Origin of the sequence: Pseudomonas sp. 273 (genome assembly GCF_029201425.1) — a bacterium.
Taxonomy (GTDB): Bacteria; Pseudomonadota; Gammaproteobacteria; order Pseudomonadales; family Pseudomonadaceae; genus Pseudomonas; species Pseudomonas delhiensis.
Genome location: NZ_CP116775.1, coordinates 841135 through 897611 on the forward strand (window position 1 = coordinate 841135; position 56477 = coordinate 897611).

Annotated in this window: 49 protein-coding genes and 5 pseudogenes (2 of these 54 only partly in view); 31 read left to right on the forward strand and 23 right to left on the reverse strand. The window is 68.6% G+C overall.

All coding sequences use genetic code 11. The annotated features are described in order from the left end of the window. Nucleotides 1-462 carry the start of an L-aspartate oxidase gene (nadB, locus tag PKO50_RS03990; RefSeq protein ID WP_089391463.1) on the reverse strand. Its footprint begins 1143 nt before the window's first position, so only the first 462 of its 1605 coding nucleotides appear in the window; the start codon lies at nucleotides 460-462; the stop codon falls past the left edge of the window. Nucleotides 463-855: 393 nt separating this feature from the next. Between nadB and rpoE the strand changes: the two genes are divergently transcribed. From rpoE to PKO50_RS04015, 5 genes and pseudogenes are all read left to right on the forward strand, one after another. Then, nucleotides 856-1443: an RNA polymerase sigma factor RpoE gene (rpoE, locus tag PKO50_RS03995; RefSeq protein ID WP_009616435.1), complete on the forward strand. Its 588-nt coding sequence runs from the start codon at nucleotides 856-858 to the stop codon at nucleotides 1441-1443. Nucleotides 1444-1473: 30 nt separating this feature from the next. Then, nucleotides 1474-2061: an RseA family anti-sigma factor gene (locus tag PKO50_RS04000; protein WP_074978839.1), complete on the forward strand. Its 588-nt coding sequence runs from the start codon at nucleotides 1474-1476 to the stop codon at nucleotides 2059-2061. 18 nt (nucleotides 2062-2079) lie between these two features. Further along, nucleotides 2080-3036: a MucB/RseB C-terminal domain-containing protein gene (locus PKO50_RS04005; RefSeq protein ID WP_109935047.1), complete on the forward strand. Its 957-nt coding sequence runs from the start codon at nucleotides 2080-2082 to the stop codon at nucleotides 3034-3036. Then, a pseudogene (locus PKO50_RS04010) lies at nucleotides 3033-3487 on the forward strand (SoxR reducing system RseC family protein). The gene PKO50_RS04005 and the pseudogene PKO50_RS04010 overlap by 4 nt, the downstream one beginning before the upstream one ends. Before the next feature lie 34 nt (nucleotides 3488-3521). Further along, nucleotides 3522-4937: a DegQ family serine endoprotease gene (locus PKO50_RS04015; protein ID WP_089391467.1), complete on the forward strand. Its 1416-nt coding sequence runs from the start codon at nucleotides 3522-3524 to the stop codon at nucleotides 4935-4937. Nucleotides 4938-5619: 682 nt separating this feature from the next. Here the strand turns inward: PKO50_RS04015 and PKO50_RS04020 are convergent. Continuing rightward, entirely contained in the window at nucleotides 5620-8109 is a 2490-nt protein-coding gene (locus PKO50_RS04020) for a TonB-dependent receptor (RefSeq protein ID WP_275628878.1), read from the reverse strand. Between the two features lie 317 nt (nucleotides 8110-8426). Between PKO50_RS04020 and lepA the strand changes: the two genes are divergently transcribed. The 7 genes from lepA (at nucleotide 8427) to pdxJ (ending at nucleotide 14682) form a co-directional block, all read left to right on the forward strand. Then, nucleotides 8427-10226, forward strand: a complete 1800-nt coding sequence (lepA, locus tag PKO50_RS04025; RefSeq protein WP_109936864.1) for a translation elongation factor 4 — start codon at nucleotides 8427-8429, stop codon at nucleotides 10224-10226. A gap of 5 nt (nucleotides 10227-10231) precedes the next feature. Then, nucleotides 10232-11086: a signal peptidase I gene (lepB, locus tag PKO50_RS04030; protein WP_275628879.1), complete on the forward strand. Its 855-nt coding sequence runs from the start codon at nucleotides 10232-10234 to the stop codon at nucleotides 11084-11086. A gap of 138 nt (nucleotides 11087-11224) precedes the next feature. Further along, the gene (locus PKO50_RS04035; RefSeq protein ID WP_089391471.1) at nucleotides 11225-11602 is read left to right on the forward strand and encodes a DUF4845 domain-containing protein; all 378 of its coding nucleotides are present in this window, start codon (nucleotides 11225-11227) and stop codon (nucleotides 11600-11602) included. After that, nucleotides 11599-12288 carry a ribonuclease III gene (gene rnc / locus PKO50_RS04040; protein WP_009616452.1) on the forward strand — a complete coding sequence of 230 codons (690 nt, stop codon included), beginning with the start codon at nucleotides 11599-11601 and terminating at the stop codon, nucleotides 12286-12288. Before PKO50_RS04035 ends, rnc begins: the two co-directional genes overlap by 4 nt. Beyond that, nucleotides 12281-13189, forward strand: a complete 909-nt coding sequence (era, locus tag PKO50_RS04045) for a GTPase Era (protein WP_275628880.1) — start codon at nucleotides 12281-12283, stop codon at nucleotides 13187-13189. The genes rnc and era overlap by 8 nt, the downstream gene beginning before the upstream one ends. Before the next feature lie 52 nt (nucleotides 13190-13241). Further along, complete coding sequence (recO, locus tag PKO50_RS04050; protein WP_109936862.1) at nucleotides 13242-13946, forward strand: DNA repair protein RecO; 705 nt, start codon at nucleotides 13242-13244, stop codon at nucleotides 13944-13946. Further along, nucleotides 13939-14682, forward strand: coding sequence for a pyridoxine 5'-phosphate synthase (pdxJ, locus tag PKO50_RS04055; RefSeq protein WP_275628881.1), 744 nt, complete (start codon nucleotides 13939-13941; stop codon nucleotides 14680-14682). The genes recO and pdxJ overlap by 8 nt, the downstream gene beginning before the upstream one ends. 300 nt (nucleotides 14683-14982) lie before the next feature. Here the strand turns inward: pdxJ and cmoB are convergent, their stop codons facing one another. From cmoB to PKO50_RS04095, 8 genes are all read right to left on the reverse strand, one after another. Continuing rightward, nucleotides 14983-15951 (reverse strand): tRNA 5-methoxyuridine(34)/uridine 5-oxyacetic acid(34) synthase CmoB, encoded by a 969-nt coding sequence (gene cmoB, locus PKO50_RS04060; RefSeq protein ID WP_275628882.1) that lies wholly within the window; start codon nucleotides 15949-15951, stop codon nucleotides 14983-14985. Further along, nucleotides 15948-16688, reverse strand: coding sequence for a carboxy-S-adenosyl-L-methionine synthase CmoA (gene cmoA, locus PKO50_RS04065; RefSeq protein WP_275628883.1), 741 nt, complete (start codon nucleotides 16686-16688; stop codon nucleotides 15948-15950). Before cmoA ends, cmoB begins: the two co-directional genes overlap by 4 nt. A gap of 117 nt (nucleotides 16689-16805) precedes the next feature. Then, a complete protein-coding gene (locus tag PKO50_RS04070) occupies nucleotides 16806-17378 on the reverse strand; it encodes a hypothetical protein (RefSeq protein WP_089391478.1) in 573 nt (190 codons plus the stop codon). A gap of 86 nt (nucleotides 17379-17464) precedes the next feature. Next, entirely contained in the window at nucleotides 17465-18214 is a 750-nt protein-coding gene (locus PKO50_RS04075) for a transporter substrate-binding domain-containing protein (protein ID WP_109936858.1), read from the reverse strand. Nucleotides 18215-18221: 7 nt separating this feature from the next. Next, nucleotides 18222-18884 (reverse strand): lysoplasmalogenase, encoded by a 663-nt coding sequence (locus tag PKO50_RS04080; protein WP_275628884.1) that lies wholly within the window; start codon nucleotides 18882-18884, stop codon nucleotides 18222-18224. 97 nt (nucleotides 18885-18981) lie between these two features. After that, nucleotides 18982-19377, reverse strand: coding sequence for a protease inhibitor I42 family protein (locus PKO50_RS04085; RefSeq protein ID WP_275628885.1), 396 nt, complete (start codon nucleotides 19375-19377; stop codon nucleotides 18982-18984). A gap of 602 nt (nucleotides 19378-19979) precedes the next feature. Then, a complete protein-coding gene (gene lon, locus PKO50_RS04090) occupies nucleotides 19980-22379 on the reverse strand; it encodes an endopeptidase La (protein WP_275628886.1) in 2400 nt (799 codons plus the stop codon). A 55-nt stretch (nucleotides 22380-22434) separates the two neighbouring features. After that, nucleotides 22435-23241, reverse strand: a complete 807-nt coding sequence (locus PKO50_RS04095) for a helix-turn-helix transcriptional regulator (protein ID WP_275628887.1) — start codon at nucleotides 23239-23241, stop codon at nucleotides 22435-22437. A gap of 81 nt (nucleotides 23242-23322) precedes the next feature. Here PKO50_RS04095 and PKO50_RS04100 point away from each other — a divergent pair, with 81 nt between their 5' ends. Further along, a complete protein-coding gene (locus tag PKO50_RS04100) occupies nucleotides 23323-24213 on the forward strand; it encodes an ATP-binding protein (RefSeq protein WP_275628888.1) in 891 nt (296 codons plus the stop codon). Nucleotides 24214-24279: 66 nt separating this feature from the next. Continuing rightward, complete coding sequence (locus PKO50_RS04105) at nucleotides 24280-25029, forward strand: AraC family transcriptional regulator (protein ID WP_275628889.1); 750 nt, start codon at nucleotides 24280-24282, stop codon at nucleotides 25027-25029. A gap of 9 nt (nucleotides 25030-25038) precedes the next feature. Here the strand turns inward: PKO50_RS04105 and PKO50_RS04110 are convergent, their stop codons facing one another. Genes PKO50_RS04110 through PKO50_RS04120 form a run of 3 tightly spaced genes read right to left on the reverse strand, consistent with a single transcriptional unit; the run spans nucleotide 25039 to nucleotide 27049 of the window. Next, entirely contained in the window at nucleotides 25039-25347 is a 309-nt protein-coding gene (locus tag PKO50_RS04110; RefSeq protein ID WP_109932216.1) for a hypothetical protein, read from the reverse strand. Beyond that, entirely contained in the window at nucleotides 25344-25874 is a 531-nt protein-coding gene (locus PKO50_RS04115) for a thiamine pyrophosphate-binding protein (RefSeq protein WP_109932214.1), read from the reverse strand. The genes PKO50_RS04110 and PKO50_RS04115 overlap by 4 nt, the downstream gene beginning before the upstream one ends. Nucleotides 25875-25879: 5 nt before the next feature. Beyond that, nucleotides 25880-27049, reverse strand: a complete 1170-nt coding sequence (locus tag PKO50_RS04120) for a PepSY domain-containing protein (RefSeq protein WP_275628890.1) — start codon at nucleotides 27047-27049, stop codon at nucleotides 25880-25882. 197 nt (nucleotides 27050-27246) lie between these two features. Between PKO50_RS04120 and PKO50_RS04125 the strand changes: the two genes are divergently transcribed. From PKO50_RS04125 to PKO50_RS04140, 4 genes and pseudogenes are all read left to right on the forward strand, one after another. After that, the gene (locus PKO50_RS04125) at nucleotides 27247-27579 is read left to right on the forward strand and encodes a ferric uptake regulator family protein (protein ID WP_275628891.1); all 333 of its coding nucleotides are present in this window, start codon (nucleotides 27247-27249) and stop codon (nucleotides 27577-27579) included. A gap of 96 nt (nucleotides 27580-27675) precedes the next feature. Then, nucleotides 27676-28781, forward strand: a pseudogene (locus PKO50_RS04130) (NADH:flavin oxidoreductase/NADH oxidase). A gap of 135 nt (nucleotides 28782-28916) precedes the next feature. Then, nucleotides 28917-29246 carry a hypothetical protein gene (locus tag PKO50_RS04135; protein ID WP_109932211.1) on the forward strand — a complete coding sequence of 110 codons (330 nt, stop codon included), beginning with the start codon at nucleotides 28917-28919 and terminating at the stop codon, nucleotides 29244-29246. Nucleotides 29247-29323: 77 nt separating this feature from the next. Beyond that, nucleotides 29324-30361: a zinc-dependent alcohol dehydrogenase family protein gene (locus tag PKO50_RS04140; RefSeq protein ID WP_275628892.1), complete on the forward strand. Its 1038-nt coding sequence runs from the start codon at nucleotides 29324-29326 to the stop codon at nucleotides 30359-30361. Between the two features lie 269 nt (nucleotides 30362-30630). Here PKO50_RS04140 and PKO50_RS04145 read toward each other — a convergent pair whose 3' ends face one another. From PKO50_RS04145 to PKO50_RS04180, 8 genes and pseudogenes are all read right to left on the reverse strand, one after another. Then, complete coding sequence (locus PKO50_RS04145; protein ID WP_275628893.1) at nucleotides 30631-31107, reverse strand: ester cyclase; 477 nt, start codon at nucleotides 31105-31107, stop codon at nucleotides 30631-30633. A 92-nt stretch (nucleotides 31108-31199) separates the two neighbouring features. Then, a pseudogene (locus tag PKO50_RS04150) lies at nucleotides 31200-32623 on the reverse strand (gamma-aminobutyraldehyde dehydrogenase). Nucleotides 32624-32808: 185 nt separating this feature from the next. Further along, nucleotides 32809-33615: an ABC transporter permease gene (locus PKO50_RS04155; protein WP_089391494.1), complete on the reverse strand. Its 807-nt coding sequence runs from the start codon at nucleotides 33613-33615 to the stop codon at nucleotides 32809-32811. Further along, a pseudogene (locus PKO50_RS04160) lies at nucleotides 33605-34542 on the reverse strand (ABC transporter permease). Before PKO50_RS04160 ends, PKO50_RS04155 begins: the two are co-directional and overlap by 11 nt. A 13-nt stretch (nucleotides 34543-34555) precedes the next feature. Next, nucleotides 34556-35584 (reverse strand): ABC transporter ATP-binding protein, encoded by a 1029-nt coding sequence (locus PKO50_RS04165; protein ID WP_275628894.1) that lies wholly within the window; start codon nucleotides 35582-35584, stop codon nucleotides 34556-34558. 194 nt (nucleotides 35585-35778) lie between these two features. After that, nucleotides 35779-36924, reverse strand: coding sequence for a putative ABC transporter substrate-binding protein YdcS (gene ydcS, locus PKO50_RS04170; RefSeq protein WP_275628895.1), 1146 nt, complete (start codon nucleotides 36922-36924; stop codon nucleotides 35779-35781). Between the two features lie 119 nt (nucleotides 36925-37043). Continuing rightward, complete coding sequence (locus tag PKO50_RS04175; RefSeq protein WP_275628896.1) at nucleotides 37044-38510, reverse strand: gamma-aminobutyraldehyde dehydrogenase; 1467 nt, start codon at nucleotides 38508-38510, stop codon at nucleotides 37044-37046. A 164-nt stretch (nucleotides 38511-38674) separates the two neighbouring features. Beyond that, entirely contained in the window at nucleotides 38675-39586 is a 912-nt protein-coding gene (locus PKO50_RS04180; RefSeq protein ID WP_089391497.1) for a LysR family transcriptional regulator, read from the reverse strand. Between the two features lie 433 nt (nucleotides 39587-40019). On the opposite strand from PKO50_RS04180, the gene PKO50_RS04185 reads away from it, so the two are divergent. From PKO50_RS04185 to PKO50_RS04200, 4 genes are all read left to right on the forward strand, one after another. Continuing rightward, nucleotides 40020-40742, forward strand: a complete 723-nt coding sequence (locus PKO50_RS04185) for a tellurite resistance TerB family protein (RefSeq protein ID WP_275628897.1) — start codon at nucleotides 40020-40022, stop codon at nucleotides 40740-40742. Nucleotides 40743-40837: 95 nt separating this feature from the next. Next, nucleotides 40838-41563, forward strand: coding sequence for a DUF533 domain-containing protein (locus PKO50_RS04190; RefSeq protein WP_275628898.1), 726 nt, complete (start codon nucleotides 40838-40840; stop codon nucleotides 41561-41563). 129 nt (nucleotides 41564-41692) lie between these two features. Further along, nucleotides 41693-42175 (forward strand): serine protease inhibitor ecotin, encoded by a 483-nt coding sequence (gene eco, locus PKO50_RS04195; protein ID WP_275628899.1) that lies wholly within the window; start codon nucleotides 41693-41695, stop codon nucleotides 42173-42175. Between the two features lie 394 nt (nucleotides 42176-42569). Further along, on the forward strand, nucleotides 42570-43112 hold the full coding sequence (locus tag PKO50_RS04200) for a topology modulation protein (protein ID WP_275628900.1): 543 nt from the start codon (nucleotides 42570-42572) through the stop codon (nucleotides 43110-43112). 53 nt (nucleotides 43113-43165) lie between these two features. Here the strand turns inward: PKO50_RS04200 and PKO50_RS04205 are convergent. After that, nucleotides 43166-44032 (reverse strand): annotated as a pseudogene (locus PKO50_RS04205) (LysR family transcriptional regulator); the annotation flags it as partial. Between the two features lie 116 nt (nucleotides 44033-44148). On the opposite strand from PKO50_RS04205, the gene PKO50_RS04210 reads away from it, so the two are divergent. Next, nucleotides 44149-45807: a GMC family oxidoreductase gene (locus PKO50_RS04210; RefSeq protein WP_275628901.1), complete on the forward strand. Its 1659-nt coding sequence runs from the start codon at nucleotides 44149-44151 to the stop codon at nucleotides 45805-45807. A 117-nt stretch (nucleotides 45808-45924) separates the two neighbouring features. Then, nucleotides 45925-47547 carry an MFS transporter gene (locus PKO50_RS04215; RefSeq protein ID WP_109935238.1) on the forward strand — a complete coding sequence of 541 codons (1623 nt, stop codon included), beginning with the start codon at nucleotides 45925-45927 and terminating at the stop codon, nucleotides 47545-47547. A gap of 370 nt (nucleotides 47548-47917) precedes the next feature. Here PKO50_RS04215 and PKO50_RS04220 read toward each other — a convergent pair whose 3' ends face one another. Then, nucleotides 47918-50281 (reverse strand): DNA polymerase II, encoded by a 2364-nt coding sequence (locus PKO50_RS04220; protein WP_275628902.1) that lies wholly within the window; start codon nucleotides 50279-50281, stop codon nucleotides 47918-47920. A 213-nt stretch (nucleotides 50282-50494) separates the two neighbouring features. Here PKO50_RS04220 and PKO50_RS04225 point away from each other — a divergent pair, with 213 nt between their 5' ends. The 7 genes from PKO50_RS04225 to PKO50_RS04255 all read left to right on the forward strand — a co-directional run. After that, nucleotides 50495-51436 (forward strand): class I SAM-dependent methyltransferase, encoded by a 942-nt coding sequence (locus PKO50_RS04225; protein WP_275628903.1) that lies wholly within the window; start codon nucleotides 50495-50497, stop codon nucleotides 51434-51436. Between the two features lie 101 nt (nucleotides 51437-51537). Then, nucleotides 51538-52281, forward strand: coding sequence for a YkgJ family cysteine cluster protein (locus tag PKO50_RS04230; RefSeq protein ID WP_109935231.1), 744 nt, complete (start codon nucleotides 51538-51540; stop codon nucleotides 52279-52281). A gap of 173 nt (nucleotides 52282-52454) precedes the next feature. Then, on the forward strand, nucleotides 52455-54074 hold the full coding sequence (locus PKO50_RS04235) for a methyl-accepting chemotaxis protein (RefSeq protein ID WP_275628904.1): 1620 nt from the start codon (nucleotides 52455-52457) through the stop codon (nucleotides 54072-54074). Beyond that, nucleotides 54049-54549, forward strand: coding sequence for a chemotaxis protein CheW (locus PKO50_RS04240; protein ID WP_275628905.1), 501 nt, complete (start codon nucleotides 54049-54051; stop codon nucleotides 54547-54549). Before PKO50_RS04235 ends, PKO50_RS04240 begins: the two co-directional genes overlap by 26 nt. Then, a complete protein-coding gene (locus tag PKO50_RS04245; protein ID WP_275628906.1) occupies nucleotides 54546-55787 on the forward strand; it encodes a CheR family methyltransferase in 1242 nt (413 codons plus the stop codon). Before PKO50_RS04240 ends, PKO50_RS04245 begins: the two co-directional genes overlap by 4 nt. Beyond that, nucleotides 55780-56448 (forward strand): chemotaxis protein CheW, encoded by a 669-nt coding sequence (locus tag PKO50_RS04250; protein ID WP_275628907.1) that lies wholly within the window; start codon nucleotides 55780-55782, stop codon nucleotides 56446-56448. The genes PKO50_RS04245 and PKO50_RS04250 overlap by 8 nt, the downstream gene beginning before the upstream one ends. A 10-nt stretch (nucleotides 56449-56458) precedes the next feature. Beyond that, a protein-coding gene (locus PKO50_RS04255; RefSeq protein WP_275628908.1) for a hybrid sensor histidine kinase/response regulator crosses the window boundary here: on the forward strand, nucleotides 56459-56477 show its 5' portion. It continues 2252 nt past the right edge of the window; the window shows 19 of its 2271 coding nt (coding positions 1-19); its start codon is at nucleotides 56459-56461; its stop codon lies beyond the right edge, outside the window.

The window sequence follows — 56477 nt, forward strand, 5'->3', positions numbered from 1 at the left end:
GTTCGGGCGCTGCCGGGCCTGTTCCAGCAGGGTGTTGAAGATGGCGGCGCCGGTGGCGTCGGCGGCGTGGATGATGCGCCGGTGGCTGTGGCCGCCCTCGCGGGTGAGGTGGAATTCGAAGCCGCTGTCCTCGCGGCCGGCCTCGTTGTCGCGGGTGAAGGGCACGCCCTGGTCGATCAGCCACTGGATGGCCTCGCGGCTGTGCTCGACGGTGAAGCGCACGGCGTCTTCGCGGCACAGGCCGGCGCCGGCGTCCAGGGTGTCCTGCACGTGGGACTCGACGGTGTCGGTATCGTCGAGCACCGCGGCGACGCCGCCCTGGGCCCAGAAGGTCGAGCCCTGGGACAGCTCCCCCTTGCTCAGCACGGCGATGCGCAGGTGCTGCGGCAGCGTCAGGGCCAGGCTGAGGCCTGCGGCCCCGCTGCCGATCACTAGGACGTCGTGATGAAAGTGCTCGCTCATGCCCGGATTCCGATTGGTGGCGGCCTAGTATATAGAAGGGGGATCGGCACAATAGCGGCCCTGTGCCTGCCGCCGTATTTCTGGCGCAAGCCCCGGCGTTCATGCGCCAGGGGCGGCAGGCGGAACTATTTCAGTCTTTCCGGTTCTAACGGTGAATGTCCGAAGCCTTCTTCCAACGGAGTTCCCGAAGGGCGAGAAGGCAGTGGTTGTTCGCCGATTGCAGTGGATTTTCAAGGGCTTGGACAATGGGTCCGGCCGGGTCGCGGCAAAGCGACAAAAAAACTGTGCGGCGTACGCTTGGAGGGGAGAACTTTTGCAAGACATCCGAGTCTATCTTGGCAGAGCGATTCTGCAGGGTGCTCGCAGCTCCTCCGGGCTTGTTGAGGAGTATGCATGCTAACCCAGGAACAGGATCAGCAACTGGTTGAACGGGTACAGCGCGGAGACAAACGGGCTTTCGATCTGCTGGTGCTGAAGTACCAGCACAAGATCCTCGGGCTGATCGTGCGGTTCGTGCACGACGCCCAGGAAGCCCAGGACGTTGCGCAGGAAGCTTTCATCAAGGCCTATCGCGCCTTGGGCAACTTCCGCGGTGACAGTGCCTTCTATACCTGGCTGTACCGGATCGCCATCAATACCGCGAAGAACCACCTGGTGGCGCGCGGTCGGCGGCCTCCGGACAGCGATGTGACAGCCGAGGATGCGGAGTTCTTCGATGGCGACCACGCCCTGAAGGACATCGAATCGCCGGAACGGGCAATGTTGCGGGACGAGATCGAGGAAACGGTCCATCGCACCATCCAGCAACTGCCAGAGGACCTGCGCACGGCATTGACCCTGCGTGAATTCGAGGGATTGAGCTACGAGGATATCGCCACCGTGATGCAATGCCCGGTGGGTACGGTCCGCTCACGGATCTTCCGTGCGCGGGAAGCGATAGACAAAGCCTTGCAGCCGTTGCTGCATGATGAACAGCCCTGAATACGGCGGAACAGCCAAGAGAGGTACGCCATGAGTCGTGAAGCCCTGCAGGAGTCGCTGTCCGCACTGATGGATAACGAAGCGGACGAACTCGAACTGCGCCGGGTACTCGCAGCCTGCGGTGAAGATGCGGAAATGCGTGCCACCTGGTCGCGCTATCAACTGGCCCGGTCGGTGATGCACCGCGAGCCGGTACTGCCCAAGCTGGATATCGCCGCGGCGGTATCGGCGGCGCTGGCCGAAGAGGCCGCCCCGGCCCAGCCGCGGCGCAATCCGTGGCGCAACGTCGGGCGCGTGGCGGTCGCCGCTTCGGTGACACTGGCCGTCCTGGCGGGTGTTCGTCTATACCATCAAAATGATAGCGTTGCTCCGAGCCTGGCCCAGCAAGGCGCCACGCCGCAGATCACCCTGCCGCAGGTGCAGGGCCCGGCGGTACTGGCCGGCTACAACCAGGACGAGGATGCACCGCAGGTCATCACTGGTGGTTCGGGCAGCCCCACCACCTGGCATGAACAGCGTCTTCCGGGGTATCTCCGCCAGCATGCCCAGCAGTCGGCGGTGAACGGTGCCGACAGCGCCCTGCCTTACGCGCGAGCCGCCAGCCTGGAAAGTCGCTGAAACCCGTTAAGGAGCGTCATGCGCGCCACTTTCCTGTTGTTTTTCCTGGGCGGTCTGCTGGCAATGCCGGTACAGGCCGCCGACGTCCAGGCGTGGGTCAAGCGGCTGACCGAGGGCCAGCAGCGACAAAGCTTCCAGGGCACCTTCGTCTACGAGCGCAACGGCATCTTCTCCACCCATGAAGTCTGGCGTCTGGTCGAGCCCGACGGCTCGGTGCGCGAGCATTGGCTGCAACTGGATGGCCCGCGCCAGGAAGTGGTCAAGCTCGATGGCGTGACCCAGTGCATCGCCGGCGGCATGGCCGGGCAACTGGGCGCCGGGCAATTGTGGCCGGTGCGCAAGCTGGCCTCGGGCGACCTCGGTTCCTGGTACGACATCCGCGTGGTCGGCCAGTCCCGCATCGCCGGGCGCGAGGCCACGGTGATCGGGCTGATCCCCCGCGACCAGTACCGCTACGGCTTCGAGCTGCACCTGGACCAGGAAACCGGCTTGCCGCTGAAGTCGCTGCTGCTCAACGAGAAGGGCCAGGCGCTGGAGCGCCTGCAGTTCACCCAGTTCAGCACCGCGGCGCCGGACGACGGCGGCCTGCAGCCCTCCGACGCCTGCCAGGCGGTCCCCGCCGGCAAGCCGGACGCCCCGGTGGCCAGCAGCTGGCGCTCGGAATGGGTGCCGCCGGGCTTCACCCTCAACAACACCTACGAGCGCCGCAGCCCGGTATCGGACGATCGGGTCGTCAGCATGGACTACGGCGACGGCCTGGCGCGTTTCTCGATCTTCATCGAGCCGCTGCACGGCGCCAGGATCGACGACGCGCGCACCCAGCTGGGCCCGACCTCGGTGGTGTCCAAGCGCCTCAGTACCGAGGATGGCGGCATGATGGTCACCGTTGTCGGCGAGATCCCCACGGGGACCGCCGAACGCATCGCCATGTCGGTGCGGCCGCAGGCGCCCGCCCAGGGAGCCGCCGCGCAGTGATCGAAGAGCGGGGGCGGGTGATCGGCGTCGAAACCGCAGCGGTGCGGGTCCAGACGCTGCGCCAGAGCACCTGCTCGGCCTGTAGCGCCAAAGCCGGATGCGGCCAGGGGTTGCTGCAGCAATTGGGCTCCACCACGGGGCGCGGCGAAGTCCGCGCCCTTTCTGATTTCCCGCTCGGGGTAGGTGACGAGGTGGTGCTCGGCGTGCGCGAGGACCTCTTGTTGAAATGCGCCCTGATGTTCTATCTATTCCCCTGCTCGGCCTGTTCGCCGCTACGCTGCTGGCGTGGTGCGCCGGCCTCGCCGAGCCCTGGTTGATCCTGGCCGGCCTCGCGGGTTTCCTGGCGACCTGGCTGTGGGTACGGCGCCACGCCCGGCGCCGTTCGGATGACCCGGCGTTGCAGCCGGTTGTGTTGCGTACGCTGGTCACAGGGGCCGAAGGTCCCGCCTAAGTCCACTTCCCTTTGAATACGGGAGCAGTAGTCCATGCAAACCCTGAAACGCAGTATGGCCGCGATGGTCGCCCTGCTGGCCTTGAGCCTGTCGGTGGTCGCCCGCGCCGAATTGCCGGATTTCACCCCGCTGGTGGAGAAGGCTTCGCCGGCCGTAGTGAACATCAGTACCACCCAGAAAGTGCCGGACCAGGTCGCCAGCGGGCAGATGCCCGACCTGGAAGGCCTGCCGCCGATGTTCCGCGACTTCATCGAGCGCAGCATGCCGCGTGGCCAGCGCCCGCCGCGTGGGGCGCAGCGCGAGGCACAGTCCCTGGGTTCGGGGTTCATCATTTCCGATGATGGCTACGTGCTCACCAACAACCACGTGGTCGCCGACGCCGACGAGATCGTCGTGCGCCTGTCCGACCGCAGCGAGCACAAGGCCAAGCTGATCGGCGCCGACCCGCGCAGCGACGTGGCCCTGCTGAAGATCGACGCCAAGGGCCTGCCGACCCTCAAGCTGGGCGATTCGGACAAGCTGAAGGTGGGCGAGTGGGTGCTGGCCATCGGCTCGCCCTTCGGCTTCGACCATTCGGTGACCGCCGGTATCGTCAGCGCCAAGGGCCGCAGCCTGCCCAACGAGAACTACGTGCCCTTCATCCAGACCGACGTGGCCATCAACCCGGGCAACTCCGGCGGCCCGCTGCTGAACCTGCAGGGCGAGGTGGTCGGCATCAACTCGCAGATCTTCACCCGCTCCGGCGGCTTCATGGGCCTGTCCTTCGCCATCCCGATCGACGTCGCCATGAACGTGGCCGACCAACTGAAGAAAGGCGGCAAGGTCAGCCGCGGCTGGCTGGGCGTGGTGATCCAGGAAGTCAGCAAGGACCTCGCCGAATCCCTCGGCCTGGACAAGCCGGCCGGCGCCCTGGTGGCCCAGCTGGTACAGGACGGCCCGGCGGCCAAGGGCGGCCTGCAGGTCGGCGACGTGATCCTCAGCCTGAACGGCCAGACCATCAACGAGTCGGCCGACCTGCCGCACCTGGTCGGTGGCATGAAGCCGGGCGACAAGGCAGCCCTGGACGTGTTCCGCGATGGCTCGCGCAAGACCCTGAACATGACCATCGGCAACCTGCCGGACGAGGACGAGGAAGTCGCCGCCGTCGAAGGGCAGGGCGCCGAGCGCAGCAGCAACCGCATGGGCGTGACCGTCGCCGACCTCACTGCCGAGCAGCGCAAGTCGCTGGACATCAAGGGCGGCGTGGTGATCAAGGACGTCCAGGACGGCCCGGCGGCGATGATCGGCCTGCGTCCGGGCGACGTCATCACCCACTTGAACAACCGCACGGTGGAATCCGCCAAGGCCTTCTCCGAGATCGCCAAGGCGCTGCCCAAGGGCAAGTCGGTGTCGATGCGCGTTCTGCGCCAGGGCCGTGCCAGCTTCATCACCTTCAAGCTGGACGAATGACCGGCGGGTAGGGGTAGGCAGGGCGGATAACCGTTCGCGGTTATCCGCCGTCGGCAGTGCCGCGGGAGTGTCCGGCGTGGCCGGTGAATCCAATCGCGGACAAGGTCCTCCTACCCCAACCACCGCTGCCCACCTGTAGGAGCGCGCCCTGCGCGCGATTCGCGGGCAGGGCCCGCTCCTACACCCGTGCTTGCCTGGAACCGTATGTCATTCCCGCGTAGGGCGAATAACCGTTCGCGGTTATCCGCCGTCGGCCGTGCCGCGGGAGTGTCCGGCGTGGCCGGTGAATCCAATCGCGGACAAGGTCCTCCTACCCCAACCACCGCTGCCCCACCTGTAGGAGCGCGCCCTGCGCGCGATTCGCGGGCAGGGCCCGCTCCTACACCCGTGCTTGCCTGGAACCGTATGTCATTCCCGCGTAGGGCGAATAACCGTTCGCGGTTATCCGCCGTCGGCCGTGCCGCGGGAGTGTCCGGCGTGGTCGGTGAGTCCAATCGCGGACAAAGTCCGCTCCTACGCCCGTGCCTCCCTGTAAGCGTAGGAGCGGACTCTGTCCGCGATTCGGCGGATAGCGCCACAGAAACATCCGAGCACCCGGAGCGCTACGCCGAGCCAACCTCCCACGAAAACGCCGTTTCCCCATCAGGAAACGGCGTTTTTTCTTGGGTGCATTCAGCGCGGCTCAGAGGAACGCCCAGCGCACGCCCAGCCAGGCGGTGCGCGGCGCCCCCGGGGCGACGAAGGTTTCACCCACGGAGTTGCTGCGCCTGCCGTTGACCGTGCCGTTGCCGGCGGCGCCGTCAGTGCGCATCACGCCATTGGCGTCGAACGGGTTGGCGCCGAGCATGCCGGCGGTGGCGTACTCGCGGTCGAACAGGTTGTCGACCTGGGCGAAGATGCGCCAGGCCGGGGTGAGCTGGTAGGCGCCGTTGAGGTTGAACACGGTGTAGCCGCCGATCTCGCCACCGCCCTGGTACAGGCCGCCGCTCTGATGGTCGTTGTTCTCGTTGCCGCGCACGTAGGAGCCGGAGACGCTGATGGCGTCGGCGCCGATGCTCAGGCGCTCGGTCACCGCGTAGTCGGCCGACAGCTTGAGGATGTTGCGCGGCACCAGCGGAATGCGGTCGCCGGACTTCACGCTGATGTTGCCGTCGTCCGCGCTGCTGTTGGCCTCGCCCAGGAAGGTCTCGCCCGAGCGGTAGGTGGCGTCGACGAAGGTGTAGTTGGCGGCCAGCGCCCAGTCGCCCCAGCTCCCGGAGATGCCGGTTTCGATGCCGCGGCGGCGGGTTTCGCCGAAGTTCGCGAAGTAGCCGCTGCCGCTGGTGCTGGAGGACACGAACATGATGTCGTTGCTGTTGCGCGCGCTGAACAGCCCGGCGTTCCATTGCACGTTGTCGCCGATCAGGCCGCGCAGGCCGGCTTCCCAGGTCCGCGTCACCACCTGGTCGAGCGGGGGGTCGCCGGCCATGGAGTTGGGCAGGCGGCAGGGCGATTCCGGGTTGGCACAGCCCAGCTCGATGGTGGTCGGGGCCCGGCTGCCTTCGCTGTAGCCGGCATAGGCGGTCAGGCTGCGGGTCGGGTGGAAGGTCAGGCCGACGGCCGGGTTGAAGCGGTTGAAGCTGTGCTTGCCGCTGAGCGAGGCGTTCTCGTCGACGCTGTCGCCCAGGGCGTCGCCGTCGAGTTCGTAGTGGGAAAGCTGGTCGTGGTTGCGCACCGAGATGGCGTTGTAGCGCCCGGACAGCGTGAGGTCGAGCGTCGGGGCCAGGCTCAGGGTGTCGCTGCCGTAGAGGCTCCAGGTGCGGGTGTTGCCCTTCAGGCGCGCGGCCCGGTCGTCCAGCTCGCCGTCCAGGTTGAAGGCGTTGCCGGCCTCGGCGTACACGCCCGTGCCGACGATGCCGCGGTCGGCGGTGAGCGCGCCGTATTCGGCCGACTGCCGGAAGCGTACCTGGCTGTAGTCGAAGCCGCCGCCCAGGGACAGCAGGTTGTCCTTGCCGAACAGTCGGTTGCGCAGCGAGAACTGCTCGAACAGGCCGATGTTGCTCTGCGTGGTGCGGGTGCGGTTGATCATCCCGGTGCATTTCTCGCCGGGTTCGCCGCCCGGCTCGAACTGCGCGACGCAGGCCGCCAGGTTCGCCGCGGTGGTGTAGCCGCCGGCCGCCGGCAGGATGTTCTGGCCGGGCTCGCCGATGCCCTCGGGCAGGGACTCGTCGTTGATGTCGCCGTTGAAGGTGTCGGTATCGATATGGCGGTAGTAGAGGTTGCCGGAGGCGCTCAGGTCGTCGCTGTAGTCGTGGTTCCACTGCAGGTTGAGGAAGCTGGCGGTGTTCTGCGTGTTGTCCGGGTAGGTGTACACGCTGTCGCGGTCGCGGCGCAGGAAGCTCTCGGGCACCATGCCGTTACCGTTGAGGTCGGTGTCGGCGAAGCTGTAGGTCAGCTTCAGGTCGGTGGCCTCGCCCTGCCAGCCGAGCTTGCCGAAGAGGTTCTGCGCGTCGGAGTCGGAATGCTCGCGCCAGCCATCCTCCTCGAAGTGGGTGGCGGCGAAGAACCAGTCCCATTGCCCTTCGCTGCCGCCGTACTCGGCTTCGCCGATCTTGCGCCCGTAGGAACCCAGGGTGGCCTGGACGGCGCCGCCGGGGTTGTCGCGGCCGTTCTTGGTCTGCACCGCGAGCGCGCCGCCCAGGGTGTTCAGACCGAACAGCGGGTTGCTGCCGGGCATCAGCTGGGCGCTGGCGATGGCGTTGTCGGGGATCAGGTCCCAGCTGACGACGTCGCCGAAGGGCTGGTTCATGCGCACGCCATCGAGGTACAGCGACAGCCCCTGGGGCGTGCCGAGCAGCGGCGAGGCGGTGAAGCCGCGGTAGTTGATGTCCGGCTGCAGCGGGTTGTTCTGGATCTCGTTGACGTAGACCCCGGCGCTCCGCCGCTTGAGGTAGTCGGCCAGGTCCAGCGCCTGGCTCTTCTGCAGGTCCGCGCCGGTGAAGGTCTGTACCGGCGCGGCGATCTGGTCGCGGGAAACGCCCTGGGAGGGCAGCGGCAGGCTGCTGATCACCTCGGTCTGCCCCAGCGACAGGGGCTCGGTGCCGTCTGCGGCCCGGGCGGGCAGGGCGAGGCCGGCGGCATGGGCCACGAGCAGGGCGAGGGCGCTCGGGCCGAAGGGGTGGCGTCTGGGCATGGCGGTGCTTCCTGGTTCTTGTTGGCGTTGTGGGGCGGCGCGGCCGAATCGCTCCGCCGCGCCTGGGCCAGGTGCGGAATCGCTCGGTGGGGAGGGTGGCCTTGGTCGGCGTGCGGCTGCACGAAGGACACTAGGGCCGTGGGCGGGGTGGGAAAATCCTACGTTGGAGGCGGACGGCTCGTACCAACGTACTGGATGGCGGCCACTGGGCGTCGGCTGCGCTGCGTCGCAGGGTGACGCGTGGCGGCGGATTCAGGTAAACTCCCCGGCTATTTTTCGGCGGATCGCCGCCTTCAGCCTTCCGAGTGTGTCAAGCCGTGAGTGACCTGAGTCATATCCGCAATTTCTCCATCATCGCCCACATCGACCATGGCAAGTCGACCCTGGCCGACCGCTTCATCCAGATGTGCGGTGGTCTTTCCGACCGCGAGATGGAGGCTCAGGTCCTGGATTCCATGGACCTGGAGCGCGAGCGCGGCATCACCATCAAGGCCCACAGCGTCACCCTGCACTACAAGGCGCAGGACGGTAAGACCTACCAGCTGAACTTCATCGACACCCCCGGCCACGTCGACTTCACCTACGAGGTCAGCCGTTCCCTGGCCGCCTGCGAGGGCGCGCTGCTGGTGGTGGACGCCGGCCAGGGCGTCGAGGCGCAGTCGGTGGCCAACTGCTATACCGCCATCGAGCAGGGCCTGGAAGTCATGCCCGTGCTGAACAAGATGGACCTGCCGCAGGCCGACCCGGACCGCGTGAAGGACGAGATCGAGAGCATCATCGGCATCGATGCCACCGACGCCGTGGCCTGCTCGGCGAAGAGCGGCATGGGCGTGGACGAGGTGCTCGAGCGCCTGGTGACGACCATCCCGGCCCCCGAGGGCGAGATCGACGCGCCGCTGCAGGCGCTGATCATCGACTCCTGGTTCGACAACTACCTGGGCGTGGTCTCGCTGGTGCGGGTCAAGCACGGCCGGGTGAAGAAGGGCGACAAGATCCTGGTGAAGTCCACCGGCAAGCTGCACCAGGTGGACAGCGTCGGTGTATTCACCCCGAAACACACCGAGATGCCCGACCTCAAGGCCGGCGAGGTGGGCTTCATCATCGCCGGCATCAAGGACATCCACGGCGCCCCCGTGGGTGACACCCTGACCCTCAGCAACACCCCCGACGTGGACGTGCTGCCGGGCTTCAAGCGCATCAAGCCGCAGGTCTACGCCGGCCTGTTCCCGGTCAGTTCCGACGACTTCGAGGACTTCCGCGAAGCGCTGCAGAAGCTGACCCTGAACGACGCCGCCCTGCAGTACGAGCCGGAAAGCTCCGAGGCCCTGGGCTTCGGCTTCCGCATCGGCTTCCTCGGCATGCTGCACATGGAGATCATCCAGGAGCGCCTGGAGCGCGAATACGACCTGGACCTGATCACCACGGCGCCGACGGTGATCTTCGAGATCGTGCAGAAGAACGGCGAGATCCTCTACGTCGACAACCCGTCCAAGCTTCCCGACCTTTCGTCCATCGACGAGATGCGCGAGCCGATCTGCCGGGCGACCATCCTTGTGCCCCAGGAGCACCTGGGCAACGTCATCACCCTGTGCATCGAGAAACGCGGTGTGCAGCGTGACATGCACTTCCTCAGCGGCCAGGTCCAAGTGATCTACGACATGCCGATGAACGAAGTGGTGCTGGACTTCTTCGACCGTCTGAAGTCCACCAGCCGCGGCTACGCCTCGCTGGACTATAGCTTCGACCGCTTCGAGCCGGCCAACCTGGTCCGTCTCGACGTGCTGATCAACGGCGAGAAGGTAGACGCCCTCGCCCTGATCGTCCACCGCGACAACGCCCCCTACAAGGGGCGCCAGCTGGTGGAGAAGATGAAGGAACTGATCCCGCGTCAGATGTTCGACGTCGCGATTCAGGCGGCCATCGGCGGGCAGATCATCGCCCGCTCGACGGTCAAGGCGCTCAGGAAGAACGTGCTGGCCAAGTGCTACGGTGGTGACGTGAGCCGTAAGCGCAAGCTGCTGGAGAAGCAGAAGGCCGGTAAGAAAAGGATGAAGCAGGTCGGTAGCGTGGAGATTCCCCAGGAAGCCTTCCTCGCCGTGCTCAAAGTGGACAGTTAGATTCTATGACGCTGAATTTCCCGCTGTTGCTGGTGATAGCCGTCGCCCTGTGCGGCGCCCTGGCCCTGGTCGACCTGGTGCTCTTCGCGCCGCGCCGCCGGGCCGCCATCTCCGCCTACCAGGGCTCGGTCACCGAGCCCGATCCGGAGGTGCTGGACAAGCTGAACAAGGAACCCGTGCTGATCGAGTACGGCAAGTCCTTCTTCCCGGTACTGTTCATCGTGCTGGTGCTGCGTTCCTTCCTGGTCGAGCCGTTCCAGATCCCCTCCGGCTCGATGAAGCCCACCCTCGAGGTCGGCGACTTCATCCTGGTCAACAAGTTCGCCTACGGCATCCGCCTGCCGGTGCTGGACGCCAAGGTGATCCCGGTCGGCGACCCGCAGCGCGGCGACGTGATGGTGTTCCGCTACCCCAGCGACCCGAACATCAACTACATCAAGCGCGTGGTCGGCGTGCCGGGTGACCGCGTGCGCTACACCAGCGACAAGCGCCTGTACGTCAACGACCAGCTGGTGGCCGAGCAACTGGTCGGCGAGGAGCCGGGCAGCCTGGGCAGCGTGACCCTGTACAAGGAGAAGCTGGGCGAGGCCGAGCACCTGATCCGCAAGGAAATGACGCGCTACCGCGTCGAGCCCGGCAAGGAGTGGACGGTCCCGGCCGAGCACTACTTCATGATGGGCGACAACCGCGACAACTCCAACGACAGCCGCTACTGGAACGATCCGAAGATCCCGAAGGAGCTGCTGGGCATGGTTCCGGACCGCAACATCGTCGGCAAGGCCTTCGCCGTGTGGATGAGCTGGCCGGACCCGAAACTGCGCAACCTGCCGAACTTCTCGCGGGTCGGCGTGATTCACTGAATGTGAGCTGCGTCGAGCGCCGGCCGCCGGTCGGTGCTAGAACGAAGGGCGGGGCGGCGCGCGGGGAGCGGGTCCGCCCCGCTTGCACTTGGAACCGCCGGTGGCGGGGGATGAGAACCATACCGACATGAGGTCAGCATGAAGTACGCAGGTTCGCAGAAGGGGATGTCGTTGCTGGGTTGGCTGGTAGTGCTGGCCATTGTGGCCTTCCTGGCCAGTACCGCGTTCAAGATCATTCCGCACTACCTCGACTACTACGCCATCGAGAAGGCCATCAAGGCGGTGGAAACCGACAAGGCGGCGGATGTGCGCAGCGTCCCGGAGTTCTACTCTTACGTGGACAAGGCGCTGACCATCAACAACATCCGCGACCTGAAGCTGCAGGATGCGCTGACCGTGGAACAGGACAACAACGAGTTCCGCGCGCACCTGAAGTATGAAAAACGCGAGCCGCTGATCGAGAACCTCGACCTGGTGGTCCACTTCGACAAAGAATTCCGTGTAAGAACGCCGTGAGCAATACCCTGGATCGACTCGAGCGCAAGCTCGGCTACACCTTCAAGGACCAGGACCTGATGGTCCTGGCCCTGACCCATCGCAGCTTCGCCGGGCGCAACAACGAGCGCCTGGAGTTCCTCGGTGACGCCATCCTCAACTTCGTCATCGGCGAAGCCCTGTTCAGCCACTTCCCGCAGGCCCGCGAAGGCCAGCTGTCGCGCCTGCGCGCACGGCTGGTCAAGGGCGAGACCCTGGCCCTGCTGGCCCGTGGCTTCGAACTGGGCGACTACCTGCGCCTGGGCTCGGGTGAGCTCAAGAGCGGCGGTTTCCGCCGCGAGTCGATCCTCGCCGACGCCATGGAAGCGCTGATCGGCGCCATCTACCTGGACACCGGCATGGACTCGGCGCGCGAGCGCATCCTCGCCTGGCTCGGCCCGCAACTGCGCGAGCTGACCCCGGTGGACACCAACAAGGACCCCAAGACGCGCCTGCAGGAATTCCTGCAGTCGCGCGCCTGCGAGCTGCCGCGCTACGACGTGGTGGACATCCAGGGCGAACCGCATTGCCGGACCTTCTTCGTCGAGTGCGAAGTGGCCCTGCTGAACGACAAGACCCATGGGCACGGCGGCAGCCGCCGCATCGCCGAGCAGGTGGCCGCCGCCGCCGCGCTGGTGGCCCTGGGCGTGGAGAATGGCCATGACTGAACAACTCGACGACATCAGCCGCTGCGGCTACGTCGCCATCGTCGGCCGCCCCAACGTGGGCAAGTCGACGCTGCTCAACCACATCCTCGGGCAGAAGCTGGCCATCACCTCGCGCAAGCCGCAGACCACCCGCCACACCCTGCTCGGCATCAAGACCGAAGGCGCGGTGCAGGCGGTGTACGTCGACACCCCCGGCCTGCACAAGGACAACGACAAGGCGCTGAACCGCTACATGAACCGCTCCGCCAGCGCCGCGCTGAAGGACGTGGACGTGGTGATCTTCGTGGTCGACCGCCTGCGCTGGACCGACGAGGACCAGATGGTCCTGGACCGCGTGCAGCACGTCAGCTGCCCGGTGTTGATCGCGGTGAACAAGGTCGACCGCCTGGAAGACAAGGCCGAGCTGCTGCCGCACCTGCAATGGCTCACCGGATTGCTGCCCAAGGCCGAAGTGGTGCCGATCTCCGCCCAGCATGGGCAGAACCTCGACGTGCTGGAGCAACTGGTGGCCGAGCGCCTGCCGGAAAGCGAGCACTTCTTCCCGGAAGACCAGATCACCGACCGCAGCAGCCGCTTCCTCGCCGCCGAACTGGTGCGCGAGAAGATCATGCGCCAGCTCGGCGCCGAGCTGCCCTACCAGATCACCGTGGAGATCGAGGAGTTCAAGCAGGAAGGCCGCGTGCTGCACATCCACGCGCTGATCCTGGTGGAACGCGAAGGGCAGAAGAAGATCATCATCGGCGACAAGGGCGAGCGCATCAAAAGCATCGGCCAGAGCGCGCGCAAGGACATGGAGGTGCTGTTCGACTCCAAGGTCATGCTCAACCTCTGGGTCAAGGTGAAGGGCGGCTGGTCCGACGACGAACGCGCCCTGCGCTCGCTCGGCTACGGCGACCTCTGACACCCACCCACGCGGCCCGCTGAGGCGGGCCGCCTGAAGGCCGCACCCGCGCATGAGCCTCGTCAGCGTCCCCCTGCCGACCTTCATCCTGCACAGCCGCCCGTACAAGGAAACCAGCGCGCTGGTGGACTTCTTCACCCCCGAAGGCCGCCTGCGCGCCGTGCTGCGCGGCGCGCGCGGCAAGTCCGGGGCCCTGGCGCGGCCCTTCGTGCCGCTGGAGGCGGAGTTCCGCGGCCGCGGCGAGCTGAAGAACGTCAGCCGCCTGGAAGCCGCCGGCATCCCCAACCTGCTGGCCAGCGACGCGCTGTTCAGCGGCCTCTACCTCAACGAATTGCTGATCCGCCTGCTGCCAGCGGAGGTGCCGCATCCGCCGCTGTTCGAGCACTACCGCGCGACCCTGCCGCTGCTTGCCGCCGGGCGCCCGCTGGAGCCCTTGCTACGCGCCTTCGAATGGCGGCTGCTGGACGAGCTGGGCTATGGTTTCGCCCTCGATCGCGATATTGTCGGACAAGATATCGTCCCCGGCGGCCTGTACCGCCTGCTGCCCGATGCCGGCCTGGAACCGGTGGGCGGCTTCCAGCCGGGCCTGTTCCATGGCGCCGACCTGCTGGCCATGGCCGAGGCCGACTGGAGCGCCCCCGGCGCCCTGGCCGCGGCCAAGCGCCTGATGCGCCAGGCCCTGGCGCCGCATCTCGGCGGCCGACCGCTGGTCAGCCGCGAACTCTTCATGAATCGCAAGGAACCTCCCCGTGACTGAAGCCAACCGCATCCTCCTCGGCGTCAACATCGACCACGTCGCCACCCTGCGCCAGGCCCGCGGCACCCGCTACCCGGACCCGGTCAAGGCTGCGCTGGACGCCGAGGAAGCCGGCGCCGACGGCATCACCGTGCACCTGCGCGAGGACCGCCGGCACATCCAGGACCGCGACGTGCGCGTGCTCGCCGAGGTGCTGCAGACGCGCATGAACTTCGAGATGGGCGTGACCGAGGAAATGCTGGCCTTCGCCGAGGCGATCCGCCCGGCCCACGTCTGCCTGGTCCCGGAAACCCGCCAGGAACTGACCACCGAGGGCGGCCTGGACGTGGCCGGCCAGGAAGCGCGCATCCACGCCGCGGTGCAGCGCCTGGCCGCCGCCGGCTGCGAGGTGTCGCTGTTCATCGACGCCGACCCGCGGCAGATCGAGGCCTCCGCCCGCGTCGGCGCCCCGGCCATCGAACTGCACACCGGGCGCTACGCCGACGCCTACGGCGTGGCGGAAACCGCGCTGGAGCTGGCGCGCATCCGCGACGGCGTGGAGGCCGGCCTGTCCCACGGCCTGATCGTCAACGCCGGCCATGGCCTGCACTACCACAACGTCGAGCCCGTGGCGGCGATCCGCGGGATCAACGAACTGAACATCGGCCACGCCCTGGTGGCCCACGCGCTGTTCGTCGGCTTCAAGCAGGCGGTGGCGGAGATGAAGGCGCTGATCGTGGCGGCTGCCAAGCGCTGAGCATAAGGTGGTTCCGGGCGTGGCCTCGGCGTTGGTGGAGGCCGCGGTGTATCGGCGTATAACCGCGAACGGTTATACGCCCTACGTTTCCTGGGACGACCCCAGTCGTGGGAGCAATTGTCTTGCCGGCTGCGCCGGGGCGCTCCTACGAGAAGCCGTGCTTGCCTGTAACGTAGGAGCGGACCTTGTCCGCGATAGCCGGACGTCCCGGCGCGGTTCGCGGATGAGATCCGCTCCTACACAACCCCACCCACGGCATTCCCCCTGGCCGCGAATCGCGCGCAGGGCGCGTGCGCAGGTCTAGGGCTTGCGCGCCACCAGGGTGGCGCGCAGCGGCGCCGGCAGGCCTTCGATGGTGCGGGTGGGATCGTGCGGGTCGAGGAATTCCGGCAGCGACTGGTAGCGCATCCACTGGGTGGAGCGCTGCTCCTCCACCGTGGTGCGGCTCTGGTCGACGCAGCGCACGTCGGTGAAGCCGGCGCGGCGCAGCCACAGCTCCAGGGCCGCCACCGAGGGCAGGAACCAGACGTTGCGCATCTGCGCGTAGCGGTCCTCCGGCACCAGCACGGTGGTGACGTCGCCTTCCACCACCAGGGTTTCCAGCACCAGCTCGCCGCCGCGGCGCAGGCAGTCCTTGAGCGCGAAGAGGTGGTCGATGGGCGAGCGGCGGTGGTAGAGCACGCCCATGGAGAACACCGTGTCGAAGCCTTCCAGCTTCTCCGGCAGCTCCTCCAGGGTGAGCGGCAGGTGCCAGGCCGGCAGGTCCGGCAGGTAGCGCTTCATGGCCAGGAACTGGCAGAAGAACAGCCAGTTCGGGTCCACCCCCACCACGCTGCGGGCGCCGGCGCCGAGCATGCGCCACTGGTAGTAGCCGTTGCCGCAGCCAACGTCGAGGATGCGCTTGCCGGCCAGGTCCAGGTGCGGCGAGACGCGCTCCCATTTCCAGTCCGAACGCCACTCGGTATCGATGTGCACGCCGAACACGTCGAAGGGGCCCTTGCGCCAGGGGATCAGCCCTTGCAGGGCGGTCTTCAGCGCGGCGCGGGTGGCGTCGTCGCAGGGGCCTTCCAGGGCGAAGCGGCTGGCCAGCTCGACGCTTTCGGCGCGCACCCCGGGCAACTGGTCGACGGCGGCCAGCCAGCGCTCCAGGTCGCCGTGGCCATCCTCCACCTTGGCCGCGAGCTGCGCGGCGAGGGACTCGCTCCAGGCTTGCAGGGGCGTGCCGGCCAGTTCCCGGCGCAGGTCGTCGAGGGCGAAGCGTTCGATCATGGCAGGGCGACCAGCGAGGCGAAGTTCAGGCACTGGAACCACGGCACCACCCTGGAGAAGCCGGCCCGGGCCAGGCGCTCGCGGTGCTCGTCCAGGGTGTCCGGGCGCATCACGTTCTCGATGGCGGTGCGTTTCTGGGCGATTTCCAGTTCGCTGTAGCCATTGGCGCGCTTGAAGTCCAGGTGCAGTTCGTTCAGCAGTTCCTGCTCGGCGGCATCGCTGAAGCGCAGCTTCTCCGAGAGGATCAGCGCGCCGCCGGGCAGCAGGGCCTGGCGGATGCGCTGCAGCAGCTCCAGGCGCCTGCCGGGCTCGATGAACTGCAGGGTGAAGTTCATGGCCACCAGCGAGCAGGGCTGGAAGTCCAGGCGCAGGATGTCCGCTTCCAGCAGGTCCGCCGGTAGCAGTTCCTGGTACATGGCGTCCTGGGCGCTGAGGTATTCGCGGCAGCGCGCCAGCATGGCGGCGGAATTGTCCACCCCCAGCACCCGGCAGCCGTCGGCCCTGACGTGGCGGCGCAGCGCCTGGGTCGCCGCGCCCAGCGAGCAGCCCAGGTCGTAGATCAGGCTGTGCGGCAGGGCGAAGCGGGCGCCGAGCACGCCGATGTTCTCGACGATGGTCGGGTAGCCCGGCACCGAGCGCTTGATCATGTCCGGGAAGACGCGCGCCACGTCCTCGTTGAAGGTGAAGTCGGCGACGTGTTCCAGGGGTTGGGCGAAGATGCGGTCAGACTCGCTCACGCGGTGGGGCCTCGGTACGGGTGGTGCGGACGGCCGGCGCCTGCCTGAGGCGCCGGGGTGCGCATTGTAGCCGAGCGGGGCGCGGCGCCCCAACCTCCGGGCGACGAGCCCGGCGCCTCACTTGAGCTTGTCGGAGAAGTATTCGCCGGCGCCCTGCAGCGGGCCCAGGGGGTTCTTCTTGTCTTCCACGCGGCGGATGTTCGGTTCGCCGTTGCTGACCTTGTGCACCACCACGTCGTCGATCAGCACGAACACCGGGCGGAACGACCAGCCCTGGACCTGGCGGCGCTTGCGGAAGTTGAACATGTCGGCCCAGAAGCTGCCGATGCGCTGGCTGTCGGTCTTGTTGAAGTCGAAGGAGTAGCCGATGCAGCGGTCCTTGGCCTGCAGGCAGGTCACCAGGCCGTCGGGCAGGTAGTCGATGGGGATGTTCGGCTGCACGAAGAGCAGGCGCACGTCGATGAACGAGAGCATCTTGGCGTTGCCCTGGGTCAGCGGGTCGAAGCCCAGGCTGAGCAGTTGCGAGCGCGTGGTCCTGCCTGGCACCACCTGTTCGTAGCGGTGCTCGGCGTCCTGGTAGTCGATGAAGGGAGACTGCACCTCGGCGCGTTCGCTGGGCAGCAGGCTGCCGCAGGCGGAAAGCATCGCACAGGTTCCAAGCATCCCCAGCAAACGGACTTCAGCACGCATGAAACCTCTCCATTCGATACTCCCTGGTACTTGATCTATAGACGATGGCGGCTGTGCCTGCCGGACTTTTCTACAGGGCGAATATGTCAGTCGACAGTGACCAGGTATTCGCGCATCAGCGGTGCCCAGGCGTCGTCTTCGCGAAGCTGGCGCAGGCCCTCGTCGAGCTGCGCCAGGCGTGCGTCGGCGTCCTTCAGGTGCGGGCTCAGGGCGACGTACATCGGCCGCGGGCTGGGCAGTTCCCCTGCGCTGCGGACCTGCCCGTCGAGGCCCTGGCGCCTGAGGTAGCGGTCGACGATGCGGCGGTCCTCGACCACCACGTCGACGCGGCCCAGCAGCAGCTTCTGCAGGTTGCGTTCGAGCACGCGCTCGCCACTGAGGACCTGCACCCGCTCATGGTCGTGCAGGTTGCGGTCGCGCCAGGCGTCCAGTTGCTCGCCATAGGAATAGCCCTGCACCAGGCCGACGGCGAGCCCGTCCAGGGAGGCCGGGCCGCGGTAGCGCCAGTCGCTGTCGGCGCGGGTGTAGAGGTGCATGTCCGCCCAGGCGATGGGCTCGCGGCCGATCAGCAGGCCCTGGCTTTCCTCGGCGTAGGCGCCGATCACTCCGTCGATCAGGCCTTCGCGGGCCATCTGCAGGGCCCGCGACCAGGGCAGGTTCTCGAATTGCGGCGGCTCGGGCAGGGCCTGGCCCAGGCCTTCGAGCAGGTAGCCGGGTTGCTCCGGCGTCTGCGGGCACAGGTAGGGGCACCAGTCGTCGCCGCCCAGGCGCAGCGGCTCGGCGGTGGCGCCCAGGGCGGCCGCGCAGCACAGGGCGGTGAGGGTGGAGCGCAGCATGTCGTTCTCAGGCGGCGGGGTTCGCCTGGGAGTATGGCAGAGGCGTACGGCGCGCACTAACCGAGGCGGCGATGCCCCACTGGCCGAGCCAGTAGCAGAGCATGATGGCGTAGCCGGCGCCGGCGAAGGGCGAGACGAAGCGGTTGATGCCGATCATGCCGTCGGAGACCATGAACAGCAGGGCGCCGACGGCGGCCAGGCGTGCGCTGGGCGAGGCCTGCGGCAGGCGGGCCAGGGCACGCCAGAGCATGCTGGCGATCACCAGGCTGTACAGCGCGATGGGCAGGCGCAGCGGTCCCAGGCCCTGCCGGTCGAGCAGCAGGAACAGCCCGCCGCCGAGCACCGTGGCGCAGGCCAGGGCCAGCGGTGCCGGGCGCCGCGTCTCGCCCAGGTAGGCGGCGAGGTAGGCCAGGTGGCCGAGGAGGAAGGCGCACAGGCCGGGAAGGAAGGCATCGAGCGGCCATTCCAGCAGCACGTCGCCGAGCAGCGACAGCGCCAGGCCAAGGGCGATCCAGCGGCGGTAGGGCGTTGCCGGCGAGGCGCCGACCCAGCCCAGCAGGGCGATGATCGGCAGCGGCTTGCACAGCATGCGCAGCCAGGGCAGGTCGAGGGCAATGCCCAGCAGGCAGGCGAGGCCGCCGAGGACGGCCAGGGGCAAGAGCCAGCGCATCTGTCGATTCTCCGCGGGAAGATGCGCCGACTGTGCCGCAGCCGTCGCCGCGGCCCCAGGCCACGGACGTCAGTTCGGGTGGTATTTGGCGCCGCGCTCAGAGGACCTTGAGCGCGCAGTCGAAGGTGCGCTCGGGGGCGACGTCGGCCTCCCAGGGGCGGCGGTAGGCCAGTTGCAGGTGGTCCTCGCCGCTGGCGGTGACGCGGAAGCGCCAGGTGGACTCGCCGGCGCTGCCGACCAGGCCGCTGTCCTCGGGGTTGTTGTAGACCTCCGGGCCCAGGCTGGCCAGCACCCGGCCGGCGGGGTTGCGCACTTCCCAGCGGAAGCCGGTGGTGGGGTTGCTCGGCAGCATCAGCACCAGTTCCTGGCCCTGGTGCAGTTCCAGGGGCTTGCAGGCCTTGTCGTTTTCCAGGCTGACCACCGGGTTCGGTTGGCTGGCGCAGGCGGCGAGCAACAGCAGGGGCAGGGCGAGCAGGGGGCGGGGCGACGGCATGACGACTCCTCGGACGGTCCGGACAGCCGGGAGGATATCGCAAAGGTCCGCTGCGGTGGGGCCATGCATCCCCAAGGAACGGCCGCTCTTCGTAGGAGCGAGCCGTGCCGGCCTGCGGCGTAGGAGCGGATCTCATCCGCGAATCGCGCCGGGACGTCCGGCCATCGCGGACAAGGTCCTACGGGTAGGAATGCCATGTCTCCGGGCAACCTGTAGGAGCGGGCCCTGCCCGCGAAATCGCGCGCAGGGCGCGCTCCTACAGTGGGAATGGCGTGGGTGGTAGAGGGGAATCGCCGAGATGCTCTTTGTAGGAGCGAGCTTGCTCGCGAACCTGATGCCCCGCAGCGGAGTCTGTTCGCGAGCAAGCTCGCTCCTACGAGAAGCCGTGCCCGGCCTGCGGCGTAGGAGCGGATCTCATCCGCGAATCGCGCCGGATCGTCCAGCCATCGCGGACAAGGTCCGCTCCTACAGTTCCAGGGAAGCACGGTCGTAGGAGCGGACTCCGTCCGCGATTGGATTCACCGGCCACGCCGGACACCCCGGTGGCACGGCCAACGGCGGATAACGCCGTAGGCGTTATGCGCCCTACGGGGGCAGCGGCCTCAGGCCGGGAACAGCACCTTGGCCACGTCGCTGTAGCGCCTGGCGAAGTGCACCGTCAGGCCTTCCTTGAGGTAGTCCGGCAGTTCCTCGAAGTCGCCGCGGTTGGCTTCCGGCAGGATCAGCTCGTGGATCTTCTGCCGGCGCGCCGCGATCACCTTCTCGCGCACGCCGCCGATGGGCAGCACCTGGCCGGTGAGGGTCAGCTCGCCGGTCATGGCCACGCCCTTCTTCGGCGCCTGGTTGCGCGCCAGGGACAGCAGGGCGCTGGCCATGGTGACGCCGGCGCTGGGGCCGTCCTTGGGCGTGGCGCCCTCGGGCACGTGCAGGTGGACGAAGGCCTGGTCGAAGAAATTGGCGTCGCCGCCGTACTTCTTCAGGTTGGCGGTGATGTAGCTGTAGGCGATTTCCGCCGATTCCTTCATCACGTCACCCAGTTGCCCGGTGAGTTTGAAGCCGCGGTTCAGCGTGTGGATGCGCGTCGCCTCGATGGGCAGGGTGGCGCCGCCCATGCTGGTCCAGGCCAGGCCGGTGATGACGCCGACGCCGGAAAGCAGCAGTTCGGTGCGGAACACCGGCATGCCGAGGTATTCCTCCAGGTCCTTGGCGCCGATCCTCAGCCTGGCCTCGGGGTCTTCCAGCAGCTTGACCACGGCCTTGCGCACCAGCTTGCCGAGCTGTTTCTCCAGCTGCCGCACCCCGGCCTCGCGGGCGTAGCCCTCGATCACCGCGCGCAGGGCGGCGTCGTTGATCGACAGGCGTTCCTTCGGCACCCCGGCCTTCTCCAGCTGCTTGGGCCACAGGTGGCGCTTGGCGATGGCCAGCTTCTCCTCGGCGATGTAGCCGGACAGGCGGATGACCTCCATGCGGTCGAGCAGCGGCCCGGGGATGGAGTCCAGGGTGTTGGCCGTGCAGACGAACAGCACCTTGGACAGGTCCAGGCGCAGGTCCAGGTAGTGGTCGAGGAACTCGACGTTCTGCTCCGGATCGAGGGTTTCCAGCAGCGCCGAGGCCGGGTCGCCCTGGTAGCTGGCACCGAGCTTGTCGATCTCGTCGAGCATGATCACCGGGTTCATCACCTCGACGTCCTTCAGCGCCTGCACCAGCTTGCCCGGCAGGGCGCCGATGTAGGTGCGGCGGTGGCCCTTGATCTCCGCCTCGTCGCGCATGCCGCCGACGCTGAAGCGGTAGAAGGGCCGGCCGAGGCTTTCGGCGATGGACTTGCCGATGCTGGTCTTGCCCACCCCGGGCGGGCCCACCAGCAGCACGATGGAGCCGGCGATCTCGCCCTTGAAGGCGCCCACGGCGAGGAACTCGAGGATGCGGTCCTTGACGTCCTCCAGGCCCGCGTGGTGCTTGTCCAGCACCTTGCGCGCATGGGGCAGGCTGAGCTTGTCCTTGCCCAGCACGCCCCAGGGCACCGAGGTGGCCCAGTCCAGGTAGTTGCGGGTGACCGCGTATTCCGGCGAGCCGGTCTCCAGGATCGACAGCTTGTTCAGCTCCTCGTCGATGCGCTTGCGCGCCTGCTCGGGGAGTATCTTGCCTTCCAGGCGGGCGCGGAACTCGTCGGCGTCCGCGCTCTTGTCGTCCTTGGTGATGCCCAGCTCCTGCTGGATGGTCTTGAGCTGCTCCTTGAGGAAGAACTCGCGCTGGCGCTCGCCGATCTTGCGGTTGACCTCGGCCGACAGCTCCTTCTGCAGGCGCGCGACCTCGACCTCCTTGCGCAGCAGCGGCAGGACTTTCTCCATGCGCTTGAGCATCGGCACCGTGTCCAGCACCTCCTGCAGCTCGTTGCCGGGCGCGGTGGTCAGGGCCGCGGCGAAGTCGGTGAGCGGCGACGGATCGTTGGGGTTGAAGCGGTTCAGGTAGTTCTTCAGCTCCTCGCTGTACAGCGGGTTGAGCGGCAGCAGCTCCTTGATCGCGTTGATCAGCGCCATGCCGTAGGCCTTCACCTCGTCGCTGGCGTCGCTGGGCGTGTGCGGGTAGTCGACCTCGACCAGGAAGGGTGGGCGGTGGCGCTTGATCCAGCCGCGGATGCGCACCCGCGACAGGCCCTGGGCGACGAACTGCAGCTTGCCGCCCTCGCGGCTGGCGTGGTGCACGCGCACCAGGGTGCCGTGCTCGGGCAGGCTGTCCGGGTCGAAGTGGCGCGGGTCGTCCGGCGGGTTGTCCATGAAGAACAGCGCCAGGCAGTGGTGGTCGGTCTTGGCCACCAGCTCCAGGGTTTCCGCCCAGGGTTCCTCGTTGACGATCACCGGCAGCACCTGCGCGGGGAAGAACGGGCGGTTGTGGATCGGGATGACGTAGACGGTGGTCGGCAGCTTCTGGCCGGGCAGCACCAGGCCGGTCCCGGTGACCTCCTCGGCGCTGTGGATATCGTGAATCTCGTCTTGGTCGCTCATGAGGCACCTGACTGATTGAACATGACAGTCTAGATGGGGAATCGGCCGGCGACTTTCAATTCCCCGACGAGCGCGGCCTGTTGCCGGAGGTTTCCCGCGGCGGGCGCAGGAAGTCGATCGGCGGGCGGCCGAACTGGCGGCTGAACATGGCGCTGAAGGCGCTGGGCGTGGAATAGCCGACCTCCAGGGCCGCCTCCAGCACGCTGGCGCCGCTGCCCAGCAGCTCCAGGGCGCGCAGCAGGCGGGCCTGCTGGCGCCACTGGCCGAAGGTCAGCCCGGTGTCGCGCAGGAACCAGCGGCGCACCGTCTTGGTGTCGACCCCGGCCCGCGCGGCCCAGGCTTCCAGCCCGGCATCCAGGCCCATGTCCCGGCACAGCCGGCGCAGGCGCGGCTCGTTGGGCAGCGGCAGGTGCAGCGGCAGCGCCGGCTCGCTGGTCAGCTCGTCGAGCAGCAGGCGCAGCACGCGGCCATCGCGGCTGTCCGCCGGGGCCTCGCCGGCGATGCCCACGGCGGCCAGGATCAGTTCGCGCAGCAGCGGCGAGACGGCCAGCACCGTGCACTCGGCGGGCAGGTGCGGCGCGCTGCCCGGCTCGATGTAGAGGGTGCGCACGTGCACCTCGCCGACCATCCGCGTCCAGTGCTCGATGCCGGCGGGTATCCACAGGCCGCGGTTGTCCGGCACCACCCAGAGGCCGCTGGCGCTGCCCACCACCAGCACCCCGCGCACGGCGTAGAGCAACTGCGCGCGCTGGTGGCTGTGGCTGGCCACCTGGTGGCCGTCGGCGTAGTCCAGGGCGACGGCGGTCACCGGATTGGCGGCGTGCTCGTCGCCGTGGATGGAGGGAATGTCCGCTTCTCGCATGTCACCGCCCATTTTGCGTTAGACGGCCAGTCTCGCCGCTCACTAGCATCTTCGCCAATCCCCCTGCGTCCGGTTTTTCCCATGTCCGACTTCGCCAGTGCCCTGCAACCGCTCACCGAACAGCTCACCCGCATCGCCGACCTGCTGCAGCGCAGCCTGCCGCCGGAGCCGGCCCAGGCGCTGCGGCCGGAGGTGATCGCCTACCTCTGGGAATACCGCCCTCACGCCGGGGTGGCACAGGCGCAGCTGACCCCGGTACAGGAGCCGGCGCTGATCGCCTTCGACGACCTGCGCAACGTCGACCGGCAGAAGTCCCTGGTCGAGCGCAACACCCGCCAGTTCGTCCAGGGCCGCCCGGCCAACAACGTGCTGCTCACCGGCGCCCGCGGCACCGGCAAGAGTTCGCTGGTGAAGGCCTGCCTGCACGCCTTCCACGCCGAGGGCCTGCGCCTGATCGAGGTGGACAAGGAGCACCTGGGCGACCTGCCGCGGATCATCGAGCTGGTGCGCCTGCGCCCGGAGCGCTTCGTCCTGTTCTGCGACGACCTCTCCTTCGAGGACGGCGAGACCGGCTACAAGGGCCTGAAGACGGTGCTCGACGGCTCGGTGGCGGGGCAGGCCGGCAACGTGCTGATCTACGCCACCTCCAACCGCCGCCACCTGCTGGCTGAGCGCGCCGCGGACAACCTGGCCTTCTCCCGCGGCGACAACGGCGAACTGCACCCGGGCGAGGCGGTGGAGGAGAAAATCTCGCTGTCCGAGCGTTTCGGCCTGTGGATTTCCTTCTACGCCTTCAGCCAGGACGAGTACCTGGGGGCGGTGGCGCGCTGGCTGCAGTCCCACGGCCTGGGCCAGGAGGCCATCGAGGCCAGCCGCGCCGAGGCGATCCGCTGGGCCACCCACCGCGGCTCGCGCTCCGGGCGCATCGCCGCGCAGTTCGCCCGCGACTACGCCGGGCGCCAGGCGCCCTGACCGGCGCGGCTGGGCAGGGGCGCGCAACTTCGCTAGAGTGCGGGAAATCCTCGTACGCCCCTGCCGATGCTGCACGCCCGTCTCGCCCACCTGCCCGAGCAGTCCCACGCCCATGACCACGAGCATCACCAACTGGTGCTGGCCCTGGCCGGCCGCGCCGAGTTCGAGGTGGACGGGCGTGGCGGCGAGGTCTGCCGCATGCGCGCCTGCCTGGTGCCGGGCGACGCCCGGCATGCCTTCGCCGGCACCGGCGACAACCGCATGCTGATCCTCGACCTGCAGCCGCAGGGCGTGTCGGACGAGGACCGCGAGTTGCTGGCCCGGCTGTTCGAGGCGCCGCGCTACCCGACGCTGGATGCCGACTTCCAGAACCTGCTCGGCTACGCCGGCGCGGAACTGGCGCGCTACGGCAGCGACCCGCTGCTGGCCAGGGCGCTGGGCGGCGTGCTGCTGCGCGCCCTGCACCTGCGCCTGTTCGGCGAGACGCCGCGGCCTGCCACTGGCCCGCTGGACATGCAGCGCCTGGACGGGCACATCCGCAGCCACCTGGCGCGGCGCATCACGGTGGCCGAACTGGCCCAGGTGGCCTGCCTGAGCCCCAGCCATTTCCACGCCCAGTTCAAGGACAGCGTCGGCCTGACGCCGCACCAGTACCTGCTCAAGCAGCGCCTGGACGCCGCCGCGCGCCTGCTGCGCGAGACCGACCTGGCGCTGGTGCGGGTGGCGGAGGAGTGCGGCTTCTCCAGCCAGAGCGCCCTGACCACGGCGATGCGCCGCTACCTGGGGCTCACCCCCGGGGCGCTGCGCCGCGGCTGAATGCCCGCCTCAGGGGCCGGCGATGTCGCGGGAGTCGACCTCGGCGCGGTAGCCGGGGCCGACGTCGAAGAGCACGAAGTAGGGCACCGCCGGACGCTGGAAGGTCAGGCTGGAGTCGGCGCCCAGGCGTTCTTCCAGCAGCGTCTGGCCGTCGTGGCCGAGGACGCGCAGCTTCACCCCCGCCGCCTGGCTGCCGTCGCTGAAGCCGCCCAGGCAGCGGATGCGCTCGGCGTCCAGGGCCTTGCATTCGAGGAAGGGCGCGTGGGCCAGGGCCAGGGGACTCAGGCCCAGCAGCAGGAGGGGCAACAGGGCTTTCATCGGGACGCTCCTTGGCGGTCGAGCCAGGCCACCAGCGACGGGGAGGCCTCGGCGAGGGGCAGGCTGGCCTGGTGCACGCTGCCGTCCCAGGCTTCGACGGTCAGCCACAGCTGGTCGTCGGCGCGGGCGCGCGGCGGTACCGCCACTTCGGTGAACTGCTGGTACGGGCTGCCGCTGAGCAGCGCGCCTGGGGCGCTCAGGCTGTAGGGCCGGCCGATGCGCAGGTAGGCCGCGCGGATGCGCTGCTCGCAGCCCTGGCACCAGGCCAGGGTGAAGGCCTTGAGGTGGCCGGCGCGGCCTTCGTCCTCGGGGTCGCCGACTTCCCACTCGGCCAGGCGCGCACGCCAGGGGCCGACCTGCAGCTCGCCGACCTCGCGCTCGCCCAGGCCGGTGAGGCCGCGGTCGACGCGGGCCTCGTGGAGGAACGCCGGCAGGTAGCCGAGGGGGATCAGCACCAGCAGGGCGCTGAGGTGGAAGCGCCAGCGCAGCCAGTGGCGGCGCAGGCGCGAAGGTTTACGTCCGGGCATGGCGTTCACTCCGTGAGGGCCGCGGTGCGCTGCGGGGCGCGTTTCTTCTTCAGCTGCTTGGCGGTGGCCAGCAGGGTGCGCTTGCTCCAGATCTGCAGGCCGCTGAGCACCATCAGGCTGAGCAGCAGGCCGAAGGCGAACCAGATCAACTTCACCCACAGCCCGCCGAAGTCGCCCACGTGCAGCGGGCGCATGGATTCGCTGAAGAACTCCAGGCCGCTGCGGTCGCCCAGGCGCCGGACGGCGGCCAGGCTGCCGTCGTAGGGGTTGACCTTGGCGCGCTCGAACAGCAGCGGGAACCAGCCGTGGCCGAGCAGGCCGATGGGCGCGAAGGCGTCGCCCGGCAGCGCCAGGTAGCGCGGTTCGAAGCCGGGGATTTCGCCTTGCGCGGCGGCCACCGCCTGGTCCAGGCCGATGCGCGGCGGCGGCCCGCCGTCGACGCCGGGCGGCACCTGCTCGGGCTGGATGATGGCCGGCACGCCCTCGCTGGAGATGGAAATGGCGTTGTCGTAGAGCACCGCCTGGACCAGGAACCAGGTGCCGCTGACGGCGATCACCGCGATGAACCAGATCGACCAGATGCCGGCCAGGCGGTGGAAGTCGCCCCAGAAGATGCGCGCGCCCTGGTTCAGGCGCAGGCGCGGCTTGAGGAACCCGCGCCAGAAGCGCTTGTACACCACCAGCCCGGTGACCAGCGAGGCCAGCATCGGCAGGCCCAGCAGCGTCACCAGGTACCAGCCCCAGCTGTAGCCGTGGCTGAAGGGCACCAGCCACCAGCCGTGCAGGGCGCGGGTGAAGTTGCGGAAGTCGAACAGCGGCGCCTCGCCCTGGATGGCGCCGCTGTACGGGTTGACGTAGAGGGTGGCGTTGCGCGCGTCCGGGTAGCTGACCTGGGCTTCCACGGCGAAGTGCTGTTCGCCCGGCACCCGCAGGCCCTGCACGTGGGCCTGCGGCTGCTGGCGCTGGACGGCGGCCAGCAGGGCGTCGTAGCCCAGGCGCGGGGCGTCGCCCGGCGGCGCGTTGGCGCGGATGGCCGGGTTGGCCAGCCAGACGATCTCCTGGCTGACGGTGGCCAGGGTGCCGGTGATGCACACCAGGAAGACGAAGAACCAGATGGGCAAGGCCAGCCAGCTGTGGACCAGGAACCAGCTCCTGGCGCGGGATTTCTTGGACATGGGGGGCTTCAGGCTTTACACGCGGGGAAGGGCCTCGTGCTCGACGAGGGATTCTATGGAGTAGGACGGGCGAGAAGGAAAAACCGGCAATGGGGCTTTGCAAGAAATTGTTTCGTCGCCTCGGTTGCCGGTTTTGCCCCGCTCGTTCGTCTTCTATAGGAGAAAGCCGCAATGGCGGCCCGGAAAAGGACCCTTTCGTGACCCTCCATCATCGCTTCCCCGACGCGGCCGCCGGCGGCCGGCCCGAAGTCCCGCCGCTGGCGCTGCGCCGCGAGCTGCGCCCGGCGCGCAAGCTGCTCGAACTGGCCGGCCTGCGTTGCAGCCTGCCGCGCCTGAAGGTATTGGACGTGCTCTGCACCGGCGGTTTCTACAGCGTTTCGGCGCTGCACCAGCGCCTGCTGGACGAAGCCGCGCCCATCTCGCCCAACTGCGTGCGCCAGACCCTGCGGCGCCTGCATGCCAGCGGCGTGCTGCGCCGCGACGCGCAACGCCGCTACGGCCTGGAGCTAGAGCTGCCGGCGCCGGGCTGAAGGGTTCGCGGACGAACGATTGGCGTGTTGGCCGGCCAACCCGGTCTACAGTTGAAGTGTCGATCATTCGTTGAAAGAACCTGAGGGAGTGTAGCCATGAGCCAGCTGTTCGAGCCCCTGACCCTGCGCCAACTGACCTTGCCCAACCGCATCGGCGTTTCCCCCATGTGCCAGTACTCGGCCGAGGACGGCCTGGCCAACGACTGGCACCTGGTGCACCTGGGCAGCCGCGCCGTGGGCGGCGCCGGCCTGGTCATAGTGGAGGCCACCGCGGTGGTCCCGGAAGGGCGCATCACCGACCGCGACCTGGGCCTGTGGAAGGACGAGCAGGTCGAGCCCCTGCGGCGCATCACCCGCTTCATCGAGTCCCAGGGGCGGTGGCCGGCATCCAGCTGGCCCATGCCGGCCGCAAGGCCAGCACCTATGCGCCCTGGCTGGGCAAGCCGGGCAGCATGCCGGTGGCCGAGGGCGGCTGGGTGCCGGTGGCGCCGTCGGCCATCCCCTTCGATCCCAAGCACACCACCCCCGCGGCGCTGAGCGAAGAGCAGATGGCCGAAGTCACCCAGGCCTTCGTCCGCGCCGCCGAGCGCGCCCTGGTGGCCGGCTTCAAGGTGGTGGAGGTGCACGCGGCCCACGGCTACCTGCTGCACCAGTTCCTCTCGCCGCTGTCCAACCAGCGCCGCGACCAGTACGGCGGCTGCTTCGAGAACCGCATCCGCTACCTGCTGGAAGTGACCCAGGCGGTGCGCGAGGTATGGCCCGAGGAACTGCCGCTGCTGGTGCGCCTGTCGGCCACCGACTGGGTGGAGGACGGCTGGAACCCCGACGAGACGGTGGAACTGGCCCGGCGCCTGAAGGGCCTGGGCGTGGACCTGATCGACGTGTCCTCCGGCGGCACCGCGGTGAACGCCGAGATCCCGGTGGGGCCGGGCTACCAGACGCAGTTCGCCGAGCGCGTGCGCAAGGAGGCCGAGATCGCCAGCAGCACCGTGGGCATGATCACCGAGCCGGTGCAGGCCGAGCACATCCTGCGCACCGGCCAGGCCGACCTGATCCTGCTGGCCCGCGAGCTGTTGCGCGAGCCCTACTGGCCGCTCAACGCCGCCGACGAGCTGGGCGGCCAGCAGGTGCCCTGGCCGCCGCAGTACCTGCGCGCGGCGCAGCGCGGCACGCCGGCGCGCAAGCCCCTGGGCGAAGCCTGAGGCCGTGGCGCGCCGCCCGTCGGGCGGCGCGCCGGGGCTTGCCGCAACGAAATGTGAAATGGGTCGCATGCAGGCCTTTTGCTGCTATGCTCCGCTGCGACGCGTCAGGACGACGCATTCCCCACGGGTAGACGCATGGACGCACACACCTCACCCTCTGCCGTGCCAGAGTCGGAAATCGCCCTGCTGGCGAACATCCTGGCCCTGGCGACGCGCAACATGTCCGCCCTCAGCACCCTGATCGGCCAGCTGTCCCTGGAGCTGGGCCGCAGCACCGACCCGCACCTGCAGCAGGTCGGCCAGCGCGCGCTGAACGACATCACCCGGCTGGCCGGCGACCTGGAGACCCAGTGGGAGCTGATCGGCAGCCTGGCGCGCTTCTGCCCGCTGCTCAAGCGCAGCCAGCTCAAGCCCGAGCCGCTGCTGACGGAAATCCACATCACCGAGCTGCCCACCGCCGAATGAGCCTTTGATCGGGATCAGGCCCCGGCCGCCGGGGCGGGACTAGCCTGTCCGGACCATTCCCCGAAAGGAGCCCGGCCATGAAAGCCCTGGTCTACCGCGGTGTCGGCGACATCGCCCTGGAAGAGCGCCCCGACCCTACCCTGCAGGCCCCCGGCGATGCGGTGGTGCGCCTGGTCCGCACCACCCTGTGCGGCACCGACCTGCACATCATCAAGGGCGACGTGCCGGCCTGCAAACCCGGGCGCATCCTCGGCCACGAGGGCGTCGGGGTAGTCGAGCAGGTCGGCTCGGCGGTCAGCCAGTTCAAGCCCGGCGACCGCGTGCTCATCTCCTGCATCAGCGCCTGCGGCAAGTGCGACTTCTGCCGCAGGGGCATGACCTCGCACTGCCGCACCGGCGGCTGGATCCTCGGCCACCTGATCGACGGCACCCAGGCCGAGAAGGTGCGCATCCCCCACGCCGACACCAGCCTCTACCACCTGCCCGCCGGGGTGGACGAGGAGGCCATGGTGATGCTCAGCGACATCCTCCCCACCGGCTTCGAGTGCGGCGTGCTCAACGGCCGCGTACAGCCCGGCGGCAACGTCGCCATCGTCGGCGCCGGCCCGGTGGGCCTGGCCGCGCTGCTCACCGCGCAGTTCTACTCGCCGGCGCGGATCATCATGATCGACCTGGACGACAACCGCCTGGAAGTGGCCAGGGGCTTCGGCGCCACCGACTGCTTCAACGCCGGCGACCCGCAGTTGCTGGAGAAAGTCCGCGCGCTGACCGACGGCCTGGGCGTGGACAGCGCGGTGGAGGCGGTGGGCGTGCCCAGCACCTTCAGCCTGTGCGAGGAACTGATCGCCCCCGGCGGCGACATCGCCGTGCTCGGCGTGCACGGGGTGCCGGTGCAACTGCACCTGGAGCGCCTGTGGTCGCACAACATCACCCTGCGCACCCGCCTGGTGGACGCGGTGACCACGCCGATGCTGCTCAAGAGCGTGCAGGCCGGCAAGCTGCAGCCCGAGCAACTGATCACCCACCGCTTCGCCCTGGGCGACATCCTCCAGGCCTACGAGACCTTCGGCAAGGCGGCGCAGAACAAGGCGTTGAAGGTGATCATCGAGGTTTGATGGCGGGGGGCTTTTCGTATTTTCGTAGGAGCGAGCTTGCTCGCGAACCGTGTATTCCTGCGATGTTGGCGTGATGGTTTGACTCCGCTCCCTCTCCCCAACCCTCTCCCTGAAGGGAGAGGGGGCTGTCCGTGCCAGTGGGAATGGGCGGTGCTCGCCGGCGAGCATCGATGTTGCGCTTCAAACCGTAAGGCTCCCTCTCCCTTCAGGGAGAGGGCGGGGGAGAGGGTTGGTGGGGCCAGCGCAAACCTTCCAGCCCCAGGCCAACCTCACCACCCCAACTGCTTATGCAACCCCAGGGCGTCGTAGTAATCCCCCTGGTACACGATCTTGCCATCCTTGACCTTCACATAGCTCACGCCGTCGAACGACAGCGGCTTGTTGGTCGCCGGGGTCTGGGCGTCCCAGGCGCCGGTGTTGGTGCCGCTGAAGGTCCACTGGAAGGCGATGCCGTCCTTGCTGACGATGGGCGTGCCGTTCATCTTCCACTTCAGGTCCGGCACGGCGCCGACGAAGACCTTGATGACGTTGTCGCGCGCGGCCTCGCGGCCCTTCTGCGGGGTGCCGACGGTGACGTCGAAGTACTCCGCGTCCTTGGCCAGGTAGCCGGCGGCCTTCTCGGCGTCGTGGGCGTTCCACGCGGCCATGTAGGCGTCGACTATCTGTTTCGGCGTCTCGCCAGCCTGGGCCAGGCCGGCGAGGGTGAACAGCGACAGCAGGTAGAACGCTCTGACGAGGTGACGCATGCTTGCCTCCGTTGCGGGCGCGCCCGCGGGGTTGTGGGCCGGGTGGCCCGAGGCGCTGGGCCCCCGCGAACGCGAGGGCCCAGCGACTTGCCTCAGTGCTTGAACATCACATGGCGGACGGCGGTGTAGTCCTCCAGCCCGTACATGGACATGTCCTTGCCGTAGCCGGAATGCTTCACGCCGCCGTGGGGCATTTCGCTGACCAGCATGAAGTGAGTGTTGACCCAGGTGCAGCCGTACTGCAGGCGGGCCGCCAGGCGGTGGGCGCGGCCGACGTCGCGGGTCCACACCGAGGAGGCCAGGCCGTAGTCGGAATCGTTGGCCCAGGCCAGGGCCTGCGCCTCGTCGTCGAACTCGGTGACCGAGACCACCGGGCCGAAGATCTCGCGGCGCACCACTTCGTCGTCCTGGCGGGCGCCGGCCAGCACGGTCGGCTCGAAGAAGAAGCCGGGGCGGTCGGCGCGCTTGCCGCCGGTGACCACCTGGATGTGCGGCACCTGGCGGGCGCGCTCGACGAAGCCTTCGACGCGCTGCAGGTGTTGCTCGGTGATCAGCGGGCCGAGCTCGGTGTCCGGGTCGTCCTGCTCGCCGTAGCGGATGCTGCCGACGGCTTCGCCCAGCTTCTGCACGAACCTGGCGTACACGCCCTTCTGCGCGTAGATGCGGCAGGCGGCGGTGCAGTCCTGCCCGGCGTTGTAGAAGCCGAAGGTGCGGATGCCTTCCACGGCGGCGTCGATGTCGGCGTCGTCGAAGATGATCACCGGGGCCTTTCCGCCCAGTTCCATGTGCATGCGCTTAACGGTATCGGCGGTGCCGGCGATGATGCGGCTGCCGGTGGCCACCGAGCCGGTCAGCGAGACCATGCGCACCTTCGGGTGGGTGGTCAGCGGCTCGCCGACGCTCGGGCCGCGGCCGAAGACCATGTTGACCACGCCAGCGGGGAAGATTTCGGCGATCAGCTCGGCCAGGCGCAGGGCGGTCAGCGGCGTCTGCTCGGAGGGCTTGAGCACCACGGTGTTGCCGGCGGCCAGGGCCGGGCCCAGCTTCCAGGCGGCCATCATCAGCGGGTAGTTCCAGGGCGCGATGGAGGCCACCACGCCCACCGGGTCGCGGCGGATCATCGAGGTGTGGCCGGGCAGGTACTCGCCCGCAGCGGAGCCTTGCAGCACGCGGCTGGCGCCGGCGAAGAAGCGGAACACGTCGGCGATGGCCGGCAGTTCGTCGTTCAGCGCCGCGCTGTAGGGCTTGCCGCAGTTGCTGGATTCCAGGCGGGCCAGCTCCTCGGCGTTGGCGTCGATGGCGTCGGCCAGTTTCAGCAGCAGCAGCGAGCGGTCCTTCGGTGCGGTCTGCGACCAGCTGTCGAAGGCGGCGTCGGCGGCTTCCACCGCGGCGTTGACCTGGGCCGGCGAGGCCTCGGCGATCTCCACCAGGGGGTGCCCAGGGACGGGTTGAGTACGGCGAGCTTCTCGCCTTCGCCAGCGACCAGTTGGCCGTTGATCAGCAGTTTGGTTTGCATTCTTTAAGTCCTCTTGGTCAGGAGCTTGCAGGTATTCGTTGGGGTTTCTTTTATGGGGCCGCCGTTTACGGCAGTCCTGAGGGGGTCTGTTGTTTCGGAGCGGGGGCTTTTCCCTCTCCCCCCGCCCTGGCTACGCGCCCCGCTCCGAAGGGAGAGGGTTAGGGAGAGGGCCGCACGGCACGGTGTCACTTGCCACTCCCCGCCACACCCTCGCCACCCTTGGTCAGGTAGTAGGCGCCAAGGATCGGCAGCATGGTCACCAGCATCACCAGCATGGCCACCACGTTGGTCACCGGGACGTCGCGCGGGCGCGTCAGCTGGTTGAGCAGCCAGATCGGCAGGGTGCGCTCGTGGCCGGCGGTGAAGGTGGTGACGATGATCTCGTCGAAGGACAGCGCGAAGGCCAGCATGCCGCCGGCCAGCAGGGCCGAGCCGAGGTTCGGCAGGATCACGTGGCGGAAGGTCTGCCAGCCGTCGGCGCCCAGGTCCATCGAGGCTTCGATGAGGCTGTGGGAGGTGCGGCGGAAGCGCGCGATCACGTTGTTGTAGACGATCACCACGCAGAAGGTCGCGTGGCCGATGACGATGGTCAGGAAGCCCGGCTCGATGCCGAGGGTCTTGAACGCCGACAGCAGCGCGATGCCGGTGATGATGCCGGGCAGGGCGATGGGCAGGATCAGCATCAGCGAGATGCCTTCCTTGCCGAAGAAGTCGCGGCGGTACAGCGCGGCCGCGGCCAGGGTGCCCAGGAGCATGGCGATCAGGGTGGCGACGCAGGCGATCTTCAGCGACAGGGTGATCGACTCCAGCACGTCCTGGCGGGCGAAGGCGACGCTGAACCAGTGCAGGGTGAAGCCCTGCGGCGGGAAGCTGAACGCGGCGTCCTCGGTGTTGAAGGCGTACAGGAAGATGATCAGGATCGGGAAGTGCAGGAACACCAGCCCGCCCCAGGCGGCCGCTTTCAGGCCCCAGGAAGCTTTGTCAGAGTGCATCGAAGGCCCCCAGGCGTTTGACGATGGACAGGTACAGGGCGATCAGCACGATGGGCACCAGGGTGAAGGCGGCGGCCATCGGCATGTTGCCGATCGCGCCCTGCTGGGCGTAGACCATGCTGCCGATGAAGTAGCCCGGCGGACCCACCAGCTGCGGCACGATGAAGTCGCCGAGGGTCAGGCTGAAGGTGAAGATCGAGCCGGCGGCAATGCCCGGGATCGACAGCGGCAGGATCACCTGGAAGAAGGTCTGCCGCGGGTGCGCGCCGAGGTCCGCCGAGGCCTGCAGCAGCGACGGCGGCAGGCGCTCCAGGGAGGCCTGGATCGGCAGGATCATGAACGGCAGCCAGATGTACACGAACACCAGGAAGCGCCCCAGGTGCGAGGTGGACAGGGTGTTGCCGCCCACGCCGGGAACGTCCATCAGCAGGTCCAGCAGCCATTGCAGGCCGAGGTGGTGCACGAACCACATCGCCACCCGCCCTTGGCCAGCAGCAGGGTCCAGGCGTAGGCCTTGACGATGTAGCTGGCCCACATCGGCATCATCACCGCGATGTAGAAGAAGGCCTTGGTCTTGCCGCTGGTATAGCGCGCCATGTAGTAGGCGATGGGGAAGGCCACCACGCCGCTGGCGATGGACACGGCCACCGCCATCAGCACCGTGCGCTGGATGATGTCGAAGTTGGCCGGGGTGAACAGGGCGGCGAAGTTGGCCCAGGTCAGGTCCGGCGTCACCGTCATGGTGAAGTCGTCGAAGGTGTAGAAGCCCTGCCACATCAGGGTCAGCAGCGAACCCAGGTAGATCGCGCCGAACCACAGCAGCGGCGGCACCAGCAGCAGCGAGAGGTACAGCGTCGGCTTGCGGTACAGCAGGTTGGACAGGCGCCGCAGTGGGCCGTTGCCGGCCGTAGGCGCCGGCGCGTTCATCGTCAGTTCCATCTCAGGCGCCCTCGTTCAGCGCCACCATGGCCTCGCGCGCCCAGCGCGCGGTCACGCGCTGCCCCGGCTGGTGGGCGACGGCGGCGGCGTCCCACTGGCTGTTGGCCTGGCTCAGGCAGAGGTTCTGGCCGTTGTCCAGGCGGATCTCGTAGCGGGTGGCGGCGCCCTGGTACTGGATGTCGTGCAGCAGGCCGCTGATCTCCAGGTCGCAGGCCGCGCGCTCGCCGCTGGCGAAGCGGATGTGCTCGGGGCGGATGGAGAACGGCTGGGCGTTGCCGGTGAGCTGCCGGGCGAGGTCGCCGCGCAGCACGTTGGAGGTGCCGACGAACTCGGCGACGAAGGGCGTGGCCGGCTTCATGTAGAGGTTGCGCGGGGTGTCCACCTGCTCGATGCGGCCCTTGTTGAACACCGCCACGCGGTCGGACATGGACAGCGCTTCGCCCTGGTCGTGGGTGACGAAGATGAAGGTGATGCCCAGCTGGCGCTGCAGCTTCTTCAGCTCGCTCTGCATCTGCTCGCGCAGCTTCAGGTCCAGCGCGCCCAGGGGCTCGTCCAGCAGCAGCACGCGCGGGCGGTTGACCAGGGCCCGGGCCAGGGCCACGCGCTGGCGCTGGCCGCCGGACAGCTGCACCGGCTTGCGGCCGCCGTAGCCGCCCAGGGCGACCATGCCCAGGGCCTCTTCGGCGCGCTTGAGGCGCTCGGCCTTGGCCACGCCCTTCACCTTCAGGCCGTAGGCGACGTTCTCCAGCACGTTCATGTGCGGGAACAGCGCGTAGTCCTGGAACACCGTGTTCACGTCGCGCTGGTAGGGCGGCAGCCCGGCGGCCTCCTCGCCGTGGATGCGGATGGAGCCTGCGCTGGGCTGCTCGAAGCCGGCGATCAGGCGCAGGCAGGTGGTCTTGCCCGAACCCGAGGGGCCGAGCATGGAGAAGAACTCGCCGTCCTTGATGTCGATGGACACCCGGTCGACGGCTTTCACCTCGCCGAACTGGCGGGAGACCTGGGTGAATTGAACAGCGGGGGTGGTCATGGGGCACGCTCCAGGGGCAGGAAATCGGCGTACGAAGGCCCTGCCCGGAAAAATCGGGTGGATCAGAAACGGATGTCGGGAAAGCGGGACGTAGGATGGGTTGAGCGAAGCGATACCCATCGATCGGGCATCGCTCCGCGGTGATGGGTTTCGCGGAGCTCAACCCATCCTACGGATGTCCCTACGGCGCTGGCTTAGCGGCCGCCCATGATCGCGATGTAGTCCTGGGTCCAGCGGCTGTACGGCACGAACTTGCCGCCCTCGGCCTGCGGGGTCTTCCAGAAGGCGATCTTCTCGAACTGGTCGAAGCCATTGGTGGCGCAGCCTTCGCCGCCGAGCAGCTCGCTGGCCTTGCAGCCTTCCGGCGCGGCTGGCACCGAGCCGAACCAGGCGGCCACGTCGCCCTGCACCTTGGGCTCCAGCGACCAGTTCATCCACTTGTAGGCGCAGTTCGGGTGCGCGGCCTCGGCGTGCAGCATGGTGGTGTCGGCCCAGCCGGTGACGCCCTCTTTCGGGAACACGGTGGCGATCGGCTGCTTCTCGCCCTTCAGCGCGTTGGCCTGGTACGGCCAGGAGCTGGAGGCGGCGACGCCCTCGTTCTTGAAGTCGCTCATCTGCACGGTCGCGTCGTGCCAGTAGCGGTGGATCAGCGAATGCTGCTTGCGCAGCAGGTCGAGCACGGCGGCGTACTGCGCCTCGGTCAGCTGGTACGGGTCCTGGATGCCCAGTTCCGGCTTGGTGCTCTTCAGGTACAGCGCGGCGTCGGCGATGTAGATGGGGCCGTCGTAGGCCTGCACGCGGCCCTTGTTCGGCTTGCCGTCGGGCAGGTTCTGCGCCTCGAACACCACGCTCCAGCTGTCCGGCGCCTTGGGGAAGACCTTGGTGTTGTACATCAGCAGGTTCGGGCCCCACTGGTAGGGGGTGCCGTAGGTCTTGCCGGCGACGGTGTACCAGGGCGCATCCTTCAGGCGCGCGTCGATGTTCTTCCAGTTGGGGATCAGCTCGGGGTTGATCGGTTGCACGCGCTTGCCGTAGATCAGGCGCAGCGAGGCGTCGCCGGAGGCGGTGACCAGGTCGTAGCCGCCCTTGGCCATCAGGCTGACCATCTCGTCGGAGGTGGCAGCGGTCTTCACGTTGACCTGGCAGCCGGTGTCCTTCTCGAACTGGGTGACCCAGTCGTAGGCCTTGTCGGACTGGCCGCGTTCGATGTAGCCGGGCCAGGCGATGATGTCCAGGCGGCCCTCACCGGCGCCGACCGCCTTGATGGCATCGGCGGCCTGTACGCCGGCGCTGGCCAGCAGGGCGGTGGTGATGGCGCTGAGCAGTGCGGTCTTGCGCATGCGATGTCTCCCTCGTTTGTTGTCTCTATTGGTGGGGCAGTGTCAATCGAGCAACGGCCCTCGCGCGGCGTACCGCCGGGGCGCTTCTTATGTACCGGCGGGCGGGCCCGCCGGGTGGTTCAGTCCAGCCGGTCGCCGTGGCGGGCCATGATGTGGCGCACCACGCTGTAGTCCTGCAGCGAGTCGCTGGACAGGTCCTTGCCGTAGCCCGAGCGCTTGAGGCCGCCGTGGGGCATCTCGCTGGCGAGCATGAAATGGGTGTTGATCCAGGTGCAGCCGTACTGCAGGCGGTTGGCGATCTGGAAGGCCTTGTCCAGGTTCTGCGTCCACACCGAGGAGGCCAGGCCGTACTCGGAGTCGTTGGCCCAGTCCACCGCCTGCTCCAGTTGCTCGAAGCGGGTCACGGTGACCACCGGGCCGAACACCTCGCGCTGGACGATCTCGTCCTGCTGCCGGCAGCCGGCCAGCAGCGTGGGCTGGTAGTAGAAACCGGGGCCGGAATGCACGGCGGCGCCGGTCACCCGCTCGATGTGCGGCTGGCCCAGGGCACGTTCGACGAAGCTGGCCACGCGGTCGCGCTGGCGGGCGCTGATCAGCGGGCCGATCTCGTTGTCCGCATCGCGCTTGCGGGCGAAACGGATGCTGGCCACGGCCTCGCCCAGCTCGGCCACCAGGCGGTCGTGGATGCCGGCCTGGGCGTAGATGCGGCAGGCGGCGGTGCAGTCCTGCCCGGCGTTGTAGTAGCCGTGGGTGCGCACGCCCTGGACGACCGCCTCGATGTCGGCGTCGTTGCAGACTATGACCGGCGCCTTGCCGCCCAGCTCCAGGTGGGTGCGCTTCAAGGTGCGCGCGGCGGCCTGGAGGATCTTCTGCCCGGTGACGATGTCGCCGGTCAGCGACACCATGCGCACCCGCGGGTGGCCGACCAGGTGGCTGCCGACGTTCTCGCCGCCGCCGCAGACTATGTTGAGAACGCCCGGCGGGAGGATGTCGGCCAATGCCGGGGCCAGCGCCAGGATCGACAGCGGGGTGTGCTCGGAAGGCTTGAACACCAGGGTGTTGCCGGCGGCCAGGGCCGGGGCGATCTTCCACGCCGCCATCATCAGCGGGTAGTTCCAGGGCGCGATGGAGGCCACCACGCCCACCGGGTCGCGGCGCACCATGCTGGTGTGCCCGGGCACGTACTCGCCGGCCAGCTGGCCCTGCTGGCAGCGCACGGCGCCAGCGAAGAAGCGGAACACGTCGGCGGTGGCCGGGATGTCGTCCTGCCGCGCCAGGTGCAGCGGCTTGCCGCAGTTCAGGGCCTCCAGGCGGGCGAGGGCGTCGGCGCGCTTGTCGATGGCGTCGGCGATCGCCAGCAGGGCGGCGGAGCGTTGCGCGGGGGTGGTCCGCGACCAGGCCGGGAAGGCGCGCTGGGCGGCGTCGATGGCCCGCTCGATCTGCTCGGGGGAGGCATCGGCGACGCTGACCAGGGTTTCGCCGCTGGCGGGGTTGAGGATGGCCTCGGCGAGGCCCTGGCCGGCTGCCAGCTGACCGTCGATCAGCAGCTCGGTGTACAGGGGCGGGGTGCTCGCAAGGGCGTTCATCTTCGCGGCTCTTTTCTTCTCGGTCTTGTTTTCGGGGGCCATTGGCGTGCTCCGGAGGGGCTGCCCGGAACCGGCCCTTTTGTATGAAGCGAGAGACTAGATTCCGGGCTTGAGGTCGACAAATTCTAAATACTGAAAGCGGCATTCGATTAAATCGAAAGCTGCTAGATCGATGGCCGCTTGGCGTTGGGTTGTTCGCGGGCCACGGTGAGGAACGGGTCCACCAGCGCCGGCCGCGCCGTGCCGCGGCGCCAGGCCAGGCCGACGTCCAGCGGCTCGCCCAGGTCCACCAGCGGGCGCGCCTCGATGATGTCGCCCTCCAGGGACCAGGGGCGGTAGGTCATGTCCGGCTGGATCGACAGGCCCAGGCCCGCCGCCACCAGGCTACGCACGGCTTCCACCGAGGCGGTGCGCAGTGTCACCTGCGGCGCCAGCCCGGCGCGCGACCAGATGCGCTGGGTGTGCAGGCCCATCTCGTCGGCGTTGAGCTGGATCAGCGGCTCGCCGGCGACGTCCGCCAGGCCGATGCTGTCGCGCTCCAGCAGCGGGTGCTGGGCCGGCAGCCAGAGGCGGTGCGGCGAGTGGGTGAGCACCTCGGTCTGCAGGGCGTGGCGGTCCTCCAGGTTGGAGAGGATGAGCACGCCCACGTCGATCTCGCCGCTCACCAGCAGGTGCTCTATATAAGGCCGCTCGTCCTCCACTACGCGGGTCTGCACGTTGGGGTAGGCGCGCTGGAAGCGGGTGATCAGGTCGGCCAGGTAGTAGCCGGCCACCAGGCTGGTCACGCCTATGGTCAGGCTGCCGGCCACCTTGTCGGTGCTCTGCTGCAGGCTGCGCTTGGCGTTCTCCACCGTGGCCAGGATCAGGTGCGCCTGGCGCAGGAACTGGTGGCCCTGGTGGGTGAGCGTCATGCCCTTGGCGTGGCGCTCGAACAGGCGCACGCCGATCTCCTCCTCCAGTTGCTGGATGGCCAGCGTCAGGGTGGACTGGGAAATGAACACCGCCTGGGCGGCGGCGGAGATCGAGCCGGTCTCGGCGACGGCGATGAAATGGCGGATCTGGCGCAGGGTCATCATGGTGGTGGGCCATGGCTTTGTGCTTTATCGAAAATCCATGGGAACATTCTTTTAAATCGAATGGAAGGCGCAAGCACAGGGTGCTCTTCGTAGGATGGGGTGAGCCTCGGCGAAACCCATGCGGCCATGGCGATGGGGTTCTCCTGCACTTGTAGGAGCAACTGTCTCGCGGCCTGCGCCTAGTTGCTCTTCGTAGGAGCGAGCTTGCTCGCGAACCGCATGGCACCGCGTTTGTTCGCGAGCAAGCTCGCTCCTACGAGAAGCCACGCTCGCCTGGAACGTAGGAGCGGGCCCTGCCCGCGAATCGCGCGCAGGGCGCGCTCCTATAGATGGGGCGCCGATTCAGCAATATCCCGAAGCACTCTGCGCCTGCGCGCCCCCGTGGGCGGGCGCTAGAGTCGAAGTTTCCCCCCAACCGACCCAGGAGACCGCCATGAACACCCGTGGCCTGCTCGACCAACTGCTCAAATCCGGCCAGGAACTCCTGCAGAACAAGGGGCTCGCCCAGGCCGGCGGCCAGCCACAGGCCGGGCAGGGCGCCGGCAAGGTCGGCCTGGACATCGGCAGCCTGCTCTCCGGCGCCGGTGGCGGCGCCCTGGCCGCCGGCGCGCTGGGCCTGCTGCTGGGCAGCAAGAAGGCGCGCAAGATGGGCGGCAAGGTAGTCGCCTACGGCGGCCTGGCCGCCCTCGGGGTGATCGCCTACAAGGCCTACGGCAACTGGCAGCGCCAGCAGGCCAGCGCGCCGCGCGGCGAACCGCAGACCGTCGACCGCCTGCCGCCGGTGGAAGCCGAAGCCCACAGCCACGCGATCCTCCGCGCCCTGGTGGCGGCGGCCAAGGCCGACGGCCACATCGACGCCCGCGAACGCCAGTTGATCGACGGCGAGATCGCCAAGCTCACCGGCGACCTGGAGCTGCAGGGCTGGCTCGACCGCGAACTGGCCAAGCCGCTGGACCCGCGGGAAGTGGCGGGGGCCGCGCAGAGCGAGGAAATGGCCGCCGAGATGTACCTGGCCAGCCTGCTGATGGTGGACGAGGAAAACTACATGGAGCGCGCCTACCTCGACGAACTGGCCCGCCAGCTGAGCCTCGACCCCGGCCTCAAGGCTGAACTGGAAGCCCAGGCGCAGAAGGCCCTGCAGGCACTGCCGGCCTGATTCTCAGCGCGCCCCTGAATAGTCCCGGACGGCATTGGCGGAATTCGCCACCGGGACTATCGTTGCCTGACCGCAACCACGCCGAGGGCGCTGCCATGAACACCACGGATCTGCTGGAACAACTGCTGCGGGCCGGCCAGGGCGCGCAGGCGCAACAAGGCGGCGCAGGCGGCCTGGGTGGCCTCGGAGGGCTGCTCGGCGGCCTGCTCGGCGGCGCCACCGGCGGGGGTGCATCGGCCGGTGGCCTGGGCGGCCTGGGCGGTGTGCTGGGCAGCATGCTCGGCGGCGGCGCCCCGGTCAGCCAGGGGCGCTCCAGCGGCGGCGGGGTCAACTACGCCATGCTCGCCTCCCTTGGCATGATGGCCTTCCAGGCCTACCAGAACTGGCAGCAGCAACAGGCGGCCGCCGCGCCGCAACAGGCGCCGACCACCGTCGACCAGCTCTCCGGCGACGAAGCCGAAGCCCACAGCCACGCCATCCTCATCGCCCTGATCGCCGCGGCCAAGGCCGACGGCCGCATCGACGACAAGGAAAAGCAGGCGATCTACGCGGAAATCTCCCTCCACGCCGGCGAGCCGGAACTGCAGGCCTGGCTCGACAACGAGGTGCGCAAACCCCTCGAAGCCGCCGACGTGGCCCAGGCCGCCCAGGGCGACCCCGGCAAGGCCGCGGAAATGTACCTGGCCAGCGTGATGCTGGTGGACGACCAGCAGGAAAGCGAACGCAACTACCTGGACGAACTGGCCTACCAGCTCCAGCTCGACCCGCAACTGCAGGCCCACCTGGAGCAGCAGGCCAAGAGCGGCGGTGAAGTAGCCTGAAACAACTTGGCAAGGCTTGAGGGCGCGCATGTAGGAGCATTCGCACATTCAGGCTGTCGAAGGGACGCAAGCAATCCGGACGAACGCATCCGCGCGTTGCGTTCGTCCTTCAACCGGCAAGGAGGCGTCATGCCCTGCACCCGTTTCACCCTCTCCACCGCGCTGCTGCTCAGCGCCACCGCTACCCTGGCCAACGCCGCCAAGCTCGAAGACGTGGCGCCTTATCCCAAGGCCGAGGACGGTTTCGTGCGGCAGGTCATCCACCTGCCCAAGCAGGCGCAGGAAGAGAACTTCAAGGTCGAGGTCCTGGCCGGCAAGACCCTGGCCGTCGACTGCAACCGCCAGCGCCTGGGCGGCAGCCTGGAGGAAAAGACCCTGGAAGGCTGGGGCTACCCCTACTACCGCCTGGACAAGGTCAGCGGCCCGGCCAGCACCCTGATGGCCTGCCCGCAAGGCAAGAGCAGGAAGGACTTCGTACCTGTGGTCGGCGACGGCTTCCTGCTGCGCTACAACAGCAAGCTGCCGATCGTGATCTACGCGCCCAAGGACGTCGAAGTCCGTTACCGCATCTGGTCCGCCTCGGACAAGGTCGAACACGCCCGCGCGGAATAACCCCCTCGACCAAGCCCATGCATCCTGTAGGAGCGGGCCCTGCCCGCGATTCGCGCGCAGGGCGCGCTCCTACATGGGAATGGCGTGGGTGAGGCAGCGGAGCGGATCTTATCCACGATCCGCGCCGAAACCTCCGGCGATCGCGGACAAGGTCCGCTCCTACGGGGAGGGAATAGCGTGTTTCCCGGCGACCTGTAGGAGCGGACTCCGTCCGCGATCCCGCCGGCAAGGCCGATGCTTGGCCGAGCACGGCGATGGGTATCGCTTCGCTCCACCCATCCTACGAAGAGCGCCGCGGTTCGGCCTGCAAGATAGTTCGCCTGGACTCACTTAACGCCAACAGCAGGGTTGCCGCACAATACGCGGCCCACAGCAGGCCAACAGGGAGCGTTCTGTGCAAAAAATCCTGATCATCGGCTCCGGTGGCAGCGGCAAGAGCACCTTGTCCGCAGCTCTCGGCCAACGCCTGGCGCTACCGGTCATCCACATGGACGCGCTGTACTGGCAGCCCGGCTGGCAAGAGCCGGAAAAACCGGACTGGCAGGCCCGCGTACAGGCGCTCTGCCTGGGCGAGCGCTGGGTGATGGACGGCAACTACTCCGGCACCCTGGCGCAGCGCCTGGCCGCCTGCGACACCGTGATCTTCCTCGACCTGCCACCGCTGCTCTGCCTGTGGCGCGCCCTGCGTCGCGGCTTCCGCTATCGCGGCCAGGTCCGCCCCGACATGGCCGAAGGCTGCCCCGAGCAACTGCCCGACCCGGCGTTCCTGAGCTGGATATGGAACTACCCGAAGCGCAGCCGCCCCAAGGTGATGGCGTTGCTGGACGCGCACCGGCAGGAGCGGCGGATCGTCCATCTGCGCTCGCGGCGCGAGGTAGGCGAGTTTCTCCAGACGCTGGACCAGGTTTCCGGCCTGGCCGCGGAACGCGCGTGTTGATAGCGGGCGTCGCGTCTACAGAGGCGCAGTGGCCTTGCCCTCCACCAGAACCCCTGCTCCCTCTCGCACAGCCCCAGCAGAAAATCCCAAACCAACCTCAGTCGTACCGACCGGTGCAGTTCCCGCCGCGTACACATCCAGTACTCCCGCTCGATGAACTCCCCCGGCAGCACCGGCACCAGCAGCGGGTCGTGCAGGCCCATGAACTGGGGCAGGATGGCCAGGCCGACGCCGGCCTGGGCGGCCTGTTGCTGGGCCACCACGCTGGTGCTGCGGAACACCACCTGGGGGTGGCGGCAGAAGCTGTGGTGGAACATCAGTTCCTGGCTGAACAGCAGGTCGTCCACGTAGCCGATCCACTGGTGCTTGCACAGGTCGTCGCGGTCGCGCAGCGGTGGGGCCTTTTCCAGGTAGGCGGGGCTGGCGAACAGGCTCAGGCGGTAGCGCGTCAGGCGGCGGCTGATCACCAGGTCGGCGTTGGGCCTTTCCAGGGTGATGGCGATGTCGGCCTCGCGGTTGGTGATGCTGACGAAGCGCGGCACCGACACCAGTTCCAGCTCAAGGCCCGGGTACTGGCGCATCAGCTCGCCCAGGCGCGGGGCGAGGAACATGGTGCCCAGGCCCTCGGTCACGCCCAGGCGCACCTGGCCCAGGGGGCTGATGCTCTGGCTCATTTCCTCCTGGGCGAGGAGGGCGGTGTTCTCCATGGCCTCGGCGTGCCTGAGCAGCGCCAGGCCGGCCGGCGTCAGCTGGTAGCCGCCGGTGTGCTGGGCGAACAGCTGGGTGCCCAGGTCGCGCTCGATGTTCTCGATGTGCCGCGCCACGGTGGCATGGGTAGTGTTCAGCTTGCGCGCCGTGGCCAGCAGGCGGCCGCTGCGGTGCAGTTCGAGGAAGTAGCGCAGGTCGTTCCAGTCGAACATGGCGGGCTCCGTTGTTAGAAAACGATCAGCAGCTGACTCGAAATGTTCGTTTTTTTATCGCGAATGAGCGGCTAGCCTCAAGCGACGCATCGATAAGAACAACAAGAGGTCAGCCCATGCCCCAGGCACTGGACTCGTTCGACTACCTGATCGTCGGTGCCGGCCCCGCCGGCTGCCTGCTGGCCAACCGGCTGTCCGCCGACCCGGCCAACCGCGTGCTGCTGATCGAGGCCGGCGGCCCGGACAACTACCCCTGGATCCACATCCCCGTCGGCTACCTCTACTGCATCGGCAACCCGCGCACCGACTGGTGCTTCGACACCGAAGCGGTCCCCGGCCTCAACGGCCGCGCCATCAAGTACCCCCGTGGCCGCGTGCTCGGCGGCTGCTCCTCGATCAACGGCATGATCTACATGCGCGGCCAGGCCCGCGACTACGACGGCTGGGCCGCCGAGGGCAACCCCGGCTGGGGCTGGGACGACCTGCTGCCGCTGTTCCTCGGCATGGAGGACCACTTCGCCGGCGACAGCGCCATCCACCATGGCGGCGGCGAATGGCGGGTGGAGCAGCAGCGGCTGTCCTGGGAAATCCTCGATGCCTTCCGCGAGGCCGCCGCGCAGACCGGCATCGCTTCGGTGGACGACTTCAACGGCGGCGACAACGAAGGCTGCGGCTACTTCCAGGTGAACCAGCGTGGCGGCGTGCGCTGGAATGCCTCCAAGGCCTTCCTGCGCCCGGTCGAACAGCGCCCGAACCTGATGGTGCTGACCCACGTCGAGGCGCAGCAGCTGATCCTCGAAGACGGCCGCGCCCGCGGCCTGGTGGTGGACTGGCAGGGCGCCCGCCGCGAACTGCGGGCGCGCCGCGAGGTGATCCTGTGCGCCGGCGCCATCGGCTCGCCGGCCCTGCTGCAGCGCTCGGGCATCGGCCCGCGGCCCCTGTTGGAGCAACTGGGCATCGGCGTGCGCCACGAGCTGCCCGCCGTCGGCGAGAACCTCCAGGACCACCTGCAGCTGCGGCTGATCTACCGCATCCAGGGCACCCGCACGCTGAACCGCATCGCCGCCACGCCCTGGGGCAAGGTCGGCATGGGCCTGGAATACCTGTTCAAGCGCAGCGGCCCGCTGTCCATGGCGCCGAGCCAGCTGGGCGCCTTCGCCAAATCCGATCCCGGCCAGGCCTCGGCCAACCTCGAATACCATGTGCAGCCGCTGTCCCTGGAGCGTTTCGGCGAGCCGTTGCACGCCTTCCCGGCCTTCACCGCCTCGGTGTGCGACCTGCGCCCGCAGAGCCGCGGCAGCGTGCGCATCCGCAGCAGCGATGCGCGCGCCAAGCCGCTGATCCAGCCCAACTACCTGAGCCACCCGGAAGACCTGCGGGTGGCCGCCGACGCCATCCGCCTGACCCGCCGCATCGCCGCCGCGCCGGCCCTGGCGCGCTTCCGCCCGGAGGAATACAAGCCCGGCCCGGACTTCCAGACCGAGGAAGACCTGCAGCGCGCCGCGGCGGACATCGGCACCACCATCTTCCACCCGGCCGGCACCTGCCGCATGGGCTCGGGGCCGAACGCGGTGGTCGACAGCCAGCTGCGCGTGCACGGCATCCCCGGCCTGCGCATCGCCGACGCCTCGATCATGCCTGCGCTCACCTCCGGCAACAGCTGCTCGCCGGTGCTGGTGATCGCCGAGAAGGCGGCGCGGATGATTCTTGCCGAACCCTCGCGCAGCGCCGAGGTCATCCCTATCAGCGGGCGCGAGGAGAAGGCCCTGTCCTGACGGCCACCCCGGCGGGACGAACAGGTTCGACAGAAGACAGCGTCGCGCGGCCCCCGGGCCGTGGCGGTCGAGGCTGAAACAACAATAAGAGCCCCCACGAGGGGCAGGAGAGCCGTAATGACCGATCTAGCACAGCCCCAGTCGTTCGAGCGGGGGCGCTCCAGCGGCCGCGAAGAGCGCAAGGTGATCTTCGCCTCCTCGCTCGGTACCGTGTTCGAGTGGTACGACTTCTTCCTCTACGGATCGCTGGCGGCGGTCATCAGCAAGCAGTTCTTCGCCGGCGTCAACGACACCACCGCCTTCATCTTCGCCCTGCTGGCCTTCGCCGCCGGCTTCCTGGTGCGGCCCTTCGGCGCCCTGGTGTTCGGCCGCCTGGGCGACATGATCGGGCGCAAGTACACCTTCCTCGTCACCATCCTGCTGATGGGCCTGTCGACCTTCTGCGTCGGCCTGCTGCCGTCCTACGCCAGCATCGGCGTGGCCGCGCCCATCATCCTCATCGCCCTGCGCCTGCTGCAGGGCCTGGCCCTGGGCGGCGAGTACGGCGGCGCGGCCATCTACGTCGCCGAGCACGCCCCGGCCAACAAGCGCGGCGCCTACACCAGCTGGATCCAGTGCACCGCCACCGCCGGCCTGCTGCTGTCGCTGCTGGTGATCTGGGGCTGCCGCCAGTTCACCGGCGAGGCTTTCGAAAGCTGGGGCTGGCGCCTGCCGTTCCTGCTGTCCATCGTGCTGCTGGGCATCTCCACCTGGATCCGCCTGTCGATGCAGGAGTCGCCGGCGTTCCTGAAGATGAAGGCCGAAGGCAAGGTCAGCAAGGCGCCGCTGAAGGAGTCCTTCACCAACTGGAGCAACCTGAAGATCGTGCTGATCGCCCTGTTCAGCATCAACGCCGGCCAGGCGGTGACCTTCTATGCCGCGCAGTTCTACGTGATGTTCTTCCTCACCCAGGTGCTCAAGGTCGACCCGGCCCTGTCCAACGTGCTGCTGATCATCTCCCTGGTGATAGGCGCGCCGCTGTTCGTGCTGGCCGGCTGGGTGTCCGACAAGGTCGGGCGCAAGCCGGTGCTGGTGGTCGGCCTGCTGCTGGCCACGCTGTGCTACTTCCCGCTGTTCAAGGCCCTGACCCACTACGCCAACCCGCAGATCGACCAGGCCACGCGCCAGGCCCCGGTGGTGGTGATGGCCGACCCGGCCACCTGCACCTTCCAGTTCGACCCGGTGGGCAAGGCCAAATTCGACAGCCCCTGCGACAAGGCCAAGACCCTGCTGGTGAAGGGCGGCGTGCCCTACAGCACCCAGGCCGCGCCGGCTGGCAGCGAGCTGGTGGTGAGCGTGGGCGAGAAGCGCATCGAGGGCTTCGACGCCGCCGCCCTGGGCGCCGCGGTGAAGGAGGCCGGCTACCCGACCCAGGCCGACGCCTCGCTGGTGAACCGGCCGATGGTGATCGCCATCATCGTCGCGCTGATCTTCATCGCCACCTGCTGCTACGGCCCGCTGGCGGCGCTGATGGTCGAGCTGTTCCCGACGCGCATCCGCTACACCTCGCTGTCGCTGCCGTACCACATCGGCAACGGCTGGTTCGGCGGCCTGCTGCCGACCATCTCCTTTGCCCTGGTGGTGTACACCGGCAACATCTTCTACGGCCTCTGGTACCCGGTGCTGGTCACCGGCGTGAGCCTGGTGTGCTCGCTGCTGTTCCTGCGCGAGACGCGGCATAACGACATTCATGCCGATTGAGCGTGGCGCCGCCGGGGGCTTTTCGTAGGAGCGAGCTTGCTCGCGAACGGGGTTTGCCGGCGACTGCAGGGTTTGGGACTGACCCGGCCCCCTCTCCCCGAAGGGAGAGGGGGCTGTCCGGCGTGCTCGGGAAGTCAGGAGTCAACCTGTAGGAGCAACTGTCTTGCAGGCCGTGCCGGGGTGCTCTTCGTAGGAGCGAGCTTGCTCGCGAACACACTCCGCTGCGGGGCCCATTCGCGAGCAAGCTCGCTCCTACGAGAAGCCATGCTCGCCTGCAACGCAAGGAGCGGACTCCGTCCGCGATTCGGCGGATGACGCCGTAGGCGTTATGCGCCCTACGTTCGGCCGGGGTCCTCGCCGGCGGGCGTGTTCAGAACAACTCCATCTGCCGATCGATCAGCCGCCCGAAGTCATCCCCGACGAAGGGCAGGATGGCATCGGCCACCGGTTGCAGCTGGCGTGTCAGGTAGTGCTCGTAGTCGATGGGGGCGCTGCGGTTTTCCAGGGGCTCGGGGCCGGCCACGGTGATCAGGTAGCTGATCCAGCCGCCGTGCTGGTACTGCCGCGGGCGGCCCTGGCTCTGGTTGTAGTCGTCGGCGGCGCGGGCCGCGCGGACGTGGGGCGGGACGTTGCGTTCGTAGTCGTCCAGGCGCCGGCGCAGGCGCTTGCGGTAGACCAGCAGGTCGTCCAGCTCGCCGGCCAGGGTGCGGCGCACGTAGTCGCGCACGTAGTCCTGGTAGGGCTGGCGGCGGAAGATGCGTTCGTACAGCTCCTGCTGGAAGCGCTGGGCCAGCGGCGACCAGTCGGTGCGCACCGTCTCCAGGCCCTTGAAGACCATCTCCTCGCTGCCGTCGGCGCGCCGCACAAGGCCCGCGTAGCGTTTCTTGCTGCCTTCCTCGGCGCCGCGCACGGTGGGCATCAGGAAGCGCTGGTAGTGGGTTTCGTACTGCAGCTCCAGGGCGCTTTCCAGGCCGAATTCCTCGCGCAGGTGTTGCTTCCACCACTGGTTGACGTGCTGTACCAGGGCGCGGCCGATGCGCTCGGCGTCCGCTTCGGCGTGGGCGCCGCCGAGCCAGACGAAGGTGGAGTCGGTGTCGCCGTAGATCACCTGCTGGCCCTCGGCCTCGATCAGCTCGCGGGTGCGGCGCATGATCTGGTGCCCGCGCAGGGTGATGGAGGAGGCCAGGCGCGGATCGAAGAAGCGGCAGCCGCTGGAGCCGAGCACGCCGTAGAAGGCGTTCATGATGATCTTCAGCGCCTGGGACAGGGGCTTGTTGCCCTCGCGCTTGGCCGCCTCGCGGCCCTGCCACACGCGCTCGACGATGGCCGGCAGGCAGTGCCGGGTGCGCGAGAAGCGGGCGCCGCGGAAGCCTTCCACCGAGTGCTCGTCGTCCGGCTGGCCCAGGCCTTCCACCAGGCCCACCGGGTCGATCAGGAAGCTGCGGATGATCGACGGGTACAGGCTCTTGTAGTCCAGCACCAGCACCGATTCATACAGACCCGGCCGCGAGTCCATGACGAAGCCGCCGGGGCTGGCTTCCGGCGGCTTGCCGCCCAGGTTGGGGGCGACGAAGCCCAGGCGGTGCATGGGCGGCAGGTACAGGTGGGTGAAGGCCGCCACCGAGCCGCCGCTGCGGTCGGCGGGCAGGCCGGTGACGCTGGCGCGTTCGAGCAGGAAGTGCAGCAGTTCGGTCCTGGCGAAGATGCGCGTGACCAGCTCGCAGTCCTTGAGGTTGTAGTGGGCCAGGGCCGGTTTGTCCTCGGCGAACTTGCGGTCGATCTCGGCCATGCGGTCGTAGGGGTTGTCGATCGCCTTGCCTTCGCCGAGCAGCGTCTGAGCCACGCTTTCCAGGCTGAAGGAGGGGAAGCTCCAGGTCGCCGAGCGCAGCGCCTCGATGCCGTCGATGATCAGCCGCCCGGCCGCCGCGGCGAAGTAGTGGTTGCTGCCGCTGCCGTGCTGGCGCCAGCCCATCTCGTCACCGCCGCGGCCCAGGCGCAGGGGGATCTTCAGGCGCTGGGCGTGGTCGCGCAGCACGCGCAGGTCGAACTGCACCAGGTTCCAGCCGATGATGGCGTCGGGGTCGTGCTCGGCCAGCCACTGGTTGAGGCTTTCCAGCAGTTCGCCGCGGCTGTCGCGGTAGGCCAGGTCGAAGTCCAGCCAGCTGGCGTCGCCGTTGGCCGGGCCGAGCATGTACACCTGGCGCTGGCCGCAGCCCTCCAGGGCGATGGAGTAGAGGTTGCCGTGGATGTCGGTCTCGATGTCCAGGGACACCAGCTTCAGCTGCGGCCGGTAGTCCGGCGCCGGCTTGAGCATGGCCTCGCACAGCACGCCGTCGGCGTCGGGCTCGCCGTCGAAGGTCACCGGCGCGGTGATGAAGCGCTCCATCAGGTAGCGCTCCGGCGGGCGGATGTCGGCTTCCAGCAGCTCGATGCCGGCGCCGCGCAGGCGCTTGTCCAGGTCCATCAGTTGGCGGTGCTGGCGGCTGTACAGGCCAAGCACCGGGCGCTGCTCGAAATCGCGCAGCTGCAGCGGGCGCAGCTCCACGCCGGCCTCGCCCTGCAACAGGCGCTGCGCCGCCTCGTGCTGGGCGGCGGGCAGGAAGGCCACCGAGGTCTGCAGCGGCAGGCGCACCCGGCGCGGGCCGGCGTCGGTGGCCAGCCAGAACTCCACCTCGGTGCCGGCGGGCGTGTCGCGCCAATGCCGGGTGAGGACGAAGCCGTGTTGTGCTGCCACCGGGAACCCCTGGGAAGAATCTTTCAGGCGTTCATTCTACAGGTCCGGACCAAGCACCGTCGTAGGATGGGTTGAGCGAAGCGATACCCATCGCCATGGCCACATGGGTTTCGCCGAGGCTCAACCCATCCTGCGAAGAGCCGCCCGGCGATTCTCTTTTGCGCCGATCCTGTCCAGAATGGCGCCCCCTTTCGCCGCTTCCGCCCCGTCGCCATGAACGCCCAAGCCCTCGATGTCCTCCTGCAACACCTGCTGGCCGCGCTGGAAGCGCCGCCCGCCGAGGTCCGCCGCCTGTTCCACGGCCGCGGCCGGCGCTGGCCGGGGCTGGAACACCTGACCGCCGACTGGCTGCAGGGCGTGCTGCTGGTGTCGCTGTTCCGCGAGCCGGAAGCCGCCGAACTGGCGGCGCTGGAGCGCCTGCTGCTGAGCCTCGGCGAATCGCCGCAATGGCGCGCCAGCGGCGCCGAGGCATTGCTGCTGCAGCACCGCTACCGTCCGGACAGCGCCATGCAGGCCCTGCTCGGCGAGGTGCCGGAGGAGCGCGTGGTCAGCGAGAACGGCCTGCGCTACCTGCTGGACCTGGGGCGCAAGCAGAACAACGGGCTGTTCCTCGACATGCGCCTGGGTCGCCAGTGGGTGCAGGCCCGGGCCGCCGGGCAGCGGGTGCTCAACCTGTTCGCCTACACCTGCGGCTTCTCGGTGGCGGCCATCGCCGGCGGCGCCGAGCACGTGGTCAACCTGGACATGGCACGCGCCGCGCTCAGCCGCGGGCGCGACAACCACCGGCTGAACGGCCACGACCTGTCGCGGGTGGAGTTCCTCGGCCACGAGCTGTTCAAGTCCTGGGGCAAGGTGAAGAAGAGCGGCCCCTACGACCTGGTGATCATCGACCCGCCGTCGTTCCAGAAGGGCAGCTTCGCCCTCGGCAAGGACTACCCGCGCATCCTGCGTCGCCTGCCCGAGCTGCTGGCCCCCGGCGGCCGGGTGCTGGCCTGCGTCAACGATCCGTCCGTGACCCCGGCCTTCCTCATCGAGGGCATGGCGGCCGAGGCGCCGGAACTGGTCTTCGTCGAGCGGCTGGACAACCCGCCGGAGTTCGCCGACGTCGATGCGGACGCGGCGCTCAAGGCGCTGGTGTTCGCCCGTGCGGGCTGAGCCCCGCCCCCGGGCAACACCTGGCACACAATCTGCTCCGCATCGGCCATGGCACGGAAAACGCCGGTTTTCCGTCACCCCCTGGCCACGGAGCGAATCCCATGCGCTTTTCCTGCAACGGTTGCGGCAAATGCTGCCATGACCACCACGTACCCCTGACCCTCGACGAATCCCGCGACTGGGTGGCCGACGGCGGCAGCCTGATCGTCCTGCTGGAGGCGGTGCTGGACGATGGCGCCAGCCTGCCGGATGAGCAGCGCGAGCACGTGCTGCGGCGTTCGCTGCCGGTGCGCTGCGGCAGCACCCGGGCGCACCTGGCGATCACCTTCGCCGCCTTCAACCAGGGCGCCTGCCGCCACCTGGGCAGCGACATGCGCTGCGGCATCTACGAGCGGCGGCCGCTGGTGTGCCGCATCTACCCCATGGAGATCAACCCGCACATCCCCCTGCGCGCGGAGGCCAAGGACTGTCCGCCGCAGGTCTGGGAAGAGGGCCCCGAGCTGATCGTCGGCGGCCGCCTGGTGGACACCGAGCTGGCGGCGCTGATCGAGCGTTCGCGCCAGGCCGACCGCGAGGAGATCGCCGCCAAGGCGGCCATCTGCGAACGCCTGGGCATCAGCGTCTCGGCGCTCAAGGGCGACGGCTTCACCGCCTACCTGCCGCAGCGCAAGGCCTTCCTTGCGGCCCTGGACGCGGTGCGCGCGCAGGCGCCGGCCAGTTCCGCGGCGGACTGGCAGCTGCACGTCTCCACCGACGACCTGGCCCGCCAACTGGCGGAAACCGGGGCGATGATCGCCGCGCTGCTGGCCGACGACTGCGCCTTCATTCCCCTGCGCGCGGCCTGATGGGGGAGGGGCTGGCCGGGTATTAGTCGCTTCGGAATAATGACGCCGAAAATTAGCCGTTACGGATAATATATGCGGCGTTTTTCCGCTAGAACTGAAGAGAAGGCTGACTCCGATCAGCCTTCATCTGAAGGTTTGCCTGTCAGATAGCCGGCCACCACCAGGGGATTGCTGTGAAGAATTGGACGCTCCGCCGACGTATCCTGGCCAGCTTCGCGGTCGTGATCGCGATCATGTTGCTGATGGTGGTGGTTTCCTACATCACCCTGCTCACCGTCGAGCGCGATTCGCGTCGCGTCAGCTCCGACGCCATGCCGGGCACCTATGCCCTGACCACGGTGCGTTCGTCCTGGACCGACACCATGCTGCGCACCCAGGCGCTGGTCGGCCTGGGCGACGGCAAGCCGCTGGACGCCGCCGGCCGCCAGGGCTTCCGCGAGCTGCACGAGACCCTGCAGCAGCGCATCGCCGCCTATGAGTCCACCGTGCACGAGTCGTCCGACCGTGAGCTGCTGAACCGCTACAAGCAGCAGGCGGTGGACTTCCACGGGCAGCTGGAGCAACTGCTGGACCTCTACGACAAGGATCACGAGGCCGCCCGCCGCGCCCTGCTGAATGAACTGCTGCCGGCCTGGGAGAAGGGCCGGCAGACGCTCAACGAGCTGATCTCGCTGAACAAGCAGATCGCCGATTCCGCCGCCATCGGCATCGTCCACCAGGTCGAGGTGGCCGAGGTCACCATGCTGGTCTCGCTGCTGCTGGCGATCTTCGCCGCCGGCGTCCTCGGCCTGCTGCTGATGCGCGCCATCACCGGCCCGGTGGAGCAGGTGGTGAAGACCCTCCAGACCATGAGCGGCGGTGACCTCACCGCGCGCCTGGCGCTGGCGCGCAATGACGAGTTCGGGGTGATCGAGAGCGGCTTCAACGGCATGGCCGAGGAACTCAAGGCCCTGGTGGCGCAGGCGCAGCGCTCGGCCATCCAGGTCACCACCTCGGTCACCGAGATCGCCGCCACCTCCAAGCAGCAGCAGGCCACCGCCACCGAGACCGCGGCCACCACCACCGAGATCGGCGCTACCTCGCGGGAGATCGCCGCCACCTCGCGGGACCTGGTGCGCACCATGACCGAGGTGTCCAGCGCCGCCGAGCAGACCTCCACCCTGGCCGGCTCCGGCCAGCTGGGCCTGGCCCGCATGGAAGAGACCATGCACCAGGTGATGGGCGCCGCCGAGCTGGTCAACGCCAAGCTTGCGATCCTCAACGAGCGCGCCGGCAACATCAACCAGGTGGTCACCACCATCGTCAAGGTCGCCGACCAGACCAACCTGCTGTCGCTCAACGCCGCCATCGAGGCGGAGAAGGCCGGCGAGTACGGCCGCGGTTTCGCCGTGGTGGCCACCGAGGTGCGCCGCCTGGCCGACCAGACCGCGGTGGCCACCTACGACATCGAGCAGATGGTCCGCGAGATCCAGTCGGCGGTGTCCGCCGGGGTGATGGGCATGGACAAGTTCTCCGAGGAAGTGCGCCGCGGCATCGCCGAGGTCGGCCAGGTCGGCGAGCAGCTGTCGCAGATCATCCAGCAGGTACAGGCCCTGGCGCCGCGGGTGCAGATGGTCAACGAAGGCATGCAGGCGCAGGCCACCGGCGCCGAGCAGATCAACCAGGCCCTGGTGCAACTGGGCGAGGCCACCGGGCAGACCGTGGAGTCGCTGCGCCAGGCCGGTTTCGCCATCGACGAGCTGAACCTTGTGGCCAATGGACTGCGCAATGGCGTCTCCCGCTTCAAGGTCTGAGGCCGGCGGGCGGCTCTACCTGCAGTTCCGCCTGGGCGCCGACCGCTATGCGCTGGACGTGCGCGAGATCGTCGAGATCCTGCCGCTGCAGCGCTTCAAGCAGGTGCCCGAGGCGCCGGCCTGGGTGGCCGGGCTGTTCGTCCACCGCGGCGAACTGCTGCCGGTGCTCGACCTCAGCCAGATCGCCTGCGGCCGCCCGGCGCCGCGGCACACCAGCACGCGCCTGGTGCTGGTCGACTACCGCTTCGCCGGCAGCGGCCCGCAGCGGCGCCTGGGGCTGATCCTGGAACAGGCCAGCCAGACCTTGCGCCGCGACCCGGCGGCCTTCCGCGACTACGGCCTGGAGCGCGGCGAGGCCCGCTACCTGGGGCCGGTGCTGGAAGACGCCGAGGGCCTGCTGCAACGCGTGCAGGTGGGCGAACTGCTGCCCGAGCACGTGCGCGAGCGGCTCCTGGCCGAAGGTGAACGGCCATGAGCGACGCCCGTTTCAGCCAGTTGCTCAAGGCACGCATCGGCCTGGACGCGGAGTCGGTGGGCGATGCGGTCATCGCCCGCGCCGTGCGCCAGTGCGCCAACCGCACCAGCGGCGGCGACCTGGAGGCCTACTGGCAGCGCCTGCAGGGCTCCGCCGAGGAACAGCAGGCGCTGATCGAGGCGGTGATAGTCCCGGAGACCTGGTTCTTCCGCTACCCCGAATCCTTCGCCGCCCTCGGCCGCCTGGCCCTGCGCCGGCAACTGGAACTGGCCGGCGCGCGGCCGCTGCGCCTGCTCAGCCTGCCCTGTTCCACCGGCGAGGAGCCGTACTCCATCGCCATGGCCCTGCTCGACGCCGGGCTGCCGGAGGCGGCCTTCCAGATCGACGCCCTGGACGTCAGCCCGGCCTCGCTGGAGCGCGCGGCCCATGGCATGTACGGGCGCAATTCGTTCCGTGGCAGCGAACTGGGCTTCCGCGACCGCTACTTCCATGCCGAGGGCCCCGACTACCGGCTCGACGAACGGGTACGCCGCCGCGTGCGCCTGCGCCGCGGCAACCTGCTGGCGCCCGGCCTGCTGGCCGAGGAGTCGCCCTACGACTTCCTGTTCTGCCGCAACCTGCTGATCTATTTCGACCGCGACACCCAGGAACGCGCCGTGCAGGTGCTGCTGCGCCTGGTGCGCGAGGACGGCGCGCTGTTCATCGGCCCGGCCGAGGCCAGCCTGATGTCGCGCACGGGGCTGCGCGCGCTGGGCGTGCCGCAGTCCTTCGCCTTCCTGCGCATGGCTGCGGAGCCTGAGGTGCCGGCGGCCAGGCCGCGCAGCGCCCCGCGCCCGTCACCGGTGGCCGTGTCGCCACGCCCATCGCCACGGCGAGCGCCGCCACCCGCAGCGGCCAGGCCGGTGCCGGCCGCGGTGCCGAGCGGCGCCGAACAGGGCCTGGCGGAAATCGCCCAACTGGCCAACCAGGGCCAGGCGGCCCAGGCCCGCGCCGCCTGCGAGGCCTACCTCGCCCAGCACGGCCCGGCGGCCCAGGCCTATTACTGGCTGGGCCTGCTGGCCGACGCCGAAGGGCAGGGCGAACAGGCCCAGGGCTACTACCGCAAGGCGTTGTACCTGCAGCCCGACCACCAGGAGAGCCTGCTGCAACTGGCCGCCCTGCTGGCCGCACGTGGCGACCTGGAAGGTGCGCGGCGCCTGCAGGAGCGTGCCGCGCGAGGAGTGAAGCGCGATGCCTGAGCAGCGCTACCACCTGCACCCCGAGGCGGCCGGCCAGGCCGTGGACGACTGCTGGAACCGCATCGGCATCCGCGGCGACAAGTCCTGCCCGCGGCTGGCCGAGCACATCCACTGCCGCAACTGCCCGGTCCATGCCAGCGCCGCCGTGCGCCTGCTGGACCGCTACGCCCTGGGCTCGGAGAGCGAGCATGTCGCCAGCGTCGGCGAGGAGGCGCCGCAGGGCGATGCCTACCTGCTGTTCCGCATCGGCGAGGAGTGGCTGGCCCTGCGCACCCTGGCGCTGACGGAGGTGGCGCCGAACTGCCCGGTGCATTCGCTGCCGCACCAGCGCTCGCCGGTCTTGCTGGGCGTGGCCAACGTCCATGGCACCCTCGTCGCCTGCCTGTCGCTGGCCGAACTGCTCGGCCTGGCCCCCTCAGCCCCGCGCGAGGACGAGGGGCGCCGCCGGCCGCGCATGCTGGTGCTGGCCACCGACAGCGGGCCGGTGCTGACGCCGGTGGACGAGGTGGACGGCATCCACCCGCTGGCGCCGGGCCAGGCGCGCGCCGCCGCGGCGGCCGGCAGCCGTTTCACCCACGACGTGCTGAAGTGGCGCGAGCGCAGCGTGCGCCTGCTCGACCACCAGGCCCTGCTGGCCGCCGCCGCCCGGAGCTTGGCATGACCCCGAGCAGATGAAGGACGCCTCGCTGC

Coding starts and splice junctions, on each gene's coding strand:
- rpoE (WP_009616435.1), top strand. CDS start 856: ATGCTAACCCAGGAACAGGATCAGCAACTGGTTGAACGGGTACAGCGC.
- PKO50_RS04000 (WP_074978839.1), top strand. CDS start 1,474: ATGAGTCGTGAAGCCCTGCAGGAGTCGCTGTCCGCACTGATGGATAAC.
- PKO50_RS04005 (WP_109935047.1), top strand. CDS start 2,080: ATGCGCGCCACTTTCCTGTTGTTTTTCCTGGGCGGTCTGCTGGCAATG.
- PKO50_RS04015 (WP_089391467.1), top strand. CDS start 3,522: ATGCAAACCCTGAAACGCAGTATGGCCGCGATGGTCGCCCTGCTGGCC.
- PKO50_RS04020 (WP_275628878.1), bottom strand. CDS start 8,109: ATGCCCAGACGCCACCCCTTCGGCCCGAGCGCCCTCGCCCTGCTCGTG.
- lepB (WP_275628879.1), top strand. CDS start 10,232: ATGACGCTGAATTTCCCGCTGTTGCTGGTGATAGCCGTCGCCCTGTGC.
- PKO50_RS04035 (WP_089391471.1), top strand. CDS start 11,225: ATGAAGTACGCAGGTTCGCAGAAGGGGATGTCGTTGCTGGGTTGGCTG.
- era (WP_275628880.1), top strand. CDS start 12,281: ATGACTGAACAACTCGACGACATCAGCCGCTGCGGCTACGTCGCCATC.
- recO (WP_109936862.1), top strand. CDS start 13,242: ATGAGCCTCGTCAGCGTCCCCCTGCCGACCTTCATCCTGCACAGCCGC.
- cmoB (WP_275628882.1), bottom strand. CDS start 15,951: ATGATCGAACGCTTCGCCCTCGACGACCTGCGCCGGGAACTGGCCGGC.
- PKO50_RS04070 (WP_089391478.1), bottom strand. CDS start 17,378: ATGCGTGCTGAAGTCCGTTTGCTGGGGATGCTTGGAACCTGTGCGATG.
- PKO50_RS04075 (WP_109936858.1), bottom strand. CDS start 18,214: ATGCTGCGCTCCACCCTCACCGCCCTGTGCTGCGCGGCCGCCCTGGGC.
- PKO50_RS04080 (WP_275628884.1), bottom strand. CDS start 18,884: ATGCGCTGGCTCTTGCCCCTGGCCGTCCTCGGCGGCCTCGCCTGCCTG.
- PKO50_RS04085 (WP_275628885.1), bottom strand. CDS start 19,377: ATGCCGTCGCCCCGCCCCCTGCTCGCCCTGCCCCTGCTGTTGCTCGCC.
- lon (WP_275628886.1), bottom strand. CDS start 22,379: ATGAGCGACCAAGACGAGATTCACGATATCCACAGCGCCGAGGAGGTC.
- PKO50_RS04095 (WP_275628887.1), bottom strand. CDS start 23,241: ATGCGAGAAGCGGACATTCCCTCCATCCACGGCGACGAGCACGCCGCC.
- PKO50_RS04100 (WP_275628888.1), top strand. CDS start 23,323: ATGTCCGACTTCGCCAGTGCCCTGCAACCGCTCACCGAACAGCTCACC.
- PKO50_RS04105 (WP_275628889.1), top strand. CDS start 24,280: ATGCTGCACGCCCGTCTCGCCCACCTGCCCGAGCAGTCCCACGCCCAT.
- PKO50_RS04110 (WP_109932216.1), bottom strand. CDS start 25,347: ATGAAAGCCCTGTTGCCCCTCCTGCTGCTGGGCCTGAGTCCCCTGGCC.
- PKO50_RS04115 (WP_109932214.1), bottom strand. CDS start 25,874: ATGCCCGGACGTAAACCTTCGCGCCTGCGCCGCCACTGGCTGCGCTGG.
- PKO50_RS04120 (WP_275628890.1), bottom strand. CDS start 27,049: ATGTCCAAGAAATCCCGCGCCAGGAGCTGGTTCCTGGTCCACAGCTGG.
- PKO50_RS04135 (WP_109932211.1), top strand. CDS start 28,917: ATGGACGCACACACCTCACCCTCTGCCGTGCCAGAGTCGGAAATCGCC.
- PKO50_RS04140 (WP_275628892.1), top strand. CDS start 29,324: ATGAAAGCCCTGGTCTACCGCGGTGTCGGCGACATCGCCCTGGAAGAG.
- PKO50_RS04145 (WP_275628893.1), bottom strand. CDS start 31,107: ATGCGTCACCTCGTCAGAGCGTTCTACCTGCTGTCGCTGTTCACCCTC.
- PKO50_RS04155 (WP_089391494.1), bottom strand. CDS start 33,615: ATGCACTCTGACAAAGCTTCCTGGGGCCTGAAAGCGGCCGCCTGGGGC.
- PKO50_RS04165 (WP_275628894.1), bottom strand. CDS start 35,584: ATGACCACCCCCGCTGTTCAATTCACCCAGGTCTCCCGCCAGTTCGGC.
- ydcS (WP_275628895.1), bottom strand. CDS start 36,924: ATGCGCAAGACCGCACTGCTCAGCGCCATCACCACCGCCCTGCTGGCC.
- PKO50_RS04175 (WP_275628896.1), bottom strand. CDS start 38,510: ATGAACGCCCTTGCGAGCACCCCGCCCCTGTACACCGAGCTGCTGATC.
- PKO50_RS04180 (WP_089391497.1), bottom strand. CDS start 39,586: ATGATGACCCTGCGCCAGATCCGCCATTTCATCGCCGTCGCCGAGACC.
- PKO50_RS04185 (WP_275628897.1), top strand. CDS start 40,020: ATGAACACCCGTGGCCTGCTCGACCAACTGCTCAAATCCGGCCAGGAA.
- PKO50_RS04190 (WP_275628898.1), top strand. CDS start 40,838: ATGAACACCACGGATCTGCTGGAACAACTGCTGCGGGCCGGCCAGGGC.
- eco (WP_275628899.1), top strand. CDS start 41,693: ATGCCCTGCACCCGTTTCACCCTCTCCACCGCGCTGCTGCTCAGCGCC.
- PKO50_RS04210 (WP_275628901.1), top strand. CDS start 44,149: ATGCCCCAGGCACTGGACTCGTTCGACTACCTGATCGTCGGTGCCGGC.
- PKO50_RS04215 (WP_109935238.1), top strand. CDS start 45,925: ATGACCGATCTAGCACAGCCCCAGTCGTTCGAGCGGGGGCGCTCCAGC.
- PKO50_RS04225 (WP_275628903.1), top strand. CDS start 50,495: ATGAACGCCCAAGCCCTCGATGTCCTCCTGCAACACCTGCTGGCCGCG.
- PKO50_RS04230 (WP_109935231.1), top strand. CDS start 51,538: ATGCGCTTTTCCTGCAACGGTTGCGGCAAATGCTGCCATGACCACCAC.
- PKO50_RS04240 (WP_275628905.1), top strand. CDS start 54,049: ATGGCGTCTCCCGCTTCAAGGTCTGAGGCCGGCGGGCGGCTCTACCTG.
- PKO50_RS04245 (WP_275628906.1), top strand. CDS start 54,546: ATGAGCGACGCCCGTTTCAGCCAGTTGCTCAAGGCACGCATCGGCCTG.
- PKO50_RS04250 (WP_275628907.1), top strand. CDS start 55,780: ATGCCTGAGCAGCGCTACCACCTGCACCCCGAGGCGGCCGGCCAGGCC.